This window comes from Streptomyces sp. NPDC127106, from assembly GCF_042677605.1.
Taxonomy (GTDB): Bacteria; Actinomycetota; Actinomycetes; order Streptomycetales; family Streptomycetaceae; genus Streptomyces.
On sequence record NZ_JBHXTC010000002.1, the window covers coordinates 221,071 to 262,667 of the forward strand.

Here is a 41,597-nt window from a genome sequence, read left to right on the forward strand (position 1 = left end):
AGCCACCGGTGACCGGCGTGCGGAGGGCGGTCGGTTCGCCAGCGCCCCGAAGGGGCGCGGGGAACTGCGCGACCGGCCACAACGGGCCCGCAGACGATCGCCGGCCCGTCACAGCCCGCTCCGCGGAGTGCTCGGGAGCGGAGGGGTGCTCGGACCCGGGGCGGGCCGGCCCCGGGCGGGGTGCCGCGGCCCGGGGCCGGTCGACGCCGGGCGGGGCGGTCGGCTACGAGACCTCGCGGACCAGCGCGTCGAGCTCCTCCTGCAGGGCCTCCGCCAGGGCGGCCAGGTCCGGTACGGCGGCCGCGTCGGCGACCAGCCCGTAGTGGACCGTGTCCTTGTACGTGGACACGGCGACGGCGAGGGCGTGGCCGCGGGCCAGCGGGGCCAGCGGGTAGACCTCCCGGACCCGGCTGCCGCCGAGGGTGAAGGTGAAGCCCGGCAGCGGGACGCTGGTGACCAGGATGTCGAACAGCAGCCGGGCCGCCTGGGCGACCAGCGGACCGCCCAGGCGGTGGCCGAGCGGGTGGACGTGGTCGGCGAGCAGGGCGACGGCCCCGGCGCCCCGCGCGGGTCCGGCCTCCTTGTTGCGGTCCATCCCGGTCCGCACCCGCTCCAGTCGGCGCAGCGGGTCCGGCTCCTCGATCGGAAGCCGCAGCAGGTAGCCGGAGAGCCGGTTGCCGTACCGCGCGTCGGCGCCGGCCCTGCGGCGGGACACCGGTATCAGGGCGCGCGGGCCGGGCCCCTCGGGCACGGTGTCGCCGCGCTCGGTGAGCCAGCGCCGCAGGCCGCCCGCGACCAGGGTGATCAGCACGTCGTTGACGGTGCCGCCGACGACCTTGCGGATGCGGTTGACGTCGTCCAGGGCGAGGGCGAGACCGGCGACGGCGCGGGTGCCGGTCCCGCCGGCGCCCGCGGTCAGGGCCGCCGGGACCGGGAGGGGCAGGCCGGAGCGGGCCATGGCCGCGCCGATCTCCAGGGCCTGCCCGACGCCCTGGATGCGGGTGGCCAGGAGGCCGGGGAGGTCGCGCAGGGCGGGGACGGGGGCCGCGGTTCCGGGCCGCGGGCGCGCGGGCCCGCGGAGGGCCGGGCCCTCGTCGAAGAGGGTGGCCGCGAGGGCGAGGGCGGCCAGGCCGTCGGCGAGGGCGTGGTGGAACTTGAACAGGACGGCGAAGGAGTTCGGGTCGGGCCCGGCCAGGACGTGCGCCTCCCAGGGCGGCCGGTCCCGGGCCAGCGGCCGGGCCATCAGCGGGCCGGCCGCGGCCCGCGGGTCCGTGGTGCGGACGAAGAACACGTGGCGGGCCGGGTCGAAGTCCGCGTCGGGCGCCCAGGCGGCCGCCCCGACCGGTAGCAGGACGTCGTGGATCCGGCGGCGCAGGCCGGGCACGCGCGTGCAGCGGGTGCTGAGGAGTGCGGCGGCGCGGGCCGCTGCGTCGGGTTCGGTGTCCTTCCCTGAGCCGGAGTCGGCGTCGGAGCCCGTGCCCCGGCCGGCGCGGCCGGCGCGGGCGGCGGGCCCGGGGTCCTGCGCGGCGGCCTCGAAGACCGCGAGGGCGCCGAGATGCATGGGGTGGTCGGCGGACTCGATCCGCCAGAAGGCGAGGTCGAGCGGGGAAAGGTGCTCTGTGACCACGTAGTGCCTCTCGCGAGCAGTGGCTGAGGCTGGAAGTCAACCCCTTTCGCCCTCCTACGATCAAGTAGCCACACTTTCACGCACCTGCCGATCGATGCCGGTCAGCTGGGCAGGGCCGCGGTGCCGCCACCGGGCCGTCGTCGTCGGGCGGGTGCAGACTGGCCGGAAGACGATCGGCACGACGACCGGGACGGCGGTCGGAGAAGTCGGAGGTGTCGGAGGTGTCGGCGATGGCAGGGGTGCTGCTCCTCGCGGGGACGCGCAAGGGGCTCTTCATCGGCCGCAGGGAGACCGGCGGTCCATGGCGGTTCGACGGGCCGCACTTCAACGCCCAGGCGGTGTACGCGGCCGCGATCGACCGGCGCGGGCCGGCGCCCCGGCTGCTCGTCGCCGGGGACAGCTCGCACTGGGGACCGTCGGTGTTCACCTCCGACGACCTGGGGGCCAGCTGGCAGGAACCGGCCGCGCCCGCGGTGCGGTTCCCGCAGGACACCGGGGCCTCGCTGGAGCGGGTCTGGCAGCTGCACCCGGCCGGGCCCGAGGCGCCGGACGTGGTGTACGCGGGCACCGAGCCCGCCGCCCTGTTCCGCTCGACGGACCGCGGCAGGTCCTTCGAACTGGTCCGCGCGCTGTGGGAGCACCCGACCCGCAAGAGCTGGATGCCGGGCGGCGGGGGCGAGGGGCTGCACACGGTCCTGACCGACCCGGCGGACCCGGACGCGGTGACGGTGGCGGTGTCCACCGCGGGGGTGTTCCGCAGCCGGGACGGCGGCGCCAGCTGGGCCCCGTCCAACCGCGGGGTCTCGGCGGTGTTCCTGCCGGACCAGCATCCGGAATTCGGCCAGTGCGTCCACAAGGTCGCCCAGGACGCCGGCGACCGGAACAGGCTGTACCTGCAGAACCACTGGGGCGTGTACCGCAGCGACGACGCGGGCGGGCAGTGGACCGACATCGGCGGCGGCCTGCCCTCCGACTTCGGCTTCGCCGTGGCCGCGCATCCGCACCGCCCCGGCACCGCGTACGTCTTCCCGCTCAACGCCGACTCCGACCGGGTCCCCGCCGAGCACCGGTGCCGGGTCTTCCGCACCCGGGACGCGGGCGCCAGCTGGGAACCGCTCACGCGCGGACTCCCGGACGGGAAGCACTACGGCACGGTGCTCCGCGACGCCCTGTGCACGGACGACGCCGACCCGGCCGGCATCTACTTCGGCAACCGCAACGGCGAGCTGTACGCCAGCGACGACGACGGGGAGAGCTGGCAGCTCCTCGCCGAACACCTGCCGGACGTGCTGTGCGTACGGGCATCGGTACTGGGCGGCCGAGGCGGCGCGGCCGGTTGAGGCGGCCGTTCGAGAGGGGCGTGCCGCGGAGGCGCGGTGCCGGGTCACCGATTCGGCCAGTAGAGTGACTCGCCGTGGCAGCACGACCGTTGAACGAAATCGTCGAGCCGGGCTGGGCCCGTGCTCTGGAGCCGGTGGCGGCGCAGATCGCCGCGATGGGCGACTTCCTGCGCGCCGAGATCGCGGCGGGCAGAACCTACCTCCCCGCCGGGGCGAACGTCCTGCGGGCGTTCCAGCAGCCCTTCGACGAGGTGAAGGTCCTCATCGTCGGGCAGGACCCGTACCCCACCCCGGGGCACGCGATGGGCTTGTCCTTCTCCGTGGCGCCGGACGTGCGCCCGCTGCCGCCGAGTCTGGAGAACATCTTCCGCGAGCTCCACGCCGACCTCGGCGTGCCGCGCCCCGCCAACGGCGACCTGACCCCGTGGGCCCGCCAGGGCGTGCTGCTGCTGAACCGCTCGCTCACCACGGCCCCCCGCAAGACCAACGGCCACCAGGGCAAGGGCTGGGAGGCGGTCACGGAGCAGGCGATCCGAGCGCTCGCGGCGCGCGGCAAGCCGCTGGTGTCGATCCTGTGGGGCCGTCCCGCGCGCAACGTGCGGCCGCTGCTGGGCGAGTTGCCCGCCGTGGAGTCGGTCCACCCCTCCCCCATGTCCGCCGACAACGGGTTCTTCGGCTCCAGGCCGTTCAGCAGGACCAACGACCTCCTGGTCCGCCAGGGGGCACAGCCGGTGGACTGGAGGCTGCCCTCCACCGCTTGATGTTCGGTTGAAACGTATACGACATTCATCGGATAAATACGGACAGATGCCGCCCGGGTGGACCCTGACCAAACACCCGGTTCCGATAAGCCAGTAGCATGCGGCGCCATGAGCTCCCCCACTGGGCCCGCAAATGGCCTGCCCGTACGAATGCCGCGACCCCGCCAGACCGGACGCCACCGCCGGCCCGAGCCCGCGGTGGCCCCCGAGGGAGCGCCCACGCTGGTGCTCGCCGTGCCCGGCGCCCCCTCGGCCGCGTCGCGCGGTCTCGCGGAAGAGATCATCAGCATCGGCCGCTCCGAGCTGCCCGGCCTGGAGGCCCGTATCGGCTTCCTCGAGGGTGAAGGCGACGAGGCCGCCGAGTTCCCGTCGCTGTCGACCGTGCTGACCGCGGTCGCGGGCGAGCGGGTCGCGCGCGCCGAGTTCGCCCGCGCCGCCGGGCACGAGGTGCCCGAGCCGACCGGCCCGGACGCCGTGGTCGTCCCGCTGCTGGCCGGCCCGGACGCCGACCTGCTGCGCCGGATCCGCCAGGCCGTGATGGACTCCTCGGCCGCCGTGGAGCTGGCCGAGGTGCTCGGCCCGCACCCGCTGCTCGCCGAAGGCCTGCACGTGCGCCTCTCGGAGGCCGGCCTGGCCCGCGCCGACCGGGCGCGCCTGTTCACCGTGACCACCGCCGCCGACGGCATCATCGTGGCCACCACCGGTGGCGAGGAGGCCGTCCAGGTCGCCGGGGTGACCGGCATGCTGCTGGCCGCGCGCCTCGCGGTGCCGGTCAAGGCCGCCGCGCTGGACCAGGAGGGCTCGGTTGCCGCGGTCGCCGAGCAGCTGCGCAGCGAGGGCTCGACGCAGCTCGCGCTGGCGCCGTACCTGATCGGCCCGGAGGCCGCCGAGGGGCTGCTGGACACGGCGGCCAAGGAGGCCGACTGCGCGGCCGCCGAGGTGCTGGGCGCGTACGGCGCGCTGGGCAAGCTCGTCGTGACCCAGTACTCCGCGGCCCTCGGGATCAGCCAGGGCGCGTCCACCGCCCACTGATCCGGCTCCGTCCGTTCCGCACCAGGGCCCGCTCCCCGCACTCCGGGGCCGCGGGCCCTCGCGCGTTCCCGGGTCGCTGTTCCAGGTCACGGCCGGCGGCCGAGCCCCGCGAAGCGGCCGCCCGGCCCGGCGGCCCGGTCAGCCGAAGACCACGCAGGCGGCTGCGGGGACGGTCACCGAGCCGGCCCGGTGGGGCCGGCCGGTCCGCCCGTCCACGTCGAACCAGGTGACGTCCCCGGAGTGCTCGTTGGCCACGTACAGCCGGCGCCCCGAGGGGTCGGCCGCGAGGTCGCGCGGCCAGCTGCCGCCGCAGGGCACGCTGGCGGTGAGTCGGGGCTCCTCGGCCCCGTCGGCGAGCGAGAGCACGGCGAGGGTGTCGGCGCCGCGGACGGCGGCCCAGACGGTGGCCCCGTCGGGCGAGGCCACCACGGCAGAGGGATAGGCCCGTACGCCCTCCGGAAGGCCCTCCGGGGCGAGCGGGACCTCGGCGACCGGGGCCAGCCGCCCGGGGCCCGGATCCCAGCGGCAGACGGTCAGCTGCGGCTCCAGTTCGTGCAGCACGTAGACGGTCCTGCCGTCCGGGTGGAAGGCGAGGTGGCGCGGCCCCGACCCCGGCCGCAGGGCGGTCTCGGCGTGCAGCCGGAGCTCCCCGGCGGCCTCGTCCGGTCCGTAGACGCGCACCGAGTCGGTGCCGAGGTCGACGCTCAGCACCCAGCGGCCACCGGGGTCGGGCAGGACCTGGTGGGCGTGCGGCCGTTCCTGGCGGCTCGCGTCGGGGCCGCTGCCGCGGTGGACGAGGACCCGGGCGGGTCCGGAGGGGCTCCCGTCCGCGGCGATGGACAGGCTGCTGACGCTGCCGGAGGTGTAGTTGGCGGTCAGCAGCCGGCGCCCGGCGATGCTGAGGTGGGTGGGCCCGGAGCCGTCCACCGGGACGGCTGGGCCGAGGGGGATGAGGCCCTCGCTGGTGGGCCGGAAGGCGCCGACCGTCCCCCGCTCGGTCTCGCTCACGGCGTACAGCACGCCGGTGCCGTGGTCGAAGGCCAGGTAGGAGGGGTCGGCGAGCGCGTCGGTGGCGGAAAGGAGGGTCAGCGCCCCCGTGTGCGGGTCGACGGCCGCGGTGGTGATGCCGCGGCCGCCTCCCGAGGTGAACGAGCCGATGTGGACGCGGGGCCCGCGGCCGCAAGGCCGTTCCGCGCCGTACGTGGCCCGCACGCCGTCCGTGCCGTCCGTTCCATCCGGGTCGTCCGTGCCGCTCACGGGGGTGCCCCTCTCCGCCGTTCCGGATCCGTCCGGAGCGACGGTAACAGAAGGTCTAGACCAGATCTCGGCCCTGTGCCCGGTGGACGGCACCGACGTGGTGCACGTACGTCGTCGAGCTGGGCCGGTCGTCGTACGTACGGTGGAACACCGGGGTCGCGGCGCCCGAGATCGGCGGCACGATCCAGGACCAGTCCGCCCCCACCTCACGCCCCTTGCGCTCCTCCCGCGCCATGTGGGCGAGGAACCGCCGGGACTCGCTGTGGTGGTCGGCGATGGTCACCCCCGCCCGGTCGAAGGAGTGCAGCACGGCCCGGTTGAGCTCGACCAGGGCGCGGTCCTTCCACAGGGAGCGGTCGCTGGAGGTGTCGAGGCCGAGGCGCCGGCCGACCGCGGGGAGGAGGTTGTACCGGTCGGTGTCCGCGAGGTTGCGGGCGCCGATCTCGGTGCCCATGTACCAGCCGTTGAACGGCGCGGCCGGGTAGTGGATCCCGCCGATCTCCAGGCACATGTTGGAAATGGCCGGAACGGCGTGCCACCGCAGCCCCCAGTCCGCCCAGCCGGGGTCCTCCGGGTGCTCGATCGGCACCTCCATCACGGCGTCGGCGGGGGTGTCGAACCAGCGGGGCTTGTCGTCGACCCCCTGGACGACGAGCGGCAGCAGGTCGAAGGGCGTGCCGGCGCCGCTCCAGCCGAGGGCGAGCAGGGCGCCGGTGAGCGGGGCGTTGCGGGCGTCGCCGACGGTGATCGACGGGTGGTCGCCGTAGCCGGCGTACCGGATCAGCTGCTCGCTCCAGATCACCGGACCCGGGCGGTCCGGGGCGTCCGGGGCGAAGACGGTGATAGTGGGTCTGACCCTGCCGTCGTTGGTGGCCTCGCGCAGGTGCTGGAAGCATTCGGCGGCGATCGCGTCGGCGTCGGTCAGGTCGCGGCGGTCGCGGACCCGCAGGGAGTTCCAGTACAGCCGGCCTATGCAGCGGTTGCTGTTGCGCCAGGCGACCCGGGCCCCGTGGGCCAGCTCCTGGGCGGTGTGCCGGTAGGTCCCGGTGTCCGCGAGTTCGGCCCGCACGTCGGCGAGCCGCCGACGCGGGTCCCCCGCCTGCGGATTCTCCCGATGGAAGAGCAGGACGAACTCCTCTGCCGCTTGCCACACCTGGTCGGTGGTCGAGCGTTCCCGAAGTATTTCCATCCCGGGCCGTTACCCCCTGTCCGGACAGATCCACCCTGTACGTGCCGCATGAATGTGCGGTGAACAATCACCCGTTGTACATGCCGCAGGTCAACCGGGTGACGGCACGAACGGCCGGAACACACCACTGGGTGATCCTGCGGCGAACGGCCTGCGGGGCGGATCTGACGCGGCGTACGATCCCGGGCGGTCAGGCCGACATGACGAGCGGCGCCCGCGGATCGGTGCGCAGCGGGGCGTGGAGGGCCACCAGGGCGTGCTCCAGGCCGTGCAGGTGGACGAGGGCCGGCTCCCCGGCCGCGGGCCCCGGGACGGCGGGCGGGTGGGGCTCGGCCGTGCCGTCGGAGGCGGTCAGCGCCTCCACCGCCGCCTCCACCCGCCAGCAGGCGGCGGCCAGCCGGGCGTCGTGCGAGGCCTGCGGGTCGGCGGCGACGGCCACCAGGCCGCGGACCTCGCGGGCGCAGTCGTCGAGCAGGGCGAGGACCTGCCGGGCGCGGGCCTTGCGGGCGCGCAGCGGGCTGAGCGGGTGGACGAGCGGGGCGAGGGCCGCGCGGGCGCGACCCAGGACCAGCTCGAGTTCGGCGGCGTGCGGGGCGGGGTCGGCCTCGGGGTCGCCGGCGAGCCGGTCGAGGGCGGCCGAGGTGGCGGCGCGGACGCAGTACAGGGCCCGCTGGATCCAGGCGTCGTTGGCAGCGTGCGTGGTCACCGGGAGGATCAGGGCCACGGCGAGCGCGGCGCCCAGCGCGCCGACGGCGGTCTCCTGGAAGCGCAGGAACAGCAGCCCGGGGTGCAGGACTCCGAGCAACCCGTACAGCAGGCCCGCCATGACGGTGACGAAGAACATCATCCAGGAGTACGAGGGGGCCGCCGTGTAGAAGATGCCGAAGACGCACACGGCGACGAGCGCGGCCGTGGGCCCGGGGGCGCCGTGCAGCGGTACGGCGATCAGCAGTCCGGCGGCGATGCCGAGGACGGTGCCCAGGACCCGGCGGAAGCCGCGGACGAGGGTCTCGCCGCGGGAGGCGGTGTTGACGAAGATCCACCAGGCGGTGCCGACGGCCCAGTACCAGCGGTCCTCGGAGAGCGCCTGGCCGACCGCGAGGGCGAAGGCGCAGGCGGCGGTGGTCTGGAAGGCCTGCCGGGTGGTCGGCCGGGCCAGCCCGGTGCCGGGCAGGGCGGGCGGCACGGGCGCGGGCGGGGTGCGCCGCTCGATGGGCCACAGCACGAACCGCACCGCGGCGGACGCGAGCAGGGCCAGGCCGACGGCGGCGTACAGCTCGGGCAGCTGGGCCGGCAGGGCGTGCAGGAACTGCGTGACGAAGAACATCATGAAGCCGAAGATCCCGAGGGCGTGCCCGCGCGGACCGAAGCGGCGGGCGTGGACCCCTGCGAACACGACGGCGAGGAAGGCGGCGTCGCGGACGTACGGCATGCCGTGCAGGGTGGTGGCCAGCGCCAGGACGGGGAACCCGGCGACGGGCAGCAGGGCGGTCGTCACGCGCTGGGCGCGCACGCTGGCGTCGAGCACGGTGAAGAGGGCGAGCAGGGCGGCCAGGCCGCCGGTGATGGACGCCGTGAGGGAGAGGCCGCACCCTTCGGCCAGTGCCACGGCGAGGCCGACGCCGATCACGGCCCGCAGCGAGTTCCGCAGTCTTGCACGCCCCGGGTCCGGAGCCACGAACATCCTCTTCACGGCGGTGTGCCGCCCCCCTCATGGTGGTGCGCGCCGGCCCGGCGACCGCCCGGGGGTGGTGGGGGTGCGCAGGCACGGCGAAGGCACCGCGCCCCGGACCGGCCTCGTTGCCGCCCGGCGCTGCGCGGCGCCGAAAGTACATGGATACGACACAGATAAGCATCTCCAGGCCCGGCGGCTCAAACGGCCACGGGATCACTGGGCCATTGGCCCAGTCCGAGCGGGAATTCGTCGGCCATGCGGAGCCATTGCACCAGCCGGCGGGGCGGCCTGCCCGGCCGGCCGAATACCGGACCGGACCCCGGGCTCAGGGCCACAGGTCGAGCGCCGCGTTCAGGGCGAGCTCCCACCACGGCTCGGCACCGGTCCCGAAAGCGGCCGCGAGCGCGTACCCCATGGCCGCGTCGTACGCCTCCGGTCGCGCGCCCGTGCCGTCCTCGCTCCACTCGACGGTGACCTGCCCGTCCCCGGTCGAGGTGAACTCCCCGAGGGGCACACCGTCGCGGAGCAGCCGGCTCGTGCCGAGGGAGACGGGCACCAGCCGGTGCGCGTACCCCGCCCCGCCCTCGCCGGCGTCCACCCGGTAGGACCGGCGCGTCAGGAATCCCTTGGCGGGCCGCAGGACGACGGGCGTGCCGCCGACGGCGAGGGTCAGGGCGTCGGGGTCCCGGGTACCGATGGGGACCTGGGCGTCCACCGGGGTCGCAGCCGCCCGCCGCAGGTCCGCCCGGGGGATCCCGTCGCCGTCCACGACGAGCCGTCCCCCTTCGTGGTCGAGTTGGACGGTGATCGTGCCGAACAGCGGGTCGTCGGCGGGGGCGTACGCGTACGAGGACATCAACGGGGCTCTCTCTTCCGGGAACTCCCTCCCAGTATCGGTGAACCCGCAGCTCAGGGGCGTGTGTTCCAGCCGGAGACCACCGGGAGTCCGTGCTCGGTGGACAGCATGCTGACGGTGCCCGTGCGCAGCAGGAACAGCCGGCCCTCCTCGGGTGGCAGCCCCAGGTAGCGGGCGGTCAGGACGCGCAGGAGGTGGCCGTGCGCGATGAGGACGGCGTCACCGCGGTCCGCTGCGAGGACGGGGGCCACCCGGGCCAGGACGCGGTCCGCCCGGGCTCCGACCTGGGACGCGTTCTCCCCGGGGTGTTCGGGGTCGCCCGGCGGGACCCCGTCCCGCCACAGGGACCAGTCCGGTCGGGTCCGCCGGATCTCCTCGGTGGTGACGCCCTCGTAGCCGCCGTAGTCCCATTCGCGCAGATCGGGGTCCGTGTCGTCGGCGGTCAGGCCGGCGAGGCGGGCGGTGGCGACGGCCCTGCGCAGCGGGCTGGTCAGCACCAGCGCCGGCTGCCGGTCCAGGAAGTAGGGGGCCAGGGAGACGGCCTGATCGGCGCCGGTGGCGGTCAGCGGGACGTCGGTGCGCCCGGTGTGCCGGCCGGTGGCACTCCACTCGGTCTCGCCGTGCCTCACCAGTAGCAGGTCACTCACCCTCCGGACGATAGCCGTTCGGGCCGTGCCCGGCCGGCCGGGCGCGCCCCTCGGCAAGCGATGCGGAAACGCTGCGACTGGCGGGGCCGGCGGGTGCTCGCGAGGCTCGGTGCATGGACGCAGTGGAGCGCGACGAGTGGCTCGCGGCCGGTTTCGCGGCGGGCGACGAGCGCTGTACGGAGGCGGCGTACCGGCGCTGGCGGCCCCTGGTCCACGCACTCGCCCACCGGTCCCTGGGCGACGAACGGGAGGCCGAGGACGTCACCCAGCAGGTGTTCCTCGCGGCCTGGCGCGGCCGGGGCCGCTACCGGCCCGGGCCCGGCGGCTTCGGCGCGTGGCTGACCGGCATCACCCGCCACAAGGTCGCCGACGCCCTCCAGGCCCGGGCCCGGCGGGCCCGGGCGGCGGCCGCCGCGGCCCGGGCGGCCCCCCTGACCGTCGCGGGCGGTCCGGGAAGCGCGCCGCTCGGGGAGGCGGAGCAGGCGGTGGACCGGTTGCTCGTCCTCGGTGAGCTGGCCCGGCTGCCGTCGGCGCAGCAGCAGGTGCTCCGGCTGGCCTTCTACGGGGACCTCACCCAGACCCAGATCGCGGACCGCACGGGGCTGCCGCTGGGCACCGTCAAGAGCCATATGCGCCGGGCCCTGGACCGGTTGCGGCGGACCCTCCCGGACCCGGTGCCGGCGGGGCGATGAGTTCCAGCGCCGAGCGCAGCCCGAGCAGTCGCCCGGTGTGCGGGACGGCCGCGCCGGCGCCCCAGCCGGGCCCGGCGAGGAGCAGCTCCGAGTGGGCGCGGGCGCCGCGCAGCCCCCACCCGATGCCGGCCACGGAGCGGGCCAGGGCGCGGTCGGCGGTCGTACGGGACTGCGCCCACAGCACGACGGCCCGCGGGCCGGTACGCCGCACGGCGTCGTGCAGGGCTTCGGAGGGCAGGGCCGCGCCGAACATCCGGGTCGGCACGCCCCGTTCGCCGAGGGCCGCGCTCAGGGCCTCGATGGGGAGGGTGTGCTGCTCGCCCGGGACGCAGGCCAGCAGGACGGGCGGGGTGCGCTGCGGGGCGGGCTGCGGCCGGATCCGGTGCAGGGCCCCGGAGACGTGCCAGGACAGCAGGTGCTCGACCTCCACGTAGCGCTCGCCCGCCGTGGCCCATTTGCGGCCGACGGCGTGGAGGGCCGGCGCGATGACCTCCTCCCAAGCGGTGACCAGGCCGTGCTCGGCCAGGGCCGCGTCCAGCCGGTCGGCCACGGCCGGCGCGTCCAGGCGTACGGCGGCCCGGGAGAGCCCCCGGCACTCGGGGCGGACCGCGCCCAGGGGGAGGACCCCGCCGGGGCCGCCGCCCGGAGCCGGGAGCGGGGGTCCGGGTGGCGGGGCTGCGGGCGGGCGGGCCGCCGTGGCCGTCGCGGGCCGGCCGGACGTGCCGGGGGTGTCGGGGGCGCCGGGAGCGTCGGGGGCGCCGGGAGTGCCGGCGCGGGCGCTCCGGGCGGCCTCCGCCGGCGGGACGCCCTGCGCGGTGAGCCGGCACATCAGCTCCAGGCGGGCGATGTCCTGCGGGGTCCAGCGGCGGTGGCGGCCGTCCTCGCGGTGGGCCGGGCCGATGGCGTACCGGCGCTCCCAGGAGCGGACCGTGGTCGGGGACACGCCGAGGCGGCGGGCCACGGCGCCGGTGCTCAGCGCGACGGCGGGCGGATGCTGCGGCGGCACGGCCGCGGGCGGTGCCGGTGTGGCCGCTTTCGGTGGCGGGAGCGCGCTGTCCACGCCGTTCACGATACGGCGACGGGCCGGCGGCCGGGGGCAGGAGCGCGGCGGAAGCCGCGGTGCGGGGCGGTCACTCTGCCCCCCGACCCCGGCGGAACCGGTCCAGGCCGTCGGCGAGTTCGACCACCGGGTCGGGATAGTCGTACCGGGCCCGGTCCGGGCCGGGGAGCCGCCAGGGCTCGTGCAGCCGGGGGGCCTCGAGTCCGGCGAGTTCCGGCACCCAGCGGTGCACGTAGCGGCCCTCGGGGTCGAAGCGGTGGCCCTGGCGGACGGGGTTCAGGACCCGGTTGGGCCGGGTGTCGGTGCCCGTGCCGGCCACCCACTGCCAGTTGAGCTGGTTGTTGGCGAGGTCCCCGTCCACGAGGAGGTCGAGGAAGTGCCGGGCACCGACCCGCCAGTCCACGTACAGGGTCTTGGTGAGGAAGCTCGCGGCGAGCAGCCGGCCGCGGTTGTGCATCCAGCCCTCGTGGCGGAGCTGGCGCATGGCGGCGTCGACCACCGGGTAGCCGGTGCGGCCCTCCTTCCAGGCCCGGGTCTCCTCCTCGGCGGCCGCTCCGGTGCGCCAGCGGTCCCCGCGGCCGCGGTAGTCCCGCGCGGCGCTGTCGGGGCGGGCGGCGAGCACCTGGTGGTGGAAGTCGCGCCAGCACAGCTGCCGGACGAAGGCCTCGCCCCCGGGGCCGCCCGCGGCGCGGGCCCGCTGGACGGCCTCGGTGGCCGAGAGCGTGCCGAAGTGCAGGTGCGGCGAGAGGCGGGAGGTGCCGTCGCCGGCCAGGTCGTCGTGGAGGTCCCCGTAGCGGGCGAGTCCCCCGTGCAGCCAGCGGGTCAGGAGGGTCCGGGCCTCCCGCTCGCCGCCCCGCGCGAGCCCCGGGGAGACTCCGGCGAGGGCCTGCCGCCGGGGCAGCGGATCGGAGCCGATCCCGTCGGGCACGGGCACCGACCGCGGGGCGGCCAGGACCCGGCGCAGCGGAACGTCGGCCCAGCGGCGGAAATACGGGGTGAACACGGCGAAGTGGTCGGAGCCGGCGGGGACCACGGAGCCGGGGGCGGCGGCCGTGACCACTCCGTCGTGGGCGTAGAGCCGGCGCCCCTCGGCTTCCAGGGCGGCGCGCAGCCGCTCCTCGCGGGCCCGGGCGTAGCCGCTGACGCCGGCCGCCAAGTGGACCTCGTCGGCGTCCTGGTCCCGGGCGAGGGCGCAGACCTCGTCGACGGTGTCGCCGGAGCGCAGCACGAGGCGGCCGCCCCGTTCGCGCAGGGCGGTGTCGAGGTCGGCGAGGCAGTCGGCGAGGAAGGCGAGCCGGTTGGGGGCGGCGAATCCGGCGGCGTCGACGGCAGGGTCCCGGACGAAGAGCGGCACGACCCGGTCGCAGGAGGAGAGGGCCGCGCGCAGCGGCGGATGGTCGTGCAGGCGCAGGTCTGAGGTGTACAGGACCACTGCGACGTTCATGTGGCTCGCTCCGCGTCAGGGCCGCCCGTGCTTCGGAGGGCGGCTGTCATCGGGTACTTCGGCCCGTACGGGCGCGGTGGATGCGGCGGATGTAGCGGATGCGCCTGATGCGGCGGACGCGGTGCTCGCCTCGCCGTCCAGGCGTTGTGCGGCGCGGGCGATGTTGCGGGCCATGCCGCCGAAGACCACGGCGTGGAACGGGGACACGCTCCACCAGTAGAGGTGTCCGAGCAGTCCGTGCGGGTGGAACAGGGCCCGCTGCCGGTAGCGTGCGCCGCCGTCGGCTCCGGCCCCGGGCTCCGCGTACATCTCCAGCCAGGCCAGCCCCGGCAGCCGCATCTCGGCGCGCAGCCGCAGCAGCCGGCCCGGCTCGATCTCCTCCACCCGCCAGAAGTCCAGGGAGTCCCCCACCCTCAGCCGGGTCGCGTCCCGGCGGCCGCGGCGGATGCCGACGCCGCCGACGAGCCGGTCCAGCCAGCCCCGTACCGCCCAGGCCAGGGGGAAGGAGTACCAGCCGTTCTCGCCGCCGATGCCCTCGACCACCCGCCACAGGGCGCCGGGCGAGGCCTCTACGGCGAGCTCCCGCCGGTCGGTGTAGAGGCTGCCGCCCGCCCAGTCGGGGTCGGTCGGCAGCGGGTCGCTCGGTGCGCCGGGCACGGCGGCGGAGGACCAGCGGGTGGTGACCCGGGCCTCCCGTACGCGCTGCAGGGCCAGTTCCAGCGCGCGGTCCAGGCCGATCGGGGTGCCCGGCGGATCGGGGACCCAGCGGGCGATGTCGTGCTCGGCGCACACGACCTCGTGGCGCAGGGACTCGGCGAGGGGCCGGGCCAGGGCCCGCGGCACCGGGGTGACCAGGCCGATCCAGTGGCTGGACAGGCCCGGGGTCAGCATCGGCACGCGCAGGATGAACCGTGGGGGGAGCTGGGCCACGGCGGCGTAGCGGCGCATCATCTCCTCGTACGTGACGACGTCGGGGCCGCCGATGTCGAAGGCCCGGCTGACCCCGGGCGGCATGCCGGCGCTGCCGACGAGGTAGCGCAGGACGTCGCGGACGGCGATGGGCTGGACACGCGTGCCGACCCAGCTGGGGGTGACCATGACGGGCAGCCGCTCGGTGAGGTAGCGCAGCATCTCGAAGGACGCCGACCCGGAGCCGATGATCACGGCGGCGCGCAGGACGGTGGTCGGCACCCCGGAGGCGAGCAGGATCCGGCCGACCTCGGCGCGGGAGCGCAGGTGGGGGGAGAGCGCGTGCACGGGGATGCCGGCCGGGGTGAGGCCGCCCAGGTAGACGATGCGGCGGACGCCCGCGGCGCGGGCCTGTTCGGCGAAGATCCGGGCGGCGTCGCGGTCGCGCTCCTCGAATCCGGAGCCGCCGCCGAGGGCGTGGACGAGGTAGTAGGCGACGTCGATGCCGTGCAGGGCCGCCGCGACGGAGCCTTCGTCGCCGGCGTCGCCACGGACGATCTCGGTGCGCCCCGCCCACGGGTGGTCGCGCAGCTTCTCGGGGGACCGGGCCAGGCAGCGGACCCGGTGGCCCGCGCCCAGGAGCTCGGGCACCAGCCGGCCTCCGATGTAGCCGCTGGCCCCGGTGACCAGGCAGTGCAGACCGCTCATGGGTTCCCTTCCGCTCCTTGGGCCCTGTCCCCGTAGGGGATTCGGGCGGGCCGGCGTATCCGGATGCACCGCGTTCCGCATCTGCGGCTGCGGCTGCGGCTGCGGCTGCGGCTGCGGCGCGGACGCGGCTGCGGCGCGGACGCGGCGCAGCACGGTACTGAGCCATTGGTACAGTCGCGGCATGGCGGTGGACGAACTCGACACCCGGATTCTGCGCCTGTTGATCGAACAGCCGCGCACGAGCGTCCGCGAGTACGCCCGGATCCTCGGGGTCGCCCGCGGCACCCTCCAGGCCCGGCTCGACCGGCTGGAGCGCACCGGTGTGATCACCGGGACGGGGCCCGTCCTCTCCCCCGCGGCGCTCGGCCATCCGGTGCTGGCCTTCGTGCACATCGAGGTGACCCAGGGCCGCCTGGACGAGGTCGGCGTGGCGTTGGCGGAGGTTCCCGAGATCATCGAGGCGTTCTCGATAACGGGTGGCGGGGACCTGCTGACCCGGGTGGCGGCGCGGGACAACGCGCACCTGGAGGACGTGATCCAGCGGCTGATCCGGCTCCCGGGGGTGGTTCGGACCCGTACCGAGGTGGCGCTGCGGGAGCGGGTGGCGCACCGGCTGCTGCCGCTGGTCGAGTCCGTGGGGCGGGCGGCCCGCAGACCCTGACGGGCCTGAAGCACCCGTTCCGCGCCGTCTGTCGGGCACGGGGCCTGGCGGGGCGGGCGGGGCGCTGCGACCATGCGTGGCGTGACCGCCACCCTGCTGCCCCCGGGCACCGAGCGCGGACCGCGCCGGTGGCCCCTCGTCGGGAACCTGCCGGCCTTCGCCCGCGATCCCCTGGCCTTCTTCGAGTCCCTGCGCGACGGGTACGGGGACTGGGTGCCGTGGGCCCTCGGCCCACGGCGCAACGTCCTGGTCTCCCGGCCCGAGCACGCCGCTGAGCTGCTGGGCGCCGTGGAGAAGACGTTCCGGCCGATGGAGCTGGGCTGGGCCTTCCACCAGCTGCTCGGGGACGGCGTGGTCGTCGCCACCGGCGCGGACTGGCGGCGCAAGCGGGCGCTGGTCCAGCCGGCCGTCCGCCCGCGGCAGGTGCGCTCGTACGCCGCGACGATGGTGGAATGCGCCGATGCGCTGGCCCGCGACTGGGCCGGGGGCGGGCGGATCGACGTGCACCGGGAGATGGCCGGGCTCACCCAGCGGATAGCGGTGCGCACGCTGTTCGGGACCGACGCGGCCGGCCGGGAGGCCCCGATCAGCGCGGCCATGGCCACGGCCCAGCGCGAACTGGGCGCCGAGTTCCGCGGACTGACGCTGTTCCTGCCGCCCTGGATCCGGACTCCGGGGCGGCAGCGGATGCGCCGGGCCGTGGCCGTCCTGGACCGGGAGATCGCGCACGTCATCCGGGAGCACGAGGCGGCGTCCGCGGGCGGGGCGGAGCGGGACGACCTGCTGAGCCGGCTGCTGGCCGCCCGCGACGAGCACGGCGCACCGCTGTCGCGCAAGGAGCTGCGGGACGAGTCGATCACGCTCTACATCGGCGGCCACGAGACCACGTCGACCACCCTGACCTGGGCCTGGCAGCTGCTGTCGGCCACCCCCGGGGCGCGGGACCGGCTGACGGAGGAGCTGGACCGGGTGCTCGGCGGGCGGCTACCCGTGTACGAGGACTACGAGCGGCTGCCCTGGACCCGGCAGGTGGTCAAGGAGGCGCTGCGGATGTACCCGCCGGTCTGGCTGATCTCGGCCGTCGCCGGGGAAGGGGCGGCGATCGGCGGGCGGAGCGTGCCCGCGGGGACGGCGGTGTGGACCAGCCCGTGGTCGATGCACCGCGACCGGCGCTGGTTCCCGGAACCGGGGGCCTTCCGCCCGGAGCGGTGGGACGCGGATGCCGGGCACCTGGCGGCGGAGCAGGCCTGGATTCCCTTCGGGGGCGGGCCGCGGGCCTGCCTGGGTGCCCGGTTCGCCCTGGTGGAGGCCGTGCTCGTGCTGGCGGTGCTGGCCCGGCGCTTCCACCTCGACACCGGTCCCGAGCCGGCCGCGGTGTTCCCCGGGCTGACGCTGCAGCCGGCCGGTCCGGTGCCGGCGACGCTGAGAACGCCCTGACCGGGTCGGGCGGGGCTCCGGCGGCGGGCTCCGGCGCTCCGGCGGGCTCCGGCGGACGGGGAAGATCCCGGCGCCCGCCCCAGTTAGTAGAACCGTGAACGATTTCGCGCGGGAGACGACGAGCGCCGACTCTGCCGGCGGGGACGGCGGCACCGAGGTCGACGTGGTGGTCGTGGGCGCCGGGCAGGCGGGCCTGTCCAGCGCCTACCACCTGGCGCGGGCGGGCATCGGCCACGTGGTCCTGGACCACGCGCCCCGCCCGGGCGGCGCCTGGCAGTTCCGCTGGCCCTCGCTGACGTACGGCAAGGTGCACGGCATGCACGCGCTGCCCGGCATGGAGCTCGTGGACGCCGACCCGTCGCGCCCGTCTTCGGCGGTGATCGGTGAGTACTTCACCGCGTACGAGCGTCGGTTCGGCCTGGACGTGCGCCGCCCCGTGCACGTGGCGGCCGTCCGGGAGGGCGCTGGCGGGCGGCTGGGGGTGGAGTCCTCGGCGGGCGTCTGGTCGGCGCGGGCACTGATCAACGCGACCGGCACCTGGGACCGGCCGTTCTGGCCCCGCTACCCGGGTCAGGAGTCCTTCCGGGGACGTCAGCTGCACACGGCGGACTACCCGGGGCCGCAGGCGTTCGCCGGGGCCCGGGTGGTCGTCGTGGGCGGCGGCACCTCGGCCGTGCAGCACCTGCTGGAGATCGCACGGGTGGCGGCCGCGACGACCTGGGTGACGCGCCGGCCCCCGGTGTTCCGCGACGGGTCCTTCGGGGAGGCGGAGGGCCGGGCGGCGGTGGCCCTGGTCGATGCGCGGGTACGGCAGGGGCTGCCGCCGCAGAGCGTGGTCAGCGTGACCGGGCTGCCGCTGAACGAGGGCGTGCGGGACGGGATCGCCTCGGGCGTGCTGGACCGCCGGCCCGTGTTCGACCGGGTGACGCCGACGGGTGTGGCCTGGGCGGACGGGGAGCAGGTGGAGGCCGACGTGATCCTGTGGGCCACGGGGTTCCGGGCGGCCGTCGACCATCTGGCCCCGCTGCGGCTGCGGGAACCGGGCGGCGGGATCCGCCTCGACGGCACCCGCGCGGTCCGCGACGAGCGGGTCCACCTGGTCGGATACGGCCCGTCGGCGTCGACGATCGGCGCCAACCGGGCGGGCGGTGCGGCGGTCCGGGAGATCCGCCGCCTGCTGGGCCGCGGCGCGCAGGACGACGCCGCGGACTTGCGGGACAAGGACTCCAGGGACGCGGACTCCCGGGACGCGGACTCCCGGGACGCCGCCGCGCGGGAGGCCCTCGAACCGGCCGGGGCCTGAGGGGCCGACGGGCCGGGGCGGGCAGGGGCGGGCAGGGGCCCTGCCGTGCGGGCCCGACCGTGCGGCTCGACCGTACGGGGCCTACCGGACCGGGCCAGCAGCCGCGGCCGCTGCGGCGCGGGCCCGGTTGAAGTCCGCGACGTGCCGCTTGTGCTCCTCGTAGGTCGCCGAGAAGCGGGTGTCCCCCGGCTTGACGGTGACGAAGTACAGCCAGTCGCCGGGCGTCGGCGCCACGGCCGCCGCCATGGCCTGGAGCCCGGGGCTGTCGATCGGCGTCGGCGGCAGTCCCTGGCGGCGGTAGGTGTTGAAGGGGTGGTCGATGCGCGTGTCGCTGATCTTGGTGTCCACCGTGCGGCGGTTCAGCGCGTAGTTGATGGTGGAGTCCATCTGCAGCGGCATCGACCGCGCCAGCCTGTTGTGCACGACACGGGCGACCTTGCCCATGTCGGTGCGGGTGTCGGCCTCGGCTTCGACGATGCTGGCGAGGGTGGCCGTCTGGTACGGGGTCATCCCGTGGGCCTTGGCGCCGTCGGCGACGACGCGCGTACCGAGCTTCGCGTTGGCCGTCCGCACCATGTACGCGAGCAGCTCGGCGGCCGTGGTCCGGGAGGTCACCGGGTACGAGGCCGGGAACAGGAAGCCCTCCGGGTTGCCCTTTGCCTCCGCGGGCAGGGCCAGTTGGGCCGTGACGGCCGCCGCTTTCGCAGAGCCGGCCGGGAGCTTCAGCTCGCGGTCGATGGCCGCGTAGACCTGGGGGGCGCGCCATCCTTCGGGGATGACCAGCGCGCGCGGCTGCTCGGGGGGCTCCTCTTCCTCGTCCCGTAGCAGCGGTCCGAGGGTGACGGCCGTCCCGATCACGAGCAGCATGCCGAGGAAGAGCGCCAGACGGCCCCGGCGCGTGAGCCGGTGACGACGCCGTGGCGGCCGGTACTCATGACGCATGCGGGCACGCTACCCCGCGAAACGTCGCATTCCCGACATCACGCCCCTATATACGTCATACGATCACACGTTCCGCTGTGGGCGGGTGGGCTTGGGCGGCCTCCCGGTCCCGCTGGACCAGGGCGGCGTACCGGCCGCCGAGCGCCAGCAGTTCCTCGTGCGTGCCGCGTTCGGCTATGCGGCCCTGATCCAGGACGACGATCTGGTCGGCGTCGCGGATGGTCGAGAGCCGGTGCGCGATGGTGATCGTGGTGCGCCCTGCGGAGAGCGTGTCGATGGCCTGCTGCACGGCGTGCTCGGTCCGGGTGTCGAGGGCGCTGGTGGCCTCGTCGAGGATCAGTACCGGCGGGTCGCGCAGGATGGTGCGGGCGATGGCCAGGCGCTGCTTCTCACCGCCGGAGAAGCGGTAGCCGCGCTCGCCGACGAGGGTGTCGTACCCGTCGGGCAGGGATGCGATGTGGTCGTGGATCTGGGCGGCGCGAGCCGCGTCGGCGATCTCCTCGTCGGTGGCGTCGGGTTTGGCGAAGCGCAGGTTGTCCGCGACCGAGGCGTGGAAGAGGTAGGTCTCCTGGGAGACCACGCCGATGGACCGGGCGAGCGAGTCGAAGTCGAGGTCGCGTACGTCCACCCCGTCGAGGGCGACCCGTCCGCCGGTGACGTCGTACAGCCGGGGCACCAGGTAGCTGAGGGTGCTCTTGCCGGAGCCGGTCGGGCCGACGACGGCGAGGGAGCCGCCGGCGGGGACGGTGATGTCGATGCCCGTCAGGGTGGGCCCGCTCTCGGCGTCGTACGCGAAGTGCACGTCCTCCAGGCGGATCTCGCCCGTGGCCCGCTCCAGACGCACGGGGTCCCTGCGCTCGGTGATGTCCACCGGCAGGTCGAGGTACTCGAAGATGCGCGCGAACAGCGCGAGGGAGGTTTGGATCTGCACGCCGGTCGACAGCAGGCTCACGGCCGGCCGGAACAGGCCCTGCTGGAGCGTGACGAAGGCGACGAGCGTGCCGACGGAGAGGGACGGGGCGCCGGACTGCAGGGCGATGCCGGCGGCCCAGTAGATGAGCGCCGGCATGGCGGCCATGACGATGCCTATCGTGGACATCCGCCAGCGCCCGGCCATGCTGGAGCGCACTTCGAGGGCGACGAGCTTCTCGGACTCCTCGGCGAAGGAGCGGGTGAGCGAGTCGGCGCGGCCCATCGTCCGGCCGAGCAGGATGCCGCTCACCGACAGCGACTCGGTGACCGTCGCGGCCATCGCCGCCATCTGCTTCTGCCGCTGGAAGGTGATCTTCCTGCGCTCGCGGCCCACCCTCTGGCTGATCCACACGAAGAGGGGCAGCAGGAGCAGCGAGACCACCGTGAGCCGCCAGTCGAGCACCAGCATGGCCAGCACGGAGGCGACGACGGCCGTGAGGTTGGAGACGAGCGAGGTCGCGGTGGTGGTCACGGTGGCCTGCATGCCGCCGATGTCGTTGGCTATCCGGGACTGCACCTCACCGGTGCGGGTGCGGGTGAAGAAGGCCAGGGGCATCCGCTGGAGCTGGGCGTAGACGGCTGCGCGCAGGTCGTGCATGACGCGCTGGCCGACCGTGGTGGAGATCAGGGTCTGCAGGACGCCGAAGACGCTGGTCACGATGGCGATGAGGATCATCCCAAGCGCGAGCACGCTGAGCAGCCCGGTGCGCCCCTCGGGGATGGCGACGTCCAGGATCTCCTTGAGCAGGAACGGCGAGGCGATGCCGACCAGCGAGGACGCGCAGACGAGGAGACCCACTACGGCCAGCCGGCCGCGATAGGGGCGGAAGAGGCCCATGATCCGGCGCAGTTCGCGCGGCCGCTCCCCGGGGCCGGGGCGGCGGGGGTCGAGGGATTCCTTCGATGGCGTCCAATTCGGTTCTTCGGAGCGCATGGGCCTCCTTATGACGGGACTCGGACTCCCGACGACTCAGGCGAGCATAGCTCATTGTTACCTATACTCACAATGAGTCGGGTCCTGCTACTGTTCCCAGTATGAGCACCGCTCCCGAGACCGACAGCACAGACGGCGTGCTCGCCGAGCAGCTGCTGCGGCTGACCCGACGGCTCCACCGGATCCAGAAGCGCCATCTGGAGCCGCTGGGCATCACTCCCGCCCAGAGCAGGCTGCTGCGCCTGGTCTCGTACTCCGATGGTGAACAGCCACCCCGGATGGCGGATCTCGCCGCCCGCCTGGAGGTCGTGCCCCGCGCCGTGACGACCCTGGTGGACGGGCTGGAAGCGGCCGGGTGCGTGCGCCGCGCCCCCGACCCGGCCAACCGGCGCGTCATACGGATCGAGCTCACCGACACGGGACGCGAAACGCTGCGGCGGCTGCGCAGCGCGCGAACCGACGCCGCAGAGGAGATCCTGGCTCCGTTGGGCGCCGAGCAGCGGGACCTGCTCGGCGGCCTGCTGGCCGCCCTCACGGACGCCCCGGAGGGGCGCCGCTGCTGACGGGCCGAGGAGCGAGGGGTCGCACATGCCGCTGCTGGAACCGAAGCCCGGGGCCCTGCGCCCGCACGGCATCGGCGGCCCCGCCCCCGACCGCCTGCCCGAGTGGCGCGCCGGCGGCACCCCCGAGCCGCTGCGCGGCGAGCTGACGGAGCTGCTCGGCACCGAGAAGGTGCTGTGGAAGGCCTCCGACCTGGTCCGCTACGCCTCCGACGCCTCCCCCTACCGCTTCGTGCCGCAGGTGGTGGTGGTCGCGGAGGACATCGACGACGTCTCCGCGCTCCTGTCGTACGCCCACGGGCACGGCCGCGAGGTCGTCTTCCGGGCCGCCGGGACCTCGCTCAACGGCCAGGCCCAGGGCGAGGACATCCTCGTCGACGTACGCCGCCACTGGACCGGCATCGAGGTCCTGGACGGCGGGCTCCGGGCCCGGATCCGCCCGGGCACCACCGTGGCTCGGGCCAATGCCGCCCTCGCCCGGCACGGCCGCGTCCTCGGCCCCGACCCGGCCAGCGCCATCGCCTGCACCCTCGGTGGGGTCGTCGCCAACAACTCCTCCGGCATGACGGCGGGGACCACGAGGAACGCGTACCGGACCCTGTCCTCCCTGACGTTCGTGCTGCCCGGCGGCACCGTCGTGGACACCGCCGACCCGTTGGCCGACGAGGAGCTGTCCCGCGCCGAGCCCGCCCTCTGCCGCGGCCTCATGGAGATCAAACGGCAGATCGAGGCCGACCCGGAGCTCGTCGCCCGGATCCGGGCCAAGTACGCGATCAAGAACACCACCGGCTACCGCCTCGACGCCTACCTCGACGGCGCCACCCCCGTCGAGATCCTGCGCGGGCTGATGGTCGGCTCCGAGGGCACCCTCGGCTTCCTCGCCGAGCTGGTCTTCGACACCCTTCCCCTGGACCGCAGGGTCTCCGGCGCGCTGCTCTTCTTCCCCTCGCTGCCCGCCGCGGCGGCCGCCGTGCCGCTGTTCAACGAGGCGGGCGCCCTCGCCGTCGAGGTGATGGACGGCAACACCCTGCGCGCCTCCGTCAGCGTCGCGGGAGTCCCCGGTGACTGGGCCCGCCTACCGAAGGACACCACCGCCCTGCTGGTGGAGTTCCGCGCCCCGGACGAGACGGGTCTGGCGGAGTACGAGGAGCACGCCGCCGGCGTGCTGGCCCGGCTGGAGCTGGTGGCGCCGGTGCCCTCCGTCGCCAACGCCTTCACCCGGGACCCGCGGACCCTCCACGGCTACTGGACGGCGCGCAAGGCCTTCGTCACCGCCGTCGGCGGGGCCCGCGCCCCCGGCACCACCCTGATCACCGAGGACTTCGCCGTCCCGCCGGCACGGCTGGCGGAGGCCTGCGAGGCACTGCTGGCGCTCCAGGCCGAGCACGGCTTCGACGCCGCCGTCGCCGGTCACGCCGCCCACGGCAACCTGCACTTCCTACTCGCTTTCGATGCCGCCCGGCCGGCCGACGTGGCGCGCTACGCGGCCTTCATGGACGCGTTCTGCCGGCTCACGGTGGAGCGGTTCGACGGCTCGCTGAAGGCCGAGCACTCCACGGGCCGCAACATGGCCCCCTTCCTGGAGCTGGAGTGGGGGCCCGAGGCCACGGAACTGATGTGGCGCACCAAGCGGCTCGTCGACCCGGAGGGGCTGCTCGCCCCGCGGATCCTCCTCGACCGCGACCCGCAGGCCCATCTGCGCGGCCTGAAGACGATCCCGCGGGTCGAGGCGGTGGCCGACCCGTGCATCGAGTGCGGGTTCTGCGAACCGACCTGCCCCAGCAAGGACCTGACGACCACGCCCCGTCAGCGCATCGTGCTGCGCCGGGAGATGGTGCGCCAGCAGCCGGCCTCCCGGGTGCTGGACGAGCTGCTCGACTCCTACGGGTACGACGCCGTGGACACCTGCGCCGGCGACTCCACCTGCATGCTCGCCTGCCCGGTCGGCATCGACACGGGCGCGTTGATGAAGGACTTCCGCCACCGCCGGCACGGTCCGCGCGAGGAGTGGGCGGCTGAACTGGCCGCCCGGCGGTTCACGGCCGTCGAGGGCGCCGCGCGGCTGGCCGTGGCCGCCGCCGGCACCGTCTCCGGCATCGCCGGGGACCGGCTCCTGGAGGCGGTCACGGGGGCCGCGCGCAGGGCCCTGCGCCCCGACCTCGTGCCGCAGTGGCTGCCGCGGCTCCCCGGCGCCGCCGCCCGCGGGCTCCCCCCGACCCGGCGGGTCGGGGCGGCGGCCGTCTACTACCCGGCCTGCATCAACCGGATCTTCGGCGGGCCGCGGGGCGAGCCCGGGTCCAGCCTGCCCGAGGCCGTGGTGACCGTGTCGGAGCGGGCCGGGAAGCCGTTGTGGATCCCGCCCGACGTGGCCGGCACCTGCTGCGCGACCATCTGGCATTCCAAGGGCTACGACGCCGGGAACCGGGTGATGGCCAACCGGATCGTGGAGGCGGCCTGGGGCTGGACCGCGGGCGGGCGGCTCCCGCTCGTGGTCGACGCCTCGTCCTGCGCGCTGGGCATCGCGCGCGAGGTGGTCCCCTACCTGACCGACGACAACCGCGCGCTGCACGCGGAACTGACGGTCGTCGACTCCGTCGTCTGGGCGGCGCAGGAGCTGCTGCCGCGCCTGGCCGTGCGGCGCACCACCGGCTCCGCGGTCCTCCACCCCACCTGCTCGATGCGGCACGTGGGCACGGAGGGGGCGCTGCGGGCGGTGGCCGAGGCCTGCGCGCAGGAGGTGGTGGTTCCGGCCGACGCGGGCTGCTGCGCCTTCGCGGGCGACCGGGGGATGCTGCACCCGGAGCTGGCGGCCTCGGCGACGGCGCGCGAGGCGGCAGAGGTGACCGAACGCGAGTTCGACGCGTACCTGTCGGCGAACCGGATGTGCGAGGTGGGGATGGAACGGGCCACCGGCCGCCCCTACCACTCCGCCCTGGTCGAGCTGGAGCGCGCCACGCGTCCCTGACCCGGTGCGCGGCAGCGGCGACGATGCGGCAACCCGCAGCGTCACGCCGTGGCCAACGCAAAATCGATTGCCCGGCGACGGTCGGGAGGGCGAACCTTGCACGGTCCGGACATCTCGACCAGCCATGGGGCGTCATGCAGATCAGCGACCTTCCGCATCCGGACCCCGGGGTACCCGACGTCCGCTCGGGCCCCCGCTTCCTGCTGTGGCTCGGGCGCAGGCAACTCGGCGGCCAGGCCCGGAGCCTGTGCTGGGGCCTGGTGCACTTCTGCGGGATCGCCGGGCTCCCGTACGCGGTCGGCGCGGGTGTCGAAGCGGTCGTCGACCGCGACGGCACCCGGCTGCTGCTGGTCGGCGGGCTGCTGGTGCTGATCGGGATCGCCACCTCGGTCGGCGACACCATGCTCCACCGCACCGCCGTCACCAACTGGATCACCGCTGCGGCGCGCGTGCAGCAGCTCCTGGCCCGCAAGACCGCCGAACTCGGCTCCGCCCTGACCCGCCGGGTCGCAGCGGGAGAGGTCGTGGCGGTCTCCACGGGCGACGTGGAGAAGATCGGCTGGTTCGTGGAGGCGGTCTCCCGCTTCCTCGCCGCCGCCTTCGCCGTCGTCGCCATCTGCGTCGGTCTGCTGCTCTACGCGCCGGCGATCGGGATCGTCGTCGCCGTCGGCGTCCCCGTGCTCGCCCTGTCCGTGCTGCCGCTGCTCCCGCGCGCCACCCGGCGGGCCGACGTGCAGCGGGAGAAGGCCGGCCGCGCCACCGAGCTGGCGTCCGACACCGTGGCGGGCCTGCGGGTGCTGCGCGGCATCGGCGGCGAGGAGCTGTTCCTGGGCCGCTACCGGGAGGCCTCGCAGCAGGTCCGCGAGGCGGCCGTGCACAGCGCCCGGATGTGGGCGCTGATCTCGGCGATCCAGGTGCTGCTGCCGGGCGTGCTGCTGATCACGGTCGTCTGGTACGGCTCGGAGCTCGTCCTGGGCGGCCGGCTGACGGTCGGCGAACTCGTCGCGGCCTTCAGCGCGGTGGCCACGATGCTCTACCCTCTGCGGCACTTCGAGGAGATCGCCATGGCGTACTCCTTCTCGCGCCCGTCCGCCCAGCGGGCCGCCCGGGTGCTGTCGCTGACGCGTACGGAGGCCCCCGCACGACCGGAGTCCACGGCCCCGCTCGGGGCACCGGAGCCGGGCGGGGACCTGTACGACCCGGTGACCGGGCTGCTCGCCCCGGCGGGCCGGCTCACGGCGGTGGTGTGCGGGGACCCGGACCTGGCGGGCCGGCTCGCCGAACGCCTCGGCGGCCACCCCGCGGACGGCGGCGAAGAGGGCGACGCCGAGAACGGCAGCGACTCCGACTCCGGGTCCGAGGCCGGGGCCGAGGCCGCCGGCCGAGCCTCGGTGCTGCTGGGCGGGGTCCCGCTGGACGGCCTTCCGCTGGACACCGCGCGCGCCCTGGTCCTCGTCCAGGACAAGGACCCGGTGCTGCTGTCCGGGACGCTGCGCGAGCTGTTCGCCGTGCCGTCGTCCGGGCAGGTCGAACCGGCCGCCGCGCTGGCCGCCGCCCAGTGCGGCGACGTCCTCGACGCGCTGCTGCAGTCGGCCCCGGACGGGGTCGCGGACCCGATGGACGCCCGGATCACCGAACGCGGTCGGTCCCTGTCCGGCGGCCAGCGCCAGCGCCTGGCACTGGCGCGGTCCCTCGCCACCGACCCGGAGGTGCTGGTGCTGGACGAGCCGACCTCGGCGGTCGACTCGCACACCGAGGCACGGATCGCGGACGGCATCGGTGCGCTGCGGTCCGGCCGGACCACCGTGGTCCTGGCCTCGTCGCCGCTGCTGCTGGACCGCGCCGACCACGTGGTGCTGGTCCACGAGGGGGCGGTCGCGGCCTCCGGAACGCACCGCGAACTGCTCCACGGCGAGCCGCGCTACCGGGCGGTCGTCACCCGGGAGACCGACGAGGAGCAGCGGCTCGCCCGCCTGGAACTGGCACAGCTGGCAGAGGAACTCACAGAGATCGAGGAAACCGCATGATCGGCGTGGCGCCGCCGGAGTACGACCCGGCAGCCCCCGAAACGGCCGCCACCCTGCCCGTGGGCAGCTCGGCAACCGTACGGGGATACGTGCGCGGTCTGCTGCGGCGGCACCGGCGGGCCTTCGCGGTCCTGGTCACGGTCAACGCGGTCGCGGTGATCGCCTCCATGGTAGGCCCGTACCTGCTGGGCCGGGTGGTGGACCAGCTCTCGGCCGGGGCGCGCGAGCTCCATCTGGAGCGTGTGGCCGTGGTGTTCGCGCTGGCGCTCGCCGTCCAGACGCTGTTCGTCCGGCTGGTCCGGCTGCGCGGGGCCGTGCTCGGCGAGCGGATGCTGGCCGACCTGCGCGAGGACTTCCTGGTGCGTTCGGTGGGCCTGCCGCCGGGCGTGCTGGAACGGGCCGGCACCGGCGACCTGCTGTCGCGGATCACGACCGACGTCGACCGGCTGGCCAACGCGATGCGCGAGGCCGTGCCGCAACTGGCCATCGGCGTCGTGTGGGTGGGGCTGCTCTTCGGGGCGCTCGCCGTGACCGCGCCACCACTGGCGCTCGCCGCGCTGGTGGCGCTGCCGGTACTGGTGATCGGTTGCCGCTGGTACTTCCGGCGGGCCCCGTCGGCGTACCGATCGGAGGCTGCCGGCTACGCGGCGGTCTCGGCCGCGCTCACCGAGACGGTGGACGCGGGCCGGACCGTCGAGGCGCACCGCCTCGGCCCGGCCCGGATCAGGCTGTCGGAGCGCCGGATCAAGGAGTGGACGGCGTGGGAGCGGTACACCCTGTTCCTGCGCACGGTCCTGTTCCCCGTCATCAACGTCACCTTCCTGACGATCCTCGGCTCGGTTCTGCTGATCGGCGGCTTCTGCGTGCTCCAGGGCTGGCTGTCGGTGGGACAGCTGACCACGGGGGCGCTGCTCGCGCAGATGATGGTCGATCCGATCGGCCTGATCCTGCGCTGGTACGACGAGCTGCAGATCGCGCAGGTGTCGCTGGCCCGCCTGGTGGGCGTCCGGGAGATCGAGCCGGACGCGGGCGATGCCGGCGTCGTCCCGGAGGGGCGCGACGTGCGCGCCGACGAGGTCCGCTTCGGCTACCGGGAGGGCGTGGACGTCCTGCACGAGGTGTCGATGTCCGTGCCGCCGGGGACCCGCATGGCGCTCGTCGGCCCCTCGGGCGCGGGCAAGTCCACGCTGGGCCGGCTGCTGGCGGGCATCTACGCGCCGCGCGCGGGCGAGGTGACCCTCGGCGGGGCGCAGCTGTCGCGGATGCCGGCGGAGCGGGTGCGCGCACAGGTGGCCCTGGTCAACCAGGAGCACCACGTGTTCGTGGGCTCGCTGCGGGACAACCTGCGGCTCGCGCGGACGGGGGCGCAGGACGCCGAACTGTGGGCCGCGCTCGGCGCGGTGGACGCCGACGGTTGGGCCCGGGCCCTGGAGTCCGGGCTGGACACGGAGGTGGGCTCGGGCGGCACGGCGCTGACCCCGGCGCAGGCCCAGCAGATCGCACTGGCCCGGCTGGTGCTGGCGGATCCGCACACACTGGTGCTGGACGAGGCCACCTCGCTGCTGGACCCGCGCGCCGCACGGCACTTGGAGCGTTCGCTGGCGCGCGTGCTGGACGGGCGTACGGTCATCGCGATCGCGCACCGGCTGCACACGGCGCACGACGCGGACGTCATCGCGGTGGTCGAGGACGGCCGGATCAGCGAGCTGGGCTCGCACGACGAGCTGGTCGCCGCCGACGGGGCGTACGCGGCCCTGTGGCGGTCCTGGCACGGCTGAGCCGGGCGCCGGGGGCCGGGTCCGGGCGAAATTCGCTTCGGCCCCGGTGCGGGCTTCCCCTACGGTGGCGCGGTGACCATTCGGGTGATCGTGTTGAACGGCGGATCCAGTGCGGGCAAGTCGGGGATCGTGCGGTGCCTCCAAGCGGTGCTGCCGGATCCGTGGCTCGCCGCCCCGATCGACTCGCTGATCGAGGCCATGCCCGCCTCCCTGCAGGAGTCGGCGTCGGGGTTCGACGTGGCCGCCGACGGCGTGGTGAGCATCGGGGCGGAGTTCCGGACGCTGGAAGCGGCGTGGCGGGATGGGGTCGCCGCGATGGTGCGGGCGGGCGCCCGGGTCATCGTCGACGACGTCTTCCTCGGCGGGGCGGAGTCCCAGCAGCGGTGGCAGCGGGCGCTCGGCCCGCTGGACGTGCTGTGGGTCGGCGTCAGGTGCGCGAGCGAGGTCGCCGCGGGCCGTGAGGTCGCCCGCGGGGACCGGACCCCGGGGATGGCCGCGTCCCAGGCGGACCTGGTCCACCGGGGCGTGGTCTACGACCTGGAGGTGGACACCACGCACACCGAGTCCTTGGAGTGTGCGCGGGCCATCGCCACCCGGCTCGGGCAGTCCTAGAGGAAGCCGAGGGCCGAGGCCCCGCCGACGCCGCCGAGCAGCATGAACGCGGGCATGAGGACCTTGAGCTCCACCCAGCTGCCCGCCCGGAAGCGCATCCCCTTCGGCGGGCCGACGGGGTACCAGCGCTTCCCTGCGATGGGGAGCGGCCACAGGATCGGGCAGCCGGAGACCGTGAGGGCGTCCCCGACGTCGTGGACGAGGGCGCCGAGCAGGATCGGCAGGCCCAGCCAGACGTACTCCTGGCCGGGGCCGAAGAGCCAGTCGGCGCCGTTGCCGGGCTGGTCGAGGACGCCGGCCAGGATCCAGGCGCTGGTGGCGCCGAGCAGCCAGACGAGGACGTCGCTGGACATCCGCGCCGCCCGCCACAGCAGGCCCTCCACGGCCAGGACGAGGTGGACGAAGAGCAGGGCGAGCACGCCCCAACGGTCGGCGGTGACCGCCACCACGGAGGAGCCCGCGCCGATCAGGACGGCCCACAGCCAGGTGTGCGTCAGGGTGCGGTGGCCGCCGGAGCGGCGGGCGTCCTTCGGGGCACGGGTGGCCTTGTAGACGGCGTAGGACAGCTTGTCGACCACCTCGCACAGGCCCCGGGACAGCGGGCCGAAGGCGCGGGAGATCGTCGCCGACTTGTGGTCGAGGTCGGGGGCGAGGGCCGCGCCCGCGCAGATCAGGGCGCCGACGACGAGGACCGGCCAGGGCATCGGATGCCCGGCGGCCGCTGCCGCCGCGCCCACCCCCAGCCAGGCCGCCGCCCCGGACAATGAGTGCGCCGGACCCATCATGCTCGTCTTCCCGCCCCGGTGTGTGCTGGTCGGGCCCTGCCGACGGTGTCGTCCGGCCCCGGTCAACGGCACAGCGTACCCGTGGTGATCTTCATTCCGTCGGCCGGTTCCCTCATCCGGGCGGAAGCCAGGCAAGATGGGGGGTGTGACCCTCATTGATCAGCTCCCGCCGAACGCCGACCCCGACGCGCTCTTCGAGGCCTTCTCCTCGTGGGCGGAGGACCAGGGCATCACCCTGTACCCGGCCCAGGAGGAGGCGCTGATCGAGGTCGTCTCCGGGGCGAACGTGATCCTGTCCACTCCGACGGGCTCCGGGAAGAGCCTCGTCGCGGCCGGCGCGCACTTCACCGCCCTGGCCCAGGACAAGGTCACCTTCTACACCGCCCCGATCAAGGCGCTGGTGTCGGAGAAGTTCTTCGACCTGTGCAAGCTGTTCGGCACGGAGAACGTCGGCATGCTGACCGGCGACGCCTCGGTGAACGCCGACGCCCCGGTGATCTGCTGTACCGCCGAGGTGCTGGCCTCCATCGCCCTGCGCGACGGCAAGTACGCCGACATCGGCCAGGTCGTGATGGACGAGTTCCACTTCTATGCCGAGCAGGACCGCGGCTGGGCCTGGCAGATCCCGCTGCTGGAGCTCCCGCAGGCCCAGTTCATCCTGATGTCGGCGACCCTCGGCGACGTGTCGAAGTTCGAGAAGGACCTCACCCGGCGGACCGGCCGCCCGACGTCGGTGGTGCGGTCCGCGACCCGGCCCGTCCCGCTGTCGTACGAGTACGTCACGACGCCGATCACCGACACGATCACCGAGCTGCTGGAGACCAAGCAGTCGCCGGTGTACATCGTGCACTTCACCCAGGCCCAGGCGGTCGAGCGGGCGCAGTCGCTGATGAGCATCAACATGTGCTCGCGCGAGGAGAAGGACAAGATCGCCGAGCTGATCGGCAACTTCCGCTTCACCACGAAGTTCGGGCAGAACCTGTCCCGCTACGTGCGGCACGGCATCGGCGTGCACCACGCCGGCATGCTGCCCAAGTACCGGCGCCTGGTGGAGAAGCTGGCGCAGGCCGGCCTGCTGAAGGTGATCTGCGGCACCGACACCCTCGGTGTCGGCGTCAACGTCCCCATCCGCACCGTGCTGTTCACGGCGCTCACGAAGTACGACGGCAACCGGGTCCGCACGCTGCGCGCCCGCGAGTTCCACCAGATCGCCGGCCGGGCCGGCCGGGCCGGCTTCGACACGGCGGGCTTCGTCGTCGCCCAGGCGCCCGAGCACGTCATCGAGAACGAGCGGGCCCTCGCGAAGGCCGGCGACGACCCGAAGAAGCGCCGCAAGGTGGTCCGCAAGAAGGCCCCGGAGGGCTTCGTCGCCTGGTCGGACAGCACCTTCGAGAAGCTCATCGCCGCCGAGCCGGAACCCCTCACCTCCCGGTTCAAGGTCACCAACATCATGCTGCTGTCGGTCATCGCTCGGCCGGGCAATGCCTTCCAGGCGATGCGCAGCCTCCTGGAGGACAACCACGAGCCGCGCAAGGCCCAGCTGAAGCACATCCGGCGCGCCATCGCCATCTACCGCTCGCTGCTGGACGGCGGGGTGGTCGAGCAGCTCGACACCCCGGACGCGGAGGGCCGCACGATCCGGCTGACCGTCGACCTCCAGCAGGACTTCGCACTGAACCAACCGCTGTCGACCTTCGCGCTGGCAGCGTTCGACCTGCTGGACCCGGACTCCCCCTCCTACGCGCTGGACATGGTCTCCGTCGTGGAGTCCACGCTGGACGACCCGCGGCAGATCCTGGCCGCCCAGCAGAACAAGGAGCGGGGCGCCGCGGTCGCCGCGATGAAGGCCGACGGGGTCGAATACGAGGAGCGGATGGAGCGGCTCCAGGACGTCACCTATCCCAAGCCCCTTGAAGAGCTCCTGCACCACGCCTACAACGTGTACCGCAAGAGCCACCCGTGGGTCGGCGACCACCCGGTCTCCCCGAAGTCGATCATCCGCGACATGTATGAACGCGCGATGACCTTCACCGAGTTCACGGCCTTCTACGAGCTCGCCCGCACCGAGGGCATCGTGCTGCGCTATCTGGCGAGCGCGTACAAGGCGCTGGACCACACCATCCCCGACGACCTGAAGTCCGAGGACCTCCAGGACCTCATCGCCTGGCTGGGCGAGCTGGTCCGCCAGGTCGACTCCAGCCTGCTCGACGAGTGGGAGCAGTTGGCGAACCCGGAGGTGGAGACGGCGGAGGAGGCCCAGGACAAGGCCGACCAGGTCAAGCCGGTCACCTCGAACGCGCGCGCCTTCCGCGTCCTGGTCCGCAACGCCATGTTCCGCCGGGTGGAGCTGGCGGCGCTGGACCGCATCGACGAGCTGGGCGAGCTGGACGGCGAGTCCGGCTGGGACGCCGATGCCTGGGGCGAGGCCATGGACGCGTACTGGGACGAGTACGACGACCTGGGCACCGGCCCCGACGCCCGCGGCCCGAAGCTGCTCCAGATCGAGGAGGACCCGGCGCACGGTCTGTGGCGCGTCCGCCAGACCTTCGCGGACCCGAACGGGGACCATGGCTGGGGCATCAGCGCCGAGGTCGACCTGGCCGCCTCCGACGAGGAGGGCCGGGCCGTCCTCCGGCTGACCTCGGTCGGCGAACTCGGCGCGCTCTGACTCCCCCGGACCGGGTCCGGGGGAACCGGAACCGCCTCCCCCGGACCCGGTCCGGGGGGACACCGGCCCTTCCGCGGCCGGCCCCGCCGGCGACGACAGTGGAGAACCTCTGATGACGAACCCCGCCGAGAGACTGGTCGACCTGCTGGACCTGGAGCAGATCGAGGTCAACATCTTCCGCGGTGCCAGCCCCCAGGAGTCCCTCCAACGGGTCTTCGGCGGGCAGGTGGCCGGCCAGGCCCTGGTGGCCGCGGGCCGGACCGTCGAGAGTGACCGGCCGGTCCACTCCCTGCACGCGTACTTCCTGCGCCCCGGCATCCCCGGGGTGCCGATCGTGTACCAGGTGGAGCGGGTGCGCGACGGGCGGTCCTTCACCACGCGCCGCGTCACCGCGGTCCAGCGAGGCAAGACGATCTTCAATCTGACCGCCTCCTTCCACCATCCCGAGGAGGGCAGCATCGAGCACCAGCTGCCTCCCCGCCTCGATTTCCCCCACCCGGACACCCTCCCGAAGGTCGCGGACGAAATCCGCGAGCACTTGGGTGCGTTGCCCGAGGCGCTGGAGCGGATGGCCCGCCGCCAGCCGTTCGACATCCGGTACGTGGACCGGCTCCGCTGGACCCCGCAGGAGCTGCGGGACTCCGATCCGCGCAGCGCCGTGTGGATGCGGGCGGTCGGCCCCCTGGGCGACGACCCGTTCGTGCACACCTGCGCCCTCACCTACGCCAGTGACATGACCCTCCTCGACGCCGTGCGCATCCCCGTGGAGCCCCTGTGGGGCATGCGCGGTTTCGACATGGCCTCGCTGGACCACGCCATGTGGTTCCACCGGCCGTTCCGGGCGGACGAGTGGTTCCTGTACGACCAGGAGTCGCCCATCGCGCACGGCGGCCGCGGCCTGGCCCGCGGCCGGATCTACGACCTGGAGGGCAGGCTGCTGGTCTCCGTGGTCCAGGAAGGCCTCTTCCGCCCGTACCCGTCCTTGCAGGCCCGGCCGTCCGCGCCGGCCGAACCGACCCCGAAGAGCTGAGCACCCCCATGTCCGACCAGGTCCTCCCCTGCCCCTGCGGGCTGCCCGCTTCCTACGCGGAGTGCTGCGGCCGCTTCCACTGCGGTGACCGGCAGGCTCCCACCGCCGAACTGCTGATGCGCTCCCGGTTCAGCGCCTTCGCCGTCGGCGACACGGCCTACCTGATGCGCTCCTGGCATCCGGACACCCGCCCCGGCAGGCTCGACCTGGACCCCGAGCAGCGCTGGGTGCGGCTGGAGATCCTCGGCGTCGAGCGCGGCGGGATGTTCGAGACGGAGGGCTCAGTGGAGTTCCGGGCGCACTACCGCGAAGGAGGGCACGCCGGTTCCCTGCACGAGAACAGCGCCTTCGCCCGGGAGGACGGGGCCTGGGTCTACGTCGGCCCCCTCTCCCCCGTCGACTTCAGCTGACCGCGCGCCCCGGCCAGGGTGAAGTCCAGGCTGGTGCGGAACCAGTGGACCTCGTCGGGAGACTCCGCCCGCAGCAGCCGCTGGGCCACGGCCGCGGCAGCCGGGATCTGCGGGTGCCCGTACGGCGGGGGCGGGGCGAGGGCGGCGAGTACGATCCGCTCCGCCGGGTCGGGCACGGCCTGCCGGACCTCCTCCTCCGGGAGCACGGAGGCCAGTACGGCCGCCCGCTCCCAGGGGTCGGCGGTCCGTTCCAGCAGCAGCCCCACGTGTCGGTCGCGCCACGCACGCGGCCGCAGGTCCGCGCCGGCCGCCATCAGCTGCCGGTCCGCCTCGGGTGCACCGCCGCACAGCAGCTCCGGGTCCCGGGCGGTGAACTCCCTTAATTCCGCGGCCAGGTAGATCCACACCACGGCCCGGTACCGGTTGATGCGGTAGCCGACGGGGGCGATGCGCCCGCAGCGGGCGAGCCGGATGAACCGGCTCGGCCCGATGCCCAGCAGCCGCCCGGCGGCACCCGACCCGGCGACGGTCTCGACCCGGGCGCGCAGGGCGTCCGGGAACCCTTCGACCGACCTGACGCGGTCCAGCTCCGCCCGCGCGTACCGGGCGGCTCCGCCGGGAGCGGGCCTCCCCGCCCGCACGATGCCCAGTTGGACCGCGCGGGCGAACTCGCTGCGGCTCAACCCCAGTTCCTCGGCTGCCCGAGCGGCGGCCACTGCACCGCCCGGCTCTGCACCCGGCTCTGCACCCGGCCCGGCGGCGCCCCCGGTCGACACCCCGGCCCTCACTGCCCCGGTCCCGGCCCCGACCCGTGTCACGAGCTTCATGACGATCCCCCTCACGCACCAGCACGATTACTCTGCGTGAAGACCGTAAGTCGGAGCGACGACACCCGGCCAGGCCTGTGGATAACTCCCGCACCGACCGCGCGGCCCTCCCCCGGCCCCGGCGGCCCCTCAGCCCCCGGTGATCCGCCGCTCCGCCACGCCCAGGTGCTCTCCCACCCGGTTGACCAGCAGCGTCATCTCGTACGCCACCTGGCCGATGTCCGCCTCGGCCCCGCTCAGCACACACAGCGAACTGCCCGAGCCCGCCGCCATCACGAACAGCGCGCCGTCGTCGTACTCGACCATCGTCTGCCGCACCTCGCCGGCCCGAAAGTGCCGGCCCGACCCCTTCGCCAGGCTCTGCAACCCCGCCGCCACCGCCGCCAGATGCTCCGCGTCCTCCCGCGCCAGTCCCGCGCTCGCGCCCGTGACCAGCCCGTCGTTGGACAGCACCACCGCGTGCCGGACCTGCTGGACCCTGCGCGACAGGTCGTCCAGCAGCCAGTCGAGCTGCTTGTCCAGTGCCATTTCGAGCCCCTCCCCGTTGCGCCGCCGCCGTGGCCGCGCCGCACCCCGCTTGGTAAGTTCCGCAAGCCTTCCCCACCAGGGGCTTTCCGGCAAGGAGGAAGCGCCCTCGGCATGGAAGATGACTGAAGAGTCCCGCAGGCCGGTTCACGCCGGCCCGGCCTGCACCCCCACCGACTCCAGCAGCCGCGCGGTGTGCACCCGCCCTGCGTACTCAACGAGCCTGATCAGCACTTCCTTCCCCGAATCCCGGTCGCGCGCGTCGCACAGCACGACGGGTGTCCCCGACTCCAGGTCGAGCGCCCGGGCCACCTCGTGCGTGCCGTAGCGCCGGGCGTCGGCGAAGCAGTTGACGGCCACGACGAACGGAATGCGCCGGTGCTCGAAGTAGTCCACCGCCGGGAAGCAGTCCTCCAGCCGCCGCGTGTCGGCGAGCACCACCGCACCCAGCGCACCCGTCGACAGCTCGTCCCACGCGAACCAGAACCGGTCCTGCCCCGGAGTACCGAACAGGTAGAGGGAAAGCCCGGAGCGGATGGTGATCCGCCCGAAGTCCATGGCCACGGTCGTGGTCCTCTTGTGCGCCACCCCGCCCGTGTCGTCGACCAGTTCGCCCGCCTCGCTGAGCCGTTCCTCCGTCCGCAGCGGACGGATCTCGCTGACCGCTCCGACGAGCGTGGTCTTGCCCGCCCCGAACCCGCCCGACACGAGTATCTTCAGCGCGAGCGCCGCCAGCTCGCCGTCGTCCTCCGGCCCCGGGACCGGGTCGTGTCCGCCGCCGGGCCCGCCCGGCAGGTCGTGGTGTCGTCCCATCACAGCGCTCGCAATCCCTCGATGACTTCCCGCAGAATCCGCTCGTCCGGCAGCGTGGCGGGCGGCACCGGCCGGCTGACGCGGACGTGCCCGGCCTCCAACAGGTCCCCGAGCAGCACCCGGACCACGCCCACGGGCAGGTCCGCGTCCGCCGCGAGCTCCGCCACCGACTGGGTCTCGGAACGGCAGAGCCCCAGCAGGGCCCGGTGTTCGGGGCCGAGCAGGGACTCGCCGGCCGGATCCACCCCGTCGGCGTCCACCACGACCAGCGCGATCAGGTCGAAGCGGACGCCGTGCGGCCCCGGCTTCGTACGCCCGCCCGTCACGGCGTACGGGCGGACGAGCGGGCCCGCGTCCGCGTCGTACCACTGGCCGTCCATGTGCCGGACCGCCGCCTTCAGCCCGCGGCCGGCGGCCGTGCCGCGAACCGGGGCGGCGCGTACAGGTGCTCCCCGACCCGCTTGACGAGCCGGGCCATTTCGTAGGCGATCAGCCCGATGTCGGCGCCGGCCGCACTCAGCACGGTCAGACAGGACCCGTCCCCGGCCGCCGCGACGAAGAGGAACCCCTCGTCCAGCTCCACCATCGTCTGACGCACGCCCCCGACGCGGAAGTGCCGGCCCGCGCCCTTGGCGAGGCTGTGGAATCCGGAGGCCACGGCCGCCAGGTGTTCCGCGTCCTCCCGGCTGAGCGCGCTGGAGGCCCCCACCGGCAGCCCGTCGTTGGACAGGACCACGGCGTGCCTGACCTCCCGGACGCGAACCACCAGCTCGTCCAACAGCCAGTCCAGTTCGCCGGTCGTGCGGCTCCCACCGCCGCCGAACCTCGGGTGTTCGATCATCACACTTCTCCTTCACTTCCTGGGTGGGTGGAGTTCTCCTGGGCGCCGCGGGCCCAGCCGGCCCGGTACGCCGCCATCCGGTCGCGCGCCTGCTCCGGGCTGCGCCCCGACTCGTCGGCCGGCGGCCGTGCGGCCGCAGCGGACTCCGGGGCCTCGCGGGCGGCAGCCTCGCGCAGCTGCGGAACCAGGCTCGCCTGGCGTACGCGGCGCGGCAGTTCGGCGTCCTGGGCCTCGGCGGCACCGGCACGGGGCGACCTGGGCACGGGGAGCGGAGCCGGGGCGGGGGTCAGGGCGGGGGTCGGGGCGGGGGTCGGGGCGGGGGTCGGGGCGGGGGTCGGGGCGGGGGTCGGGCGGGTCGCAGCGGCTGCGGGGGCGGCTACCGGCTCGGGTTCCGGTGCGGCCTCGGGCGTGGGCACCGGTGCGGACGGGGGCGGCGTCCGGGGTGCGGGCTCCTGCGCCGCCGCCCCGGCCGCCGGGGCCTGCGTACGGGAGCCCGCGCCGCCGCGCGGTCGCAGCGGGGACACCGCGGCCGGCTGCGACTCTGTGCGTACGGGGCCCCGGTCCGCGGCCGCGACACCGGGCGCTGCCTCCCTGGCCGGGGCTGCAGGGCCGGTCCGGGAGGCGCCCTCGCTCCCGCTGCCGGCGTCGGTCCGCGGCTCGGGGGTCGGCGCGGCGGTCGGGCCGGAGCCCGCCGCGACCGCCCCTTGCAGCAGGGACTTCGGCAGGAACACCACGGCGGTGGTGCCGCCGTACGGCGACGGACGCAGGTGCACCTTCACCCCGTGCCGGGCCGAGAGGCGGCTGACCACGAAGAGCCCGAGCCGATCGCTGTCGAAGAGGTCCAGGGCCTCGGACTCCACGATGCGGCGGTTGGCCTCCGTCAGGCTGTCGCGGCCCATGCCGAGTCCGCGGTCCTCGACCTCGAGGACGTACCCGGCGCCCACGGGCTCCCCGCTGACCCGGACCTTGGTGTGGGGAGGCGAGAACTGGGCGGCGTTCTCGATGAGTTCGGCCAGCAGGTGGGTGAGGTCGGCGACCGCTGCGCCGATGACGGCGGCCTCCGCGATCCGGCCGACCTCGACGCGCGGGTAGTCCTCGATCTCGGATACGGCGGCCCGGACCACGTTCGTCAGCGGGACCGGCGTCCGCCATGCCCGCCCCGGGGTGGCGCCCGACAGGATGATCAAGCTCTCCGCATGCCGGCGCATCCGGGTCGTGAGGTGGTCGAGGCGGAAGAGGTCACCGAGCTCGCCGGGATCGTCCGCGCGCCGCTCCATCGAGTCGAGCAGGCTGAGCTGCTTGTGCACCAGGACCTGGCTGCGGCGGGCCAGGTTGACGAAGACCCCGCTGATCCCGCCGGCGAGTTCGGCGCGATCGACGGCGGCGCCCAGCGCGGCCCGGTGGACGGTGGCCAGCGCCTCGCCGACCTGGGTGATCTCGTCCTCGGCGGCGGGTCCCGGCGGGGCCTCGGCCTGGACGTCGATGGTCTCGCCGGCCCGGAGCCGGTGCATGGCGTGCGGGAGCTTGCGGTGGGCGATGTCCAGGGCGGTGTCGCGCAGCGAGACGAGTTCCACGACGAGGCCGCGGCCGATGCGGACGGAGATGACGAGCGAGGCGGCGACGGCGGCGAGGCCCAGCAGGACCGCGGCGCCGGCACCACCGATGAGGCCCTCGACCAGGGGGTCGCTGCGGTCGGCCACGGCGTGGGCGGCGGTCTCGATCTCCCGCATCGAGCTGCTGACGCTCGTGTACGCGGCCTCCCAGCCGGCGGCCGCTGCGCGGGCGTCCTTGGTCGTTCCGGCGGTCAGCACCCGGTCCTCGGCGCCGGTGAGGTCGGCGTAGGCCGCGCTCTTGGCGACCGCCTGCCAGGCGTCCCGCTGGGTGGCGGGCAGGTCGTCGGCGGAGCTCGCGGTGAGCGTGCGGCGGGTTTCGATCGCGCCGGTGAGGCGCCGGAGCGATTCGGTGCTGCGCTGGCCCGGCAGGGAGATCAACGCGTCCTCACGGGACAGGAGTTCCCCGGCTCGGGCGAATTCGAGCAGGACGCGGGCCTCGGGGCCGAATTCGGACTGTTCGCCGCCGGAGAGGGTGCCGGTGACGGCGAAGGCGCTGTCGACCACGCGCGTGTACGTCTCGTACGCCGCGTCGGGGGTGCTGCGGCGGTCGTTGATGTCCCTGCGGGCGGGGCCGAGGCCCTCGGCGGCGGCGACGAAGGCGCCGAGGCGGACGACGAGCTCGGTGCGCTGGTCGCCGGACTCGGCGACGGTGTGGCGGTCGCCCAGCCGGAGCCGGCGGACCGCGTCGTCGGTGCGCCGCCGCTGTTTGTCCAGCTCGGCGGCGCGGTCGGGGACGGGGTCGGCCAGGAAGCGGACGGCGGCACGGCGCTCGGCCTGCAGTTCGGTGACCGCGGCCGCGACGGGGGTGCGTATCTGGGTGTCGATGCGCTGGGCGCGGCCGAGCCGGGCGATGTCCTGGGCGGTGCCCACGGTGGCGAAGCCCCAGAGGGCGAGCAGCGAGACCACCGGGACCATGAGCAGAGAGACGATCTTCGCGCGGACGGTCGCGGGGCGCAGCCGCGGCCGCCGCCGGCCCGGGTGCGGGCGGGTGGCGCCACCGTCGGCACCGGCACCGGCACCGGCCGGGTCGGCTGGTGCCGGCCCGTGCCCTGGTCCCGGCTCCGGTTCGTCGGCGGGCGCTCCTGCGTGGGCCCGGCGGCCGCGTGCCGGGGGTGCGGGCAGTTGCTGCTCCGCTGGTTCCGGTCGTCTGCGGGGTGTACGCATGGGCTCCTCGTCGGGGGTACGGGCGTGCGGGCGTGCGGGGGTGCGGGGGGGGGAGGAGGGGGTCAGTGGGCGGTCGCGGCGGAGACGGCTCCGGAGGCGCCCCGCTCACCGGTGGTCGGCGAGAGCGCGACGAACGCCGAGGTGAGGAAGAGGTACGAGCCGAGCCCGACGGCGAGCGGGAAGACGAACTGCACGGCGGTGGCGCCCGGCAGGGCCTGCTCCGAGGGGGTGACGCGGACGGCGACGGCCATCATCCCGGTGTAGTGCATGCTGCTGACGGCGGCGCCCATGACGAGCGAGGCGACGGCGACGGCCGCGGGCGACTCGATGTGCAGCGCGGCCCACAGGGCGGCCGTGGCGGCGACTACGGCGACCGCGACCGACAGCGCGACCGTGAGCGGGTCGTACGAGATCGTGCCGTGCAGTCGCAGGGCGGCCATGCCCAGGTAGTGCATGCTGGCGACGCCCAGGCCGGTGGTCAGGCCGCCGAGGAGCAGGGACCGCCTGCTCTGCCTGCCGTAGCCGACGGCGAAGACGCCGCACCCGACGACCACGATCGCGACGGCCAGGCTGAGCACGGTCAGCGGCACGTGGTAGTGGATCTCGGTCCCGGTGACGTGGAAGCCGAGCATCGCGACGAAGTGCATCGTCCAGATGCCGGTGCCGATGGCCGAGGCGGCGGTGAGGAGCCAGTTGCGCCGGGAAGAACCGGTGGTGGCGAGGGCGCGGACGGTGCACCGCAGCCCCAGGGCGGCACCCATGGATGCCATCACATATGACAGGACGGGCGTCAGCCAGCCGTACGCCGCATGGTCGAGGTGTCCCATGGCCCCGGGACGCTAGTCCGGGTGAGGGGGCGAACAAGGGACGCATTTCGAAAGCCACTGGAACTGCTGGAATATGACAGAGCTACGTTCATCTCCGATCACAGCTCGTGCCACCTTGCCCACGGTCCGCACGCGCGGGACCATGGGGGACGATGTGCCCATGACGGATGACCGCTCGACGCACACGGACGTGGCACACGTACAGGGGTTCTTCGGAACGCGCGCCGCCGGCTGGGACGCCAAGTTCCCCGACGACGGGCCCGCCTTCGCCCGGGCCGTGGCCGCCTTCGGGTTGCGGCCCGGGGACCGCGTCCTCGACGCGGGCTGCGGCACGGGGCGGGCGCTGACCGCGCTACGGGCCGCTGTCGGACCGTCCGGCACCGTGCTCGGCGCGGACGTCACCCCGCAGATGCTGGCCGCCGCGCAGCGGGCCGGGCGGGACGCCGAGGGCACCCTGCTGCTCGCGGACGTGGCCCGGCTGCCGCTGCGCGACGCGGCCCTCGACGCGGTGTTCGCCTCGGGGCTCGTCGCGCACCTGCCGGACCCGGCGGCGAACCTGCGGGAGCTGGCCCGCGTCGTCCGCCCCGGGGGCGGGCTCGCGCTGTTTCACCCGATCGGGCGGGGGGCGGCGGGGGCCCGGCCCCGCGGCGCGGGGTGCGCGCCCCGCCCGCGGGCCGCGCGGAACCGCGGCCCCCCGGCGGCCCCG

At 74.6% G+C, this 41,597-nt stretch carries 35 protein-coding genes; 16 read left to right on the forward strand and 19 right to left on the reverse strand.

The window, feature by feature from the left end:
- Positions 1-223: 223 nt before the first annotated feature.
- The gene (locus ACFVGY_RS03675; RefSeq protein ID WP_385670372.1) at positions 224-1,627 is read right to left on the reverse strand and encodes a wax ester/triacylglycerol synthase family O-acyltransferase; all 1,404 of its coding nucleotides are present in this window, start codon (positions 1,625-1,627) and stop codon (positions 224-226) included.
- A 230-nt stretch (positions 1,628-1,857) separates the two neighbouring features.
- Here ACFVGY_RS03675 and ACFVGY_RS03680 point away from each other — a divergent pair, with 230 nt between their 5' ends.
- The 3 genes from ACFVGY_RS03680 (at position 1,858) to ACFVGY_RS03690 (ending at position 4,760) form a co-directional block, all read left to right on the forward strand.
- Positions 1,858-2,967 carry a WD40/YVTN/BNR-like repeat-containing protein gene (locus ACFVGY_RS03680; protein ID WP_385670875.1) on the forward strand — a complete coding sequence of 370 codons (1,110 nt, stop codon included), beginning with the start codon at positions 1,858-1,860 and terminating at the stop codon, positions 2,965-2,967.
- A 74-nt stretch (positions 2,968-3,041) separates the two neighbouring features.
- Positions 3,042-3,728: a uracil-DNA glycosylase gene (locus ACFVGY_RS03685; protein WP_385670375.1), complete on the forward strand. Its 687-nt coding sequence runs from the start codon at positions 3,042-3,044 to the stop codon at positions 3,726-3,728.
- 108 nt (positions 3,729-3,836) lie between these two features.
- On the forward strand, positions 3,837-4,760 hold the full coding sequence (locus ACFVGY_RS03690) for a sirohydrochlorin chelatase (protein ID WP_385670378.1): 924 nt from the start codon (positions 3,837-3,839) through the stop codon (positions 4,758-4,760).
- Positions 4,761-4,898: 138 nt separating this feature from the next.
- Here the strand turns inward: ACFVGY_RS03690 and ACFVGY_RS03695 are convergent, their stop codons facing one another.
- The 5 genes from ACFVGY_RS03695 to ACFVGY_RS03715 form a co-directional block, all read right to left on the reverse strand.
- Entirely contained in the window at positions 4,899-5,972 is a 1,074-nt protein-coding gene (locus tag ACFVGY_RS03695; protein WP_385670878.1) for a lactonase family protein, read from the reverse strand.
- A gap of 100 nt (positions 5,973-6,072) precedes the next feature.
- Positions 6,073-7,206: a nitric oxide synthase oxygenase gene (locus tag ACFVGY_RS03700; RefSeq protein ID WP_385670381.1), complete on the reverse strand. Its 1,134-nt coding sequence runs from the start codon at positions 7,204-7,206 to the stop codon at positions 6,073-6,075.
- A 190-nt stretch (positions 7,207-7,396) separates the two neighbouring features.
- Positions 7,397-8,890 (reverse strand): FUSC family protein, encoded by a 1,494-nt coding sequence (locus tag ACFVGY_RS03705; RefSeq protein WP_385670881.1) that lies wholly within the window; start codon positions 8,888-8,890, stop codon positions 7,397-7,399.
- 316 nt (positions 8,891-9,206) lie between these two features.
- Positions 9,207-9,737 (reverse strand): hypothetical protein, encoded by a 531-nt coding sequence (locus ACFVGY_RS03710; RefSeq protein ID WP_385670384.1) that lies wholly within the window; start codon positions 9,735-9,737, stop codon positions 9,207-9,209.
- A 53-nt stretch (positions 9,738-9,790) separates the two neighbouring features.
- Complete coding sequence (locus ACFVGY_RS03715) at positions 9,791-10,384, reverse strand: histidine phosphatase family protein (protein WP_385670387.1); 594 nt, start codon at positions 10,382-10,384, stop codon at positions 9,791-9,793.
- Positions 10,385-10,497: 113 nt separating this feature from the next.
- Between ACFVGY_RS03715 and ACFVGY_RS03720 the strand changes: the two genes are divergently transcribed.
- Complete coding sequence (locus ACFVGY_RS03720) at positions 10,498-11,076, forward strand: RNA polymerase sigma factor (protein WP_385670390.1); 579 nt, start codon at positions 10,498-10,500, stop codon at positions 11,074-11,076.
- On the opposite strand, the gene ACFVGY_RS03725 is transcribed toward ACFVGY_RS03720, so the two are convergent.
- From ACFVGY_RS03725 to ACFVGY_RS03735, 3 genes are all read right to left on the reverse strand, one after another.
- Complete coding sequence (locus tag ACFVGY_RS03725) at positions 11,003-12,136, reverse strand: MerR family transcriptional regulator (protein WP_385670393.1); 1,134 nt, start codon at positions 12,134-12,136, stop codon at positions 11,003-11,005. The genes ACFVGY_RS03720 and ACFVGY_RS03725 overlap by 74 nt on opposite strands.
- Before the next feature lie 70 nt (positions 12,137-12,206).
- Positions 12,207-13,580, reverse strand: a complete 1,374-nt coding sequence (locus ACFVGY_RS03730) for a cryptochrome/photolyase family protein (protein WP_385670396.1) — start codon at positions 13,578-13,580, stop codon at positions 12,207-12,209.
- 15 nt (positions 13,581-13,595) lie between these two features.
- A complete protein-coding gene (locus ACFVGY_RS03735; RefSeq protein WP_385670399.1) occupies positions 13,596-15,197 on the reverse strand; it encodes an SDR family oxidoreductase in 1,602 nt (533 codons plus the stop codon).
- 181 nt (positions 15,198-15,378) lie between these two features.
- Here ACFVGY_RS03735 and ACFVGY_RS03740 point away from each other — a divergent pair, with 181 nt between their 5' ends.
- From ACFVGY_RS03740 to ACFVGY_RS03750, 3 genes are all read left to right on the forward strand, one after another.
- Positions 15,379-15,858: an Lrp/AsnC family transcriptional regulator gene (locus tag ACFVGY_RS03740; protein ID WP_385670402.1), complete on the forward strand. Its 480-nt coding sequence runs from the start codon at positions 15,379-15,381 to the stop codon at positions 15,856-15,858.
- A gap of 72 nt (positions 15,859-15,930) precedes the next feature.
- On the forward strand, positions 15,931-17,295 hold the full coding sequence (locus ACFVGY_RS03745; RefSeq protein WP_385670405.1) for a cytochrome P450: 1,365 nt from the start codon (positions 15,931-15,933) through the stop codon (positions 17,293-17,295).
- Positions 17,296-17,389: 94 nt separating this feature from the next.
- Positions 17,390-18,598, forward strand: a complete 1,209-nt coding sequence (locus ACFVGY_RS03750; protein WP_385670408.1) for an FAD-dependent oxidoreductase — start codon at positions 17,390-17,392, stop codon at positions 18,596-18,598.
- Positions 18,599-18,679: 81 nt separating this feature from the next.
- Here the strand turns inward: ACFVGY_RS03750 and mltG are convergent, their stop codons facing one another.
- A complete protein-coding gene (gene mltG / locus ACFVGY_RS03755) occupies positions 18,680-19,540 on the reverse strand; it encodes an endolytic transglycosylase MltG (RefSeq protein ID WP_385670411.1) in 861 nt (286 codons plus the stop codon).
- A gap of 55 nt (positions 19,541-19,595) precedes the next feature.
- Positions 19,596-21,446 (reverse strand): ABC transporter ATP-binding protein, encoded by a 1,851-nt coding sequence (locus tag ACFVGY_RS03760; protein WP_385670414.1) that lies wholly within the window; start codon positions 21,444-21,446, stop codon positions 19,596-19,598.
- Between the two features lie 101 nt (positions 21,447-21,547).
- Between ACFVGY_RS03760 and ACFVGY_RS03765 the strand changes: the two genes are divergently transcribed.
- From ACFVGY_RS03765 to cpt, 5 genes are all read left to right on the forward strand, one after another.
- Positions 21,548-22,009 (forward strand): MarR family winged helix-turn-helix transcriptional regulator, encoded by a 462-nt coding sequence (locus ACFVGY_RS03765; protein WP_385670417.1) that lies wholly within the window; start codon positions 21,548-21,550, stop codon positions 22,007-22,009.
- Between the two features lie 25 nt (positions 22,010-22,034).
- Positions 22,035-24,971 carry an FAD-binding and (Fe-S)-binding domain-containing protein gene (locus ACFVGY_RS03770; RefSeq protein ID WP_385670420.1) on the forward strand — a complete coding sequence of 979 codons (2,937 nt, stop codon included), beginning with the start codon at positions 22,035-22,037 and terminating at the stop codon, positions 24,969-24,971.
- Between the two features lie 134 nt (positions 24,972-25,105).
- Positions 25,106-26,998 (forward strand): ABC transporter transmembrane domain-containing protein, encoded by a 1,893-nt coding sequence (locus ACFVGY_RS03775; protein ID WP_385670423.1) that lies wholly within the window; start codon positions 25,106-25,108, stop codon positions 26,996-26,998.
- Positions 26,995-28,776, forward strand: a complete 1,782-nt coding sequence (locus tag ACFVGY_RS03780; protein WP_385670426.1) for an ABC transporter ATP-binding protein — start codon at positions 26,995-26,997, stop codon at positions 28,774-28,776. The genes ACFVGY_RS03775 and ACFVGY_RS03780 overlap by 4 nt, the downstream gene beginning before the upstream one ends.
- Positions 28,777-28,848: 72 nt before the next feature.
- Entirely contained in the window at positions 28,849-29,388 is a 540-nt protein-coding gene (cpt, locus tag ACFVGY_RS03785) for a chloramphenicol phosphotransferase CPT (protein WP_385670429.1), read from the forward strand.
- On the opposite strand, the gene ACFVGY_RS03790 is transcribed toward cpt, so the two are convergent.
- Entirely contained in the window at positions 29,385-30,173 is a 789-nt protein-coding gene (locus ACFVGY_RS03790; RefSeq protein ID WP_385670432.1) for a metal-dependent hydrolase, read from the reverse strand. The two genes, cpt and ACFVGY_RS03790, sit on opposite strands and share 4 nt — an antisense overlap.
- A gap of 145 nt (positions 30,174-30,318) precedes the next feature.
- Between ACFVGY_RS03790 and ACFVGY_RS03795 the strand changes: the two genes are divergently transcribed.
- The 3 genes from ACFVGY_RS03795 (at position 30,319) to ACFVGY_RS03805 (ending at position 34,281) form a co-directional block, all read left to right on the forward strand.
- A complete protein-coding gene (locus ACFVGY_RS03795; protein ID WP_385670435.1) occupies positions 30,319-32,841 on the forward strand; it encodes a DEAD/DEAH box helicase in 2,523 nt (840 codons plus the stop codon).
- A gap of 112 nt (positions 32,842-32,953) precedes the next feature.
- Complete coding sequence (locus ACFVGY_RS03800) at positions 32,954-33,871, forward strand: acyl-CoA thioesterase (RefSeq protein ID WP_385670438.1); 918 nt, start codon at positions 32,954-32,956, stop codon at positions 33,869-33,871.
- 8 nt (positions 33,872-33,879) lie between these two features.
- Positions 33,880-34,281: a YchJ family protein gene (locus tag ACFVGY_RS03805; protein WP_385670441.1), complete on the forward strand. Its 402-nt coding sequence runs from the start codon at positions 33,880-33,882 to the stop codon at positions 34,279-34,281.
- On the opposite strand, the gene ACFVGY_RS03810 is transcribed toward ACFVGY_RS03805, so the two are convergent.
- The 7 genes from ACFVGY_RS03810 to ACFVGY_RS03840 form a co-directional block, all read right to left on the reverse strand.
- Entirely contained in the window at positions 34,245-34,964 is a 720-nt protein-coding gene (locus ACFVGY_RS03810) for a DUF6397 family protein (RefSeq protein WP_385670444.1), read from the reverse strand. The two genes, ACFVGY_RS03805 and ACFVGY_RS03810, sit on opposite strands and share 37 nt — an antisense overlap.
- A gap of 273 nt (positions 34,965-35,237) precedes the next feature.
- Complete coding sequence (locus ACFVGY_RS03815) at positions 35,238-35,636, reverse strand: roadblock/LC7 domain-containing protein (protein WP_179177397.1); 399 nt, start codon at positions 35,634-35,636, stop codon at positions 35,238-35,240.
- Positions 35,637-35,780: 144 nt separating this feature from the next.
- Complete coding sequence (locus ACFVGY_RS03820; RefSeq protein WP_385670447.1) at positions 35,781-36,446, reverse strand: ATP/GTP-binding protein; 666 nt, start codon at positions 36,444-36,446, stop codon at positions 35,781-35,783.
- Positions 36,446-36,826, reverse strand: a complete 381-nt coding sequence (locus ACFVGY_RS03825) for a DUF742 domain-containing protein (RefSeq protein WP_385670450.1) — start codon at positions 36,824-36,826, stop codon at positions 36,446-36,448. The genes ACFVGY_RS03820 and ACFVGY_RS03825 overlap by 1 nt, the downstream gene beginning before the upstream one ends.
- Positions 36,827-36,843: 17 nt before the next feature.
- Positions 36,844-37,287 (reverse strand): roadblock/LC7 domain-containing protein, encoded by a 444-nt coding sequence (locus ACFVGY_RS03830; protein WP_385670453.1) that lies wholly within the window; start codon positions 37,285-37,287, stop codon positions 36,844-36,846.
- Positions 37,287-40,064: a nitrate- and nitrite sensing domain-containing protein gene (locus tag ACFVGY_RS03835; RefSeq protein WP_385670456.1), complete on the reverse strand. Its 2,778-nt coding sequence runs from the start codon at positions 40,062-40,064 to the stop codon at positions 37,287-37,289. Before ACFVGY_RS03835 ends, ACFVGY_RS03830 begins: the two co-directional genes overlap by 1 nt.
- A 62-nt stretch (positions 40,065-40,126) precedes the next feature.
- A complete protein-coding gene (locus ACFVGY_RS03840) occupies positions 40,127-40,891 on the reverse strand; it encodes an MHYT domain-containing protein (RefSeq protein ID WP_385670459.1) in 765 nt (254 codons plus the stop codon).
- Between the two features lie 160 nt (positions 40,892-41,051).
- Between ACFVGY_RS03840 and ACFVGY_RS03845 the strand changes: the two genes are divergently transcribed.
- A partial coding sequence (locus ACFVGY_RS03845; RefSeq protein WP_385670462.1) for a class I SAM-dependent methyltransferase occupies positions 41,052-41,597 on the forward strand: 546 nt, incomplete at its 3' end.

Coding starts and splice junctions, on each gene's coding strand:
- ACFVGY_RS03820 (WP_385670447.1), bottom strand. CDS start 36,446: ATGGGACGACACCACGACCTGCCGGGCGGGCCCGGCGGCGGACACGAC.
- ACFVGY_RS03800 (WP_385670438.1), top strand. CDS start 32,954: ATGACGAACCCCGCCGAGAGACTGGTCGACCTGCTGGACCTGGAGCAG.
- ACFVGY_RS03815 (WP_179177397.1), bottom strand. CDS start 35,636: ATGGCACTGGACAAGCAGCTCGACTGGCTGCTGGACGACCTGTCGCGC.
- ACFVGY_RS03710 (WP_385670384.1), bottom strand. CDS start 9,737: ATGTCCTCGTACGCGTACGCCCCCGCCGACGACCCGCTGTTCGGCACG.
- ACFVGY_RS03720 (WP_385670390.1), top strand. CDS start 10,498: ATGGACGCAGTGGAGCGCGACGAGTGGCTCGCGGCCGGTTTCGCGGCG.
- ACFVGY_RS03835 (WP_385670456.1), bottom strand. CDS start 40,064: ATGCGTACACCCCGCAGACGACCGGAACCAGCGGAGCAGCAACTGCCC.
- ACFVGY_RS03830 (WP_385670453.1), bottom strand. CDS start 37,287: ATGATCGAACACCCGAGGTTCGGCGGCGGTGGGAGCCGCACGACCGGC.
- ACFVGY_RS03760 (WP_385670414.1), bottom strand. CDS start 21,446: ATGCGCTCCGAAGAACCGAATTGGACGCCATCGAAGGAATCCCTCGAC.
- ACFVGY_RS03790 (WP_385670432.1), bottom strand. CDS start 30,173: ATGATGGGTCCGGCGCACTCATTGTCCGGGGCGGCGGCCTGGCTGGGG.
- ACFVGY_RS03690 (WP_385670378.1), top strand. CDS start 3,837: ATGAGCTCCCCCACTGGGCCCGCAAATGGCCTGCCCGTACGAATGCCG.
- ACFVGY_RS03780 (WP_385670426.1), top strand. CDS start 26,995: ATGATCGGCGTGGCGCCGCCGGAGTACGACCCGGCAGCCCCCGAAACG.
- ACFVGY_RS03770 (WP_385670420.1), top strand. CDS start 22,035: ATGCCGCTGCTGGAACCGAAGCCCGGGGCCCTGCGCCCGCACGGCATC.
- mltG (WP_385670411.1), bottom strand. CDS start 19,540: ATGCGTCATGAGTACCGGCCGCCACGGCGTCGTCACCGGCTCACGCGC.
- ACFVGY_RS03735 (WP_385670399.1), bottom strand. CDS start 15,197: ATGAGCGGTCTGCACTGCCTGGTCACCGGGGCCAGCGGCTACATCGGA.
- ACFVGY_RS03680 (WP_385670875.1), top strand. CDS start 1,858: ATGGCAGGGGTGCTGCTCCTCGCGGGGACGCGCAAGGGGCTCTTCATC.
- ACFVGY_RS03745 (WP_385670405.1), top strand. CDS start 15,931: ATGCGTGGCGTGACCGCCACCCTGCTGCCCCCGGGCACCGAGCGCGGA.
- ACFVGY_RS03840 (WP_385670459.1), bottom strand. CDS start 40,891: ATGGGACACCTCGACCATGCGGCGTACGGCTGGCTGACGCCCGTCCTG.
- ACFVGY_RS03825 (WP_385670450.1), bottom strand. CDS start 36,826: ATGGACGGCCAGTGGTACGACGCGGACGCGGGCCCGCTCGTCCGCCCG.
- ACFVGY_RS03765 (WP_385670417.1), top strand. CDS start 21,548: ATGAGCACCGCTCCCGAGACCGACAGCACAGACGGCGTGCTCGCCGAG.
- ACFVGY_RS03805 (WP_385670441.1), top strand. CDS start 33,880: ATGTCCGACCAGGTCCTCCCCTGCCCCTGCGGGCTGCCCGCTTCCTAC.
- ACFVGY_RS03740 (WP_385670402.1), top strand. CDS start 15,379: ATGGCGGTGGACGAACTCGACACCCGGATTCTGCGCCTGTTGATCGAA.
- ACFVGY_RS03700 (WP_385670381.1), bottom strand. CDS start 7,206: ATGGAAATACTTCGGGAACGCTCGACCACCGACCAGGTGTGGCAAGCG.
- ACFVGY_RS03775 (WP_385670423.1), top strand. CDS start 25,106: ATGCAGATCAGCGACCTTCCGCATCCGGACCCCGGGGTACCCGACGTC.
- ACFVGY_RS03705 (WP_385670881.1), bottom strand. CDS start 8,890: ATGTTCGTGGCTCCGGACCCGGGGCGTGCAAGACTGCGGAACTCGCTG.
- ACFVGY_RS03730 (WP_385670396.1), bottom strand. CDS start 13,580: ATGAACGTCGCAGTGGTCCTGTACACCTCAGACCTGCGCCTGCACGAC.